The organism is Candidatus Accumulibacter phosphatis, from assembly GCF_012939955.1.
GTDB lineage: Bacteria > Pseudomonadota > Gammaproteobacteria > Burkholderiales > Rhodocyclaceae > Accumulibacter > Accumulibacter delftensis.
The window spans coordinates 1-54353 of record NZ_SPMY01000027.1; the positions used below are offsets into that span (position 1 = coordinate 1).

45 protein-coding genes and 5 pseudogenes are annotated in these 54353 nt (G+C 63.5%); 31 read left to right on the forward strand and 19 right to left on the reverse strand.

The features are described from left to right. Positions 1-420 (forward strand): transposase (locus E4Q23_RS10495; protein ID WP_211203715.1); only part of this gene is annotated, 420 nt, incomplete at its 5' end. Positions 421-693: 273 nt separating this feature from the next. Here the strand turns inward: E4Q23_RS10495 and E4Q23_RS10500 are convergent. The 7 genes and pseudogenes from E4Q23_RS10500 to E4Q23_RS10530 form a co-directional block, all read right to left on the reverse strand. Then, complete coding sequence (locus tag E4Q23_RS10500) at positions 694-2853, reverse strand: GNAT family N-acetyltransferase (RefSeq protein ID WP_169066593.1); 2160 nt, start codon at positions 2851-2853, stop codon at positions 694-696. Continuing rightward, positions 2853-3095: a hypothetical protein gene (locus E4Q23_RS10505; protein WP_169066594.1), complete on the reverse strand. Its 243-nt coding sequence runs from the start codon at positions 3093-3095 to the stop codon at positions 2853-2855. Before E4Q23_RS10505 ends, E4Q23_RS10500 begins: the two co-directional genes overlap by 1 nt. 118 nt (positions 3096-3213) lie before the next feature. Continuing rightward, the gene (locus tag E4Q23_RS10510; RefSeq protein WP_272873665.1) at positions 3214-3909 is read right to left on the reverse strand and encodes a DegT/DnrJ/EryC1/StrS family aminotransferase; all 696 of its coding nucleotides are present in this window, start codon (positions 3907-3909) and stop codon (positions 3214-3216) included. A gap of 220 nt (positions 3910-4129) precedes the next feature. Then, the gene (locus tag E4Q23_RS10515) at positions 4130-5335 is read right to left on the reverse strand and encodes a pyridoxal-dependent decarboxylase, exosortase A system-associated (RefSeq protein WP_169066596.1); all 1206 of its coding nucleotides are present in this window, start codon (positions 5333-5335) and stop codon (positions 4130-4132) included. 36 nt (positions 5336-5371) lie between these two features. After that, a pseudogene (locus E4Q23_RS10520) lies at positions 5372-7021 on the reverse strand (acyl-CoA ligase (AMP-forming), exosortase A system-associated). Positions 7022-7124: 103 nt separating this feature from the next. Then, positions 7125-8906: an asparagine synthetase B family protein gene (locus E4Q23_RS10525; protein WP_169066597.1), complete on the reverse strand. Its 1782-nt coding sequence runs from the start codon at positions 8904-8906 to the stop codon at positions 7125-7127. A 344-nt stretch (positions 8907-9250) separates the two neighbouring features. Continuing rightward, positions 9251-12577, reverse strand: a complete 3327-nt coding sequence (locus E4Q23_RS10530; protein WP_169066598.1) for a VanZ family protein — start codon at positions 12575-12577, stop codon at positions 9251-9253. Positions 12578-13082: 505 nt separating this feature from the next. Between E4Q23_RS10530 and E4Q23_RS10535 the strand changes: the two genes are divergently transcribed. The 9 genes from E4Q23_RS10535 to E4Q23_RS10575 all read left to right on the forward strand — a co-directional run bounded on the left by E4Q23_RS10535 (position 13083) and on the right by E4Q23_RS10575 (position 22039). Further along, positions 13083-14078 (forward strand): sigma 54-interacting transcriptional regulator, encoded by a 996-nt coding sequence (locus tag E4Q23_RS10535; RefSeq protein WP_169066599.1) that lies wholly within the window; start codon positions 13083-13085, stop codon positions 14076-14078. Positions 14079-14309: 231 nt separating this feature from the next. Beyond that, a complete protein-coding gene (locus E4Q23_RS10540; RefSeq protein WP_169066600.1) occupies positions 14310-14567 on the forward strand; it encodes a hypothetical protein in 258 nt (85 codons plus the stop codon). A 415-nt stretch (positions 14568-14982) separates the two neighbouring features. After that, on the forward strand, positions 14983-15570 hold the full coding sequence (locus E4Q23_RS10545; RefSeq protein WP_169066601.1) for a DUF4255 domain-containing protein: 588 nt from the start codon (positions 14983-14985) through the stop codon (positions 15568-15570). After that, on the forward strand, positions 15567-16373 hold the full coding sequence (locus E4Q23_RS10550) for a hypothetical protein (protein WP_169066602.1): 807 nt from the start codon (positions 15567-15569) through the stop codon (positions 16371-16373). The genes E4Q23_RS10545 and E4Q23_RS10550 overlap by 4 nt, the downstream gene beginning before the upstream one ends. A 181-nt stretch (positions 16374-16554) precedes the next feature. Next, positions 16555-18312 carry a phage tail sheath family protein gene (locus E4Q23_RS10555; RefSeq protein WP_169066603.1) on the forward strand — a complete coding sequence of 586 codons (1758 nt, stop codon included), beginning with the start codon at positions 16555-16557 and terminating at the stop codon, positions 18310-18312. Between the two features lie 17 nt (positions 18313-18329). Beyond that, positions 18330-18773: a phage tail protein gene (locus tag E4Q23_RS10560; protein WP_169066604.1), complete on the forward strand. Its 444-nt coding sequence runs from the start codon at positions 18330-18332 to the stop codon at positions 18771-18773. 76 nt (positions 18774-18849) lie between these two features. Beyond that, positions 18850-20424 carry a phage tail protein gene (locus E4Q23_RS10565; RefSeq protein WP_169066605.1) on the forward strand — a complete coding sequence of 525 codons (1575 nt, stop codon included), beginning with the start codon at positions 18850-18852 and terminating at the stop codon, positions 20422-20424. After that, positions 20424-20888 carry a phage tail protein gene (locus E4Q23_RS10570; protein ID WP_169066606.1) on the forward strand — a complete coding sequence of 155 codons (465 nt, stop codon included), beginning with the start codon at positions 20424-20426 and terminating at the stop codon, positions 20886-20888. Before E4Q23_RS10565 ends, E4Q23_RS10570 begins: the two co-directional genes overlap by 1 nt. 8 nt (positions 20889-20896) lie before the next feature. Next, positions 20897-22039, forward strand: coding sequence for a hypothetical protein (locus tag E4Q23_RS10575; protein WP_169066607.1), 1143 nt, complete (start codon positions 20897-20899; stop codon positions 22037-22039). Between the two features lie 161 nt (positions 22040-22200). Here E4Q23_RS10575 and E4Q23_RS10580 read toward each other — a convergent pair whose 3' ends face one another. The 9 genes and pseudogenes from E4Q23_RS10580 to E4Q23_RS10620 all read right to left on the reverse strand — a co-directional run. Beyond that, positions 22201-22890: a LutC/YkgG family protein gene (locus E4Q23_RS10580; RefSeq protein ID WP_169066608.1), complete on the reverse strand. Its 690-nt coding sequence runs from the start codon at positions 22888-22890 to the stop codon at positions 22201-22203. Then, complete coding sequence (locus tag E4Q23_RS10585; protein ID WP_169066609.1) at positions 22887-24032, reverse strand: ABC transporter ATP-binding protein; 1146 nt, start codon at positions 24030-24032, stop codon at positions 22887-22889. Before E4Q23_RS10585 ends, E4Q23_RS10580 begins: the two co-directional genes overlap by 4 nt. After that, positions 24029-24691 (reverse strand): molybdate ABC transporter permease subunit, encoded by a 663-nt coding sequence (gene modB, locus E4Q23_RS10590; protein ID WP_169066633.1) that lies wholly within the window; start codon positions 24689-24691, stop codon positions 24029-24031. Before modB ends, E4Q23_RS10585 begins: the two co-directional genes overlap by 4 nt. A gap of 35 nt (positions 24692-24726) precedes the next feature. Beyond that, entirely contained in the window at positions 24727-25503 is a 777-nt protein-coding gene (modA, locus tag E4Q23_RS10595) for a molybdate ABC transporter substrate-binding protein (RefSeq protein ID WP_169066610.1), read from the reverse strand. A gap of 205 nt (positions 25504-25708) precedes the next feature. After that, positions 25709-26665 carry a D-2-hydroxyacid dehydrogenase gene (locus E4Q23_RS10600; RefSeq protein WP_169066611.1) on the reverse strand — a complete coding sequence of 319 codons (957 nt, stop codon included), beginning with the start codon at positions 26663-26665 and terminating at the stop codon, positions 25709-25711. A gap of 8 nt (positions 26666-26673) precedes the next feature. Then, positions 26674-26988: an aldehyde dehydrogenase family protein gene (locus E4Q23_RS24565; protein ID WP_169066612.1), complete on the reverse strand. Its 315-nt coding sequence runs from the start codon at positions 26986-26988 to the stop codon at positions 26674-26676. Between the two features lie 121 nt (positions 26989-27109). Next, a pseudogene (locus E4Q23_RS25210) lies at positions 27110-27289 on the reverse strand (aldehyde dehydrogenase family protein); the annotation flags it as partial. 218 nt (positions 27290-27507) lie between these two features. Next, positions 27508-28974 carry a LutB/LldF family L-lactate oxidation iron-sulfur protein gene (locus E4Q23_RS10615; protein ID WP_169066613.1) on the reverse strand — a complete coding sequence of 489 codons (1467 nt, stop codon included), beginning with the start codon at positions 28972-28974 and terminating at the stop codon, positions 27508-27510. A gap of 77 nt (positions 28975-29051) precedes the next feature. Continuing rightward, a pseudogene (locus E4Q23_RS10620) lies at positions 29052-29768 on the reverse strand ((Fe-S)-binding protein); the annotation flags it as partial. A 139-nt stretch (positions 29769-29907) separates the two neighbouring features. Between E4Q23_RS10620 and E4Q23_RS10625 the strand changes: the two are divergent. The 17 genes and pseudogenes from E4Q23_RS10625 to queC all read left to right on the forward strand — a co-directional run bounded on the left by E4Q23_RS10625 (position 29908) and on the right by queC (position 43582). Continuing rightward, positions 29908-30690, forward strand: a complete 783-nt coding sequence (locus E4Q23_RS10625) for an IclR family transcriptional regulator (protein ID WP_169066615.1) — start codon at positions 29908-29910, stop codon at positions 30688-30690. An 89-nt stretch (positions 30691-30779) separates the two neighbouring features. Next, positions 30780-31643 carry a DMT family transporter gene (locus E4Q23_RS10630; protein ID WP_169066616.1) on the forward strand — a complete coding sequence of 288 codons (864 nt, stop codon included), beginning with the start codon at positions 30780-30782 and terminating at the stop codon, positions 31641-31643. Beyond that, a pseudogene (gene ruvC, locus E4Q23_RS10635) lies at positions 31640-32219 on the forward strand (crossover junction endodeoxyribonuclease RuvC). The gene E4Q23_RS10630 and the pseudogene ruvC overlap by 4 nt, the downstream one beginning before the upstream one ends. Beyond that, on the forward strand, positions 32216-32791 hold the full coding sequence (gene ruvA / locus E4Q23_RS10640; RefSeq protein WP_169066617.1) for a Holliday junction branch migration protein RuvA: 576 nt from the start codon (positions 32216-32218) through the stop codon (positions 32789-32791). The pseudogene ruvC and the gene ruvA overlap by 4 nt, the downstream one beginning before the upstream one ends. Positions 32792-32916: 125 nt before the next feature. After that, a complete protein-coding gene (gene ruvB, locus E4Q23_RS10645; RefSeq protein WP_169066618.1) occupies positions 32917-33981 on the forward strand; it encodes a Holliday junction branch migration DNA helicase RuvB in 1065 nt (354 codons plus the stop codon). 75 nt (positions 33982-34056) lie between these two features. Beyond that, entirely contained in the window at positions 34057-34500 is a 444-nt protein-coding gene (gene ybgC / locus E4Q23_RS10650) for a tol-pal system-associated acyl-CoA thioesterase (RefSeq protein WP_169066619.1), read from the forward strand. Beyond that, positions 34497-35174 (forward strand): protein TolQ, encoded by a 678-nt coding sequence (gene tolQ, locus E4Q23_RS10655; protein WP_169066620.1) that lies wholly within the window; start codon positions 34497-34499, stop codon positions 35172-35174. Before ybgC ends, tolQ begins: the two co-directional genes overlap by 4 nt. Before the next feature lie 4 nt (positions 35175-35178). Next, positions 35179-35583, forward strand: coding sequence for a protein TolR (gene tolR, locus E4Q23_RS10660; RefSeq protein ID WP_169066621.1), 405 nt, complete (start codon positions 35179-35181; stop codon positions 35581-35583). A 10-nt stretch (positions 35584-35593) separates the two neighbouring features. Next, positions 35594-36664 carry a cell envelope integrity protein TolA gene (tolA, locus tag E4Q23_RS10665; protein ID WP_336511665.1) on the forward strand — a complete coding sequence of 357 codons (1071 nt, stop codon included), beginning with the start codon at positions 35594-35596 and terminating at the stop codon, positions 36662-36664. Positions 36665-36842: 178 nt separating this feature from the next. Next, the gene (tolB, locus tag E4Q23_RS10670) at positions 36843-38135 is read left to right on the forward strand and encodes a Tol-Pal system beta propeller repeat protein TolB (RefSeq protein WP_169066622.1); all 1293 of its coding nucleotides are present in this window, start codon (positions 36843-36845) and stop codon (positions 38133-38135) included. A 40-nt stretch (positions 38136-38175) separates the two neighbouring features. Further along, positions 38176-38701 (forward strand): annotated as a pseudogene (pal, locus tag E4Q23_RS10675) (peptidoglycan-associated lipoprotein Pal). Between the two features lie 25 nt (positions 38702-38726). Continuing rightward, on the forward strand, positions 38727-39515 hold the full coding sequence (gene ybgF, locus E4Q23_RS10680) for a tol-pal system protein YbgF (protein ID WP_248595369.1): 789 nt from the start codon (positions 38727-38729) through the stop codon (positions 39513-39515). 4 nt (positions 39516-39519) lie between these two features. After that, a complete protein-coding gene (gene queE / locus E4Q23_RS10685; protein WP_169066624.1) occupies positions 39520-40185 on the forward strand; it encodes a 7-carboxy-7-deazaguanine synthase QueE in 666 nt (221 codons plus the stop codon). A gap of 20 nt (positions 40186-40205) precedes the next feature. Then, positions 40206-40583: a PilZ domain-containing protein gene (locus tag E4Q23_RS10690; protein ID WP_169066625.1), complete on the forward strand. Its 378-nt coding sequence runs from the start codon at positions 40206-40208 to the stop codon at positions 40581-40583. A gap of 55 nt (positions 40584-40638) precedes the next feature. Beyond that, positions 40639-42024, forward strand: coding sequence for a hypothetical protein (locus tag E4Q23_RS10695; RefSeq protein WP_211203716.1), 1386 nt, complete (start codon positions 40639-40641; stop codon positions 42022-42024). Positions 42025-42268: 244 nt separating this feature from the next. Further along, the gene (locus E4Q23_RS10700; protein ID WP_169066627.1) at positions 42269-42754 is read left to right on the forward strand and encodes a phasin family protein; all 486 of its coding nucleotides are present in this window, start codon (positions 42269-42271) and stop codon (positions 42752-42754) included. Positions 42755-42883: 129 nt separating this feature from the next. Continuing rightward, complete coding sequence (gene queC, locus E4Q23_RS10705; RefSeq protein ID WP_169066628.1) at positions 42884-43582, forward strand: 7-cyano-7-deazaguanine synthase QueC; 699 nt, start codon at positions 42884-42886, stop codon at positions 43580-43582. A 44-nt stretch (positions 43583-43626) separates the two neighbouring features. On the opposite strand, the gene E4Q23_RS10710 is transcribed toward queC, so the two are convergent. Then, on the reverse strand, positions 43627-44922 hold the full coding sequence (locus E4Q23_RS10710; RefSeq protein WP_169066629.1) for a hemolysin family protein: 1296 nt from the start codon (positions 44920-44922) through the stop codon (positions 43627-43629). A 595-nt stretch (positions 44923-45517) separates the two neighbouring features. On the opposite strand from E4Q23_RS10710, the gene E4Q23_RS10715 reads away from it, so the two are divergent. Further along, complete coding sequence (locus tag E4Q23_RS10715; protein WP_248595370.1) at positions 45518-46267, forward strand: transglycosylase SLT domain-containing protein; 750 nt, start codon at positions 45518-45520, stop codon at positions 46265-46267. Between the two features lie 23 nt (positions 46268-46290). On the opposite strand, the gene plsB is transcribed toward E4Q23_RS10715, so the two are convergent. Beyond that, positions 46291-48789 carry a glycerol-3-phosphate 1-O-acyltransferase PlsB gene (gene plsB / locus E4Q23_RS10720; protein WP_169066630.1) on the reverse strand — a complete coding sequence of 833 codons (2499 nt, stop codon included), beginning with the start codon at positions 48787-48789 and terminating at the stop codon, positions 46291-46293. A 37-nt stretch (positions 48790-48826) separates the two neighbouring features. Next, positions 48827-50875: an elongation factor G gene (gene fusA, locus E4Q23_RS10725; protein WP_169066631.1), complete on the reverse strand. Its 2049-nt coding sequence runs from the start codon at positions 50873-50875 to the stop codon at positions 48827-48829. A 325-nt stretch (positions 50876-51200) separates the two neighbouring features. On the opposite strand from fusA, the gene E4Q23_RS10730 reads away from it, so the two are divergent. The 3 genes from E4Q23_RS10730 to E4Q23_RS10740 all read left to right on the forward strand — a co-directional run. After that, entirely contained in the window at positions 51201-53489 is a 2289-nt protein-coding gene (locus E4Q23_RS10730; RefSeq protein ID WP_169066632.1) for an NADP-dependent malic enzyme, read from the forward strand. A 282-nt stretch (positions 53490-53771) separates the two neighbouring features. Then, positions 53772-53966, forward strand: a complete 195-nt coding sequence (locus tag E4Q23_RS10735; protein WP_169066592.1) for a hypothetical protein — start codon at positions 53772-53774, stop codon at positions 53964-53966. A gap of 52 nt (positions 53967-54018) precedes the next feature. Further along, on the forward strand, positions 54019-54353 hold a 335-nt coding region (locus E4Q23_RS10740), incomplete at its 3' end, for a transposase (protein WP_211203717.1).

The following is a 54353-nucleotide window of genomic DNA, read 5'->3' on the forward strand; positions in this document are numbered from 1 at the left end:
GTCAAACAAACCGAGACCATGCACTGGTTGCAGCGCTCGAACCTCAAGACCGCACGGGCCTGGCGGATCAAGCAGGCGCTGCGCTCCATCTACGCCACCGCCACGACACCTGACGAGGCCACGCCCCTGCTCAAGCGCTGGCTCAGCTGGGCCAGCCGCTGCCGACTCGAACCATTCAAGCGCCTCGGCAGGACGATCAGCAAGCATCTTCCTGGCGTACTCAACGGTTTTAACGCCGGCAAACACAACGGCCGCGTCGAAGCGATGAATCGATCGCTCCAGGAGGCGCGCGCACGGGCGCGCGGCTATCGCCGCGTCGAAAACTTCATCGCCATGGCCTACCTTATCGCTGGGAAGCTCACTCATTTGCCCGCCTCGCCCTTCGCCCCGTTCTTGCCCGTTCCACAGGAAACGACCTAAACCCGTGAGAAGTCATTCTTGCCCTTGATAGCCAGCTTAAAAACAATGCGCCTTCAGTGGAGTGGTGCTCAATAGAAAGCGTTGGCTGGAGTGTCGTCGCAGCGAGAGAATGCGCGTCACCGTAGGTAGGCTTTAGTCCAGAACTACGCTTGCCTTTGGCAGGGACTTGCATTTTGCGGGCTTGCCGCGTTGGCATTCATGCGACTGACAAGTGCACGAAGCGTGCGTGCACTTTCCTGAGGTCCATGCGTCAGGCCCTGCGCGGGGGGGCGCTCAGCGGGCGGGCGGACGGCGCTGGTCGGTTATCGAGCGTCCACCGCGCAATTTTCTGGCAAGCGACTTGGCCAGCCGTCCCAGCGCTTCCTTGATCAGCAAAGCCAATCCGACCATGGTCGCCGGGTTGTACGCCACAATTCCCCAGCGCTCCCGGCGGTCGCTCATCCAGGCGCCCTTGTAAGCGTCGTCGCCGATCAGGAAGTCGACCTCATTAACACGATCATGCTCAATGACGTGCCGCATCAGGTGTGCTGTAAGCACGGTTCCCGGCGCGTACGAGGCGGAATCCTCCCGGTATGCCACTTTGTAGATGCTGGCCTTGTGCTGATCGACGATCCAGAGTTGTGTCGCGATGGTGCGCCCATTGATCCTGGCAAAACCGAGACGGAGCATGCCCATGGATGCGAGTTGGCGGATCAGAGCGGGCATGAAGTCGCCATGAGGTTCTGGTTTCTTCCAACTTGCCGAATAGACGTCGTTGTAGTCAGCGATGCACTGTTCAGTCTCATCAAGCGTTGTTACGATTTCCAGTGTTCCCCCTTCAGCCGCAAAGCGTTTGCTTCTTCGCCTGATTGTACTGCGGTGGTTGGCGCTACGCTTATTTAGATAGTCCTCCCACGACCCGTTAACCCTGAGGTACCAGTTGCCAAAGTAGAACAGGCGAAACGGGATCCAATCATTCGCCTTTAGGGCATTGAGAAGCGCCTTGTATGCCGTTGATTCTGGATCCATGGGGGCGAAATCCATCACATGGGCGTTTGCGTGGTCGTGCACTGCCGCGGCGAGCAGTTTCTGTAGATCAAGCAGGTCGCCCTCAGGGCTCACGAGCGGGGCGTATAGCGAGCTGTAGTAGTTGCTCAGCGAGTGGATGGTCTTGACTGGCCCCTTGCTTGTCAAGCGCAGAGGCAGGATCACCTGAGGGGCCTTCTTCTCGCTCGTAAAGTAGTAACGCACTCCCGGATCGGTCGCGTACACGTGCTTTTCGAGCAGTTCGAACCAGGCAAGAGAGACTTCAAGATGATTCTCGGGCGAGAAGTCACGCAAGTCGTACTGTTCTTCCTTGAAGGCCTCGATGCTGCTGTAGCTCTTGACGCTGTCGCTCAGCGAGTCGTTGTTTTCTGCGCCATGGCGGAGGCTGCGAAGATTCTGCCGAAATGCCCTCAGGACGGAAAATGCGGTAGCGGTCAGTGGGTTTCTGAATATCTGGATGTTCTGAATAGTGCAGGCGAACGTGGCCCAATCTTTCTGATCGCTTGTCGCGTTGGTGTAGAACTCGATCGTTCGTTTGGCGGGGAGCTCGAGCTGTTGCTCGATGAGGCGATAGAGCAGTAGGCGGCCCGGGGCGAATCGCGCCAGGGATTCGTTGTAGGCCGTCTTAAGGATAATCGTCATATGTTGATTGTTAATTACAAGGCGAGACGAAGCCAGGCTATTGCCAATATGCAGCTCGAAGACTGCTGCTTGGCCCGTCGTTGCGAAGCGACGTAGGACTTGGCGATAGAAGGCGCCTTGCTCGTTGTCGTACGAAACGGCTGTCCCCGCCTTTCCCTTCCAACCATCGGTCTCCAGTGCGCCAAAGCGTTCCAAAGCGAGGTCCATATCTGCCACGTTGACAAGCTTCGAGAGTCGAGGGAGGCCAAACTCGGTTTCCGCTCGCCGCCAATAGCGGCGAATATTCTTCGCAAGATTTTTAGAGCGTCCTTCCCAGTAATTGCTGAACGCAATGCCTTGCCCAACCCCTATGGTGCGCGCGTGCGAGTAAAAAATCTGTGGCAATGCCAGCTGCGAGAAGTCTGGAGCGTAGCGCGGATCAACGGCGTGTAGTTCTATCGTCCACGCCCTCCCAGGTAGTGCGTCCAACAGCGTTTCCAGTAGGCGAGAGTCTTCTAACAAGACGATCGTTGCCTGCCTCTGGGATGGGCGAAAAGTTGACCATCGGCCAACGGCATTCGGACAAAGGAGCAGTGCTGCGGAAATGCCATCAATCGTCCGGTGAATGCATAGACGTACGCTACCGTCGCCGAAATGATCTACGAGAGGCCCTATAAAGCGGCTGTCGGCAAAGGGGTGGCCGTCGTACAGCCTCGTATTCAGTCCATCCCATTCGTCGGCAAATTGCGCGAAAGCCGTTTTGGCGACGTGAACTTCCCATCCCATCACTGAACTCCCTTGCTAGTGTGGCGCAGGGTCTTGTCGAGGGCAGTAGTCATCCAGTCCATCTGATCGTCGGTGAGCGCCTGATGGCACGGCAAATGAAGCAGGTGCAGGCGATAGTCCCGAGCGATTCCGCAACTGGAGTCGGCCATCTCGTCCCAGCGCCAGACCGGCACCCCAAGCTGCTTCAGCCAATGGAAATGGGTCGCTGGACGCTCGATGTGCAGCGGGAACATGTAGGGCACACAGTCTGCTGGCCGCACCGCGAATAGTGCATGGCAGTTTGGGAGGTTAGCTGTGCTCTGTACCCAGCGATCGTAATTCTCGCGTCGGCGCCGGATGTTTTCGTCGACAACTGAATGGTCAATGACAAAGCGCGAGCTGCGCAGGGAGCCCTTGGCGACTGAATCGTCTGAAAAAAAAGGCAGACGGAGCCGAGCGTTCGACCATTTCGTCATTGCCCGCGGCTGCGTGCTTGGCACTAATCAAGGCGAGTTGCGAGTCGATCGCCGCGCTATCGCTGGCCGAAAGTTGCTTGCATTGGCGTCTTTCGATAATACGCTTAATGCCCCGCAGCTCTTCGCTGAGGCTCGCCGAGTTGGTCGCCACCTTGTCGAGAAGCTGCGCGTCAGCAGCGTAGAGCAATCCGCCATCGGCACAAGGGAAGAACTTGTACGGACTGGATACCACGAAATGGCCATCGATGCCGCTGCCAGCCGCGCGGAAGCGCTCGGTGAACAGGACGTGCGAACAGTCTTCGATCAGGGCGATCTCGCGCTCGACGCACCACTCCCGCAAACCTGAAAAGTTCTGTGTGATGCCGAAGTAGTGGGTTGCCAAAAGCGCTTTGACGGGCTTCCGGATGCGGGTAAAAAGCCTGTCCAGGGCGACCAGGTCAGGGGAAAGGTCTGCATGGAGAGGGTACAGATGAATTTCCGCACCCAGAGCCAAGGCCGGGTCGAGCATCGTCACACAATGATAAGAGGGTGCGAGAAGGGCTCCCAGGCGATCCAGAGAGGCGAGTCTGTACGCTTCGCCAAGGGCATATCGGCCGCGCATGAAATGCCTGAAATGGTTGAGTCTCCCGGGCTCGCTCGGTACAGGGCGCCGCAACGCCAGCGATGGAAGAACGGGGTTATTGGGTAGCAGAGGTATGCGTGGCCTGGGGTAAGCACAGGGCACTGGATCAAAGTGGAAGAACTTCAAGGCTGGCCGTTCTGCAGGCAGGAGACGCAGCGAAGAACTCGTGACGCGAGCCGTTGGCTGGGCAGCACTGCGCTCATACCATCACCTCGACGCAGGCCGGATGTCCGAGAAAAGCCTGCGGGCTGGCGGTAAAGCCATACGCGCCCGATTGAAAGACGACCACCAGATCGCCTGGTTCAGCCGTGGCAAGTTCCATTCGGTCGGCCAGCAGATCGAGCGGCGTGCACAGCGGGCCGACGACCGATACCGTTTCTCGTTCGCTCGATGCCATGCGGTTGCCGATGGCGACCGGGTAATTCTTGCGGATCACCTGGCCGAAGTTACCCGAGGCGGACAGGTGGTGGTGCAGGCCACCGTCGGCGACCAGGTAGCAATGCCCGCGTGAGATCTTGCGGTCGACGATGCGGGTGACGTAGATGCCTGCTTCACCCACCAGGTAGCGGCCCAGTTCGAGCACCAGCTCGGCTTCCGGGAGCTCGTGTGACGCGCGATCGACGATGGTCGCCAGAGCGGCGCCAATCGGCGCCAGATCCAGCGGCTGCTCGCCGGGGAAATAGGGGATGCCAAAGCCGCCGCCGAGGTTAAGGAAACGGACCGGCGAGGGCGCTGCCGCCGCCAGTCGAAAGGCAAGTTCGAAACTCTTGCCCTGCGCCTCGACAATCGCCTCGGGTTTCAGGTTCTGCGATCCGGCAAACAGGTGGAAGCCCTCAAAGTTCAGTCCCGAACGGCCGATTTCGGCCAGCAGTTCGGGGACCTGCTCGGCGTCGACACCGAATTGCTTGGCGCCGCCGCCCATTTTCATTCCCGAACTCTTCAGCTCGAAATCAGGGTTCACGCGCACCGCGACGCGTGCCCGGTCGCCTGTTTGGTCGCTGATCGCGGCGAGTTCCCGCACTTCGCGAAACGATTCGATATTGATGAGGATGCCAGCGGCGACTGCCTGCTGCATCTCGGTGCGCTGTTTTCCAGGGCCTGCGAAGCTCGTTTCATGCGGATTTGCACCCGCGTCGAGGGCTACCTTGAGTTCGCCGCCCGACGCGACGTCGATGCCGTCGACCAGTCCCGCCATGTGGCAGACCAGCGCTGGCATCGGGTTGGCTTTCATCGCGTAGTGCAGTTTCAAGGCCGGCGGGAGCACGGCCCGCAGTTCGGCGACGCGCCGGGTCAGCGAGCCGCGGTCGTAGGCATAGAAAGGCGTCTGTCCGACACGGGCCGCCAGTCGAGTCAGCGGCATTCCGCCGACGACGAGTTCGCCGTCCCTGATCGGGAACTGTCGCATCGGCGCGTGGCTTGGGGGGGGGGCGCTGGAGTTGAGTCACTTGCGGCTTCCTTCGATGCAGGTGTCGAGTTTGCCGGCGTCTGCTGTCAGCGCTGCGTTCGCAAGAAACTCGCCGGCCAGCATTTTGCGGTCGATTTTTCCGTTCGGGTTGCGTGGCAGGGGTCCGGCTCGAACCGTGACGCCGGCCGGCACCATGTAGGCGGGCATCCTGCGGCGGCATTCGGTAAGCAGCGCTGCGGTATCCAGCGTGCCGCCAGTGCCAGGGGTGGCGATCACCTGAATGGCGTGCCCGAGCGTCGGGTGGTCGACACCGAAAGCGACGCATTCCCCGACCAGCCTGGTCGCGTAGAGGACTTCCTCGACTTCGGTCGGACTCACCCGGTAGCCGGATGTTTTCATCATTTCGTCGCGACGACCGATGAAGTAGAGGAATCCCTCTTCATCGCTGCGCACCGTGTCGCCGGAGAACACCGCAATCTCCGGGAGCACCAGACCCGCATCACGCCCCGGCGTGTTGGCCGGCAGCGGTTTGTAGCGTTCGGCCGTTTTTTTCGTGGTCGTTCCAGTAGCCCATGCCGACCAGTGCGCCACGATGGACAAGTTCGCCGGGTTCGTGCGCTGCACAGGCCGAGCCGTCTTCGCGCAAGACCAGAATTTCGGCGTTGGGGATGGCTTTGCCGATCGAATCGGGGCGCCGGTCAACTTCTTCCGGCGGCAAGTAGGTTGAGCGGAAGGCTTCGGTCAGGCCGTACATCAGAAAAGGCTTACTCTTCGGCAGGTGGGCGCGCAACTTGGCCAGCGTCTCGCGCGGCATGCGTCCGCCGGTATTGGCGAAGTAGCGCAGATGCTCACTTATCTCGGCTGGCCAGTCGAGTTCCGAGAGCTGGATGTAGAGCGGTGGTACCGCCGTCAGCCCGGTGACTTTTTTCGTGTGCCAGCGTCTTGAGTACGTCGCGTGGCAAAAGGTAGTTGAGCAAAAACGACGCGCGCGCCAGTGTGGAAGGCGGTCGTCAACTGGCTGAAGCCGGCATCGAAAGACAAGGGCAGGGCGGCCAACAGCGTATCGTCGGCATTGTTGTCAAGATAGCTGGCGACGCTTTTTGCGCCGGCGACCATGTTGCGGTGCGACAGGACGACGCCTTTCGGCTTGCCGGTGCTGCCCGAGGTGTAAAGGATGGCCGCCATGTCGGTGTCAATCACCCGGTGACCGCTGCGGCCGCCGGCGAGCAGCAGCTCGTCCCAGCGCAGGTAGGCCAGCGGAGCGTCCGTGGCTGGCAGGGGGCCGCTGCCGGTCACGATGACGTGCCGTAGATCGTGGCACGAAGCAACTGTTGGGGCGAGCAAGGACAGTCGTTCGCTGGAGGTGACCAGTGCCCGTACCTTGCAATCGCGCATGATGTAGGCGACCTGATCGGCCTTGAGCAGCGGATTGAGTGGCACGAAGACGCAGCCGGCGGCCGTTGCCCCGAAGCTGGCGATGACTGTCTCGAAGCGTTTTTCCAGGTAGATCGCGATGCGCTCGCCGCGCTGTAGTCCGAGACCGACGAGGCCACCGACAAGACCTTCGATAGATTCCTGCAGCACGCCGTAAGGCATTGATTGTTTGCCGTAGCTGAGTGCGATGGCTGCAGGATTGCGCGCCGCGGCGTGCTCTATCAGCTCGGCAAGCAGGTTGGCATCGGTCATGTTTTTGGGGTGGTGGTGATCATGTAGGAGGCACCGATTCTAGCGACCAGCGCCGTATCGACTGTGAAATTGTTCGCGCAGGCGTGAAAACTGGCGATCAGCGCTATTCGGTAGCTCGCCTCGTTTCCTGGCCACGCAACCACTGTTCGAGCACCATCAAGATCCATACCATCTCCCCGTAATATCCAGGGTGCTCGGAAAGATGCTCTTTGATCAGCCGCTGAACGAAGTCCGGTCGTACGATGCCGCGCGTGGCGAGACTGTGCAGCGAATCTTCGGCGAGTTTCCGCAGCGCGGGATCGCGCGTCGCCCATACGCCGAAAGGCAGTCCGAAGCCTTTCTTCGACTTGGTGATGATCTTGTCGGGCAGGTAGCCGCGTAGTGCTTCCTTGAAGAACCAGCGCAGCTTGAAGCGGCGCAGTTTCCAGTTGCTGGGCAGGGCCATCGAGAAATCGGTCAGGCGGTCCGCTAGCAAGGGGTAGCCGACGGCCAGTCCAGCCATCTCGGTTGCGCCGCGGACTTTCGGAAGATCGCTGTCGGCCAGCGTGTAGCGCCAGTCGTAGGCCAGCATGCGATTGATCAGACTCGGCGCCCGGCACTCGCTCCAGGTTGCCTGCATATGCTTCGACGGTTCGCCGAGATCGACCTGGGCGAGAAAGTCGGCAGTCAGCACCTTCGCCGGGTCGAGCTGCATGATGAGGTTGAAACTCTGCAGGCGATCGGGCATGGGTATGCGCGAATGCCGGACATAGCCGGTTGCCTGCTTGAGGCCCGGGATGCGCCGCAGCACGCTGTCGTCCGAGCAGAGCGGCTCGATGCGCTGCCGCAGGGCTTCCGGCACCGACTGGTAGAACTCGAACAGGCGCTGCGTGGCGTAGCGCGAATTGCCGCCGAAAAGCTCGTCGCCACCGTCGCCGGCAAGCATTTTGCTGCAGCCGTCTGCGGCGGCCATTTTGGCGCAGTAGTAGGCGGGCAGGGCCGAGGAGTTGCCGAACGGTTGATCGTGATGCTGGGCGACGGCCGGGATGCTGGCCAGCAGGTCGGCCGGGGTCACGTAGTACTCGTGGTGCTGGCATCCGAAATGCTTTGCCGCCAGGCGGGCATACTCCATTTCGTCATAGCCGTCGGCAGCGAAGCCGATCGAGTAGGCGGGTGCCGCCTGGCCGGTGACCTCGCAGAGCATGCCGGCGATCGTCGAGCTATCGGTGCCACCCGAGAGGAAGGCACCGACGCGTTGGTGGCCGACAATCTCGTCGCTGACGCCCTCTCGGATCAGCTTGCGGAAAGCGTCGCGCGACGCCGCGAAGGGTTGCCGGTGGTGCTCGTCGAAGCGCAGCGGCCAGTGGCGAATTTCGTGCACACCTTGGCGGTCGACGAGCAGCGCGTTAGCCGCTGGCAGCCGGCGTACGCCCTTGAAGATCGTGCGTGGTGCCGGGATCATGTGGAAGTACAGGTAGTCGAAAATCGCCTGCGGGTCGAGCTCGTCGCTACCGCCCGGGACGCAGTCGGCACGGTCGGAGAAAGCCAGCGTACGCTCATCGACGCGATAGCAGAGCGTGTGGACCGCGAAGCGGTCGACGGCCAGGAAGACGCATTCGCGTTTCGCATCGACGATGGCAAAGGCGTAGCTGCCGCCGATGCGGGCACACAATTCGCTGCCGCTTTCCTGCCAGGCTTTGAGCAGGCCGGCGGCCCGGCCGGCCTGGCGCGCGACGCTGGCGTCGTCCTCGTTCAGGAAACGCGGCGATCCGGTCATCGCACAGGTGGCAGTGGCATCACGCGCAGTCAGAGCGCCGCACAGGTCGAGAGAGGCGATCAGATCGGCCGCCGACGCCGGGTCCAGCAAGCGGGTCAGATCGATCTGGCCGGAAAGCATGTCTTTCATCGCTGATTCCGAGTTTGTGGTCTTGCCGCCATGAAGCGGGTCCGGATCTCCGCCGGCCGGAGCCAACGGAGCCAGCGGTCTTGTTGGTAGTGCTTCGCAGCCGAGAAGCGTGGCGCTCGTCGCTAGCGCATCCACCGGCGAGGGCCGTATGTTCTCATAGAGTCGGCGGTCTTGGTAAGCCCATCAAAGTGCCACCGCGCATCGCTTGTCTTGCGCAATGTGAGGGGAACCGCCTGGGCGGCCGGCCCAACGGGGCTTTTTCATACGGTGTGAGGTCAGGGCTGATCGGCCGTGGCGAGTAGTGTTACCGCGGGCAAGCACTCGAAATGACCGTTGCAGGTTCATCAGTCGCTGTCTTGGCGGTCACGGTAAGCTGCCGTGCGTGCGCCCTTGGCGATGCCGGCCAACTGCTTTAACTCGGGCACGGGCTTTAGCAGCACGCCGTTGCGGCGCGGAGACCTCTCGCCACCCCATTCCAGCCAGGTCAGCAGCAGGAAGAGCAGCAGGAAGCGTGGCGTGTCGATGACGGCGCCCAGAGTCCCGATGATAAGCACTCCCGCCAGCGCCGCCAGGGTGGCTGCGGCCAGCAGGTCTCCCCGCCAGGCGCGGCTGCCTGTCCGCTTGATCGCCAGTGCCAGCAGCACGGCGAAGGCGAGCAGGCCGAGCCAGCCCAGGTCGAACAGGATGCCCACCGGCATGCTCGCGATATCCCAGGGCCAATGCACGTCGACGGCGAAGAACCACAGATCCAGGCCCTGTTCGAAGTCGCCGTTGGCGATCAGTGATTCCCCGTCGGGCTGCAGCAGGCGAACGTTGTCGACATCGACGCGAATCCCCGCGGCGTTGTGGAGCGAGAGTTTCACCGGCGACATCGCCATCCAGGCGTTGCCGCCGACCTCGCCGCTGTTCAAGCGCAGTTCGTGCTGCTGCCAGTTTCCTCCCTGCGCGGGGGTGGTGACGCTCACACAGCGTCTCGAGGTCAGCAGCAGTTTCTCGCACAGGGAAACCGAGAGTTGACCGCCCGCCTGCGCGCTGCGCGTGTCCAGGCGCAGCAGGTACTCCTGGCCGGGCTCGATGCGGACGAACTGCTCCATGTACAGCGGCTGACCGGTGCCGAGGCGCAGGAAGCGGTTGTCGCCCTCGCTCTCCAGGCGGTAGCTGGTCGCCTTGTCCTCGCTGCTGCGCCAGTAGTGGGTTTCCGGGTAGCGGCCGATCCCTACGCCGAATAGCGCGGTCAGGAGCCCTGGGTCGCGCATGGCCAGGGCATCGGCCCAGTGAGCCTGGCGAACGGCCAGGTCGGAGCCGCTGCTCGCCAGGCGTTCCCTGGCGAAGGAGCCGCTGTAGATCGGTGCGGCGACCGCGGCAAGCACGGCGATGAGGAGCAGCGGCGCCGCCCAGCGATAGATTCTCGGGCTGCCCAGGCGCAGGTCGCTGGCGGGCTGGAGTTGCGCCGCTGGTGCCGAGGAATCGCTTGCCGCGGTGCGGGAAGTCCTTGGCCGCCGTGGCAGGAAGGCAGCCAGGCAGATGATGATCAGCGCCACCGAGAAGCCGGCATAGCCCGCGCGCGCGAAAGTCACGGCCAGCGCGTAGCCGCTCGCCAGAAGCAGCAGGCCGCCGCCTAGACGGGCGGCGAGCGCGCGCGACTGCACGGTGAGCAACACGGCGAAAGGCAGCGCCGCGGTCAGGTAGGTCTCGATGGCGGCACCACCGGTGTGCATCAGGGAAAACGGCCCGGTCACCCGGTAGTGGTCGGTGAAGTTGAAGAGCCCCGGAAAGAGCAGGCGTTCCCAGATCACCACGGCAACCGTTCCGGCAAGGCCCAGCACCATGCCGCGCGCAAAGGGCATGCGGATGTCGACGCCCCCGGCGGCAAAGCGTGGCATCAGTGCCCAGAGCAGCAGCGCCCAGAAGGCACCTTTGGCGACACGCAGTGCGTTGTAGGGGCTGTGGTAGTTGCTGAAACTGTTGGCATCGGGCAGCGTCAGAGGCAGCATGCCGCGCAGCGTGCCGATGGCGAATACGCCCGCGATCAGGCACGCCACCGCAAACCCCACCACGTCACGGTATTGGTTTCGCGGCGCTGGCGGAACGCGGGCATAGGCAACGACCAGGCTGACGATGATCAGAAAATCGAATTCGTCCAGGTAGAAACGCCCGCTCCACGGCGCCAGATCGAGCAGCGGAATGGCCGCGGGAACTGCGGCCCAGAGCAGGCGCGGGTTGCGCCAGAGCGCTGCAGCGTAGGCGAGAAGCGCCAAAGCAAGAAGCAGCGGGTGGTACGGGAAGTCGATGACGATCCAGGCCGCCAGCAGCACGGTAACGGTCAGGGCAAACCAGGCGCGTGCGGGCGGGCGGCCGTCGTTGGCTACCGTGGCAGGCGCGGTCGGCGGGGCTTCGGGCTGCGCCGTGGACGCAGAGGCCCGCGCATCGCCGGGGAAGTCGGTGGCCGCATTCCGCGTCGGAGCCGCTTGCAGGCGCCGGAGCAGCCAGCTTGCCGACCAGGTGGCGACCGCGGCGATCAGGATGTTGGTCGGGTCAGGGTGAAGGCCGGTGAGAAAAAGCTTGCTTGTTTCGATGCCGCTTGCCACCACGGCTGCGCACCAGAGAGCGGCCGCCGGCGACCAGCGGCGTAGCCAGGCGAGGACCCCGATGGGGGCGTACATCAGCGCCACCGACGCCAAGCTGAGCAGGGCAGCCTGCTCGGTAGTGTAGTAGTGGTAGTAGAAGGGCAGCCAGTGCGTCTCGGTGAGCACACTGCTGGCGCGGTCGAGGCCGTGCCATGGACGATCAAACCAACTGTTTACTGCAACCAGAGCAAGTAGATAGAGTGCAGCGAGTGGCAGCGTCAGCCGTGTTTTTGCCGCTTGGCGTTGCAGTTCGAGGCAACGCCCCTGGTCACGCCAGAGGCGCGCGCCGCCATACATCCCGACGGCACGGGTGAGTAGTGAGGCGCCCTGGCTGACGCCTGAGAAAATCAGGAATTGCGCGACTTCAATTAGGAGACCGAGGAGTGTCCCGTAGAGCAGCGCATGACGGGTCGCCGGTTGTTGCCTGGCCGCATTGAAGTTGCCCAACATTAATCCGAGGGGTATCACCGCCAGCACTTCGGCCAGCAGCTTGGCCGTGAAAATGATCGCCCCCCGGTCCATGGTTTGCTGGGAAAGAAACCAACCCCAGCTACTAGAATCGATTTTTGCGGCTAGTTCTGTCGTCGACAGCAGAAAGTCGAAGGGGAACAGACTGAACGCAAAGTAGCCGATGGCATAGAACTGCAACACTCGGGTGCTCAGTTGGCCTAGCTTCCCGGCCAGGGCGCTGAGCATGTTGAGGAACCCGGCGGACCAGTAGCACGCGGCCATGATTCCCAGCGCGCTGCCGATGCACTCCGCGATCACGTCGTTGCGTGACACCGTGCGTGCTGGAAAAAACAACTGGGTAAACTCCACAGCCAGGGCCAGTGCAGCGCAGAAAAGCGCCGCGCCGACCAGCAAGGGCAGCTGCGCCAGTCGCGTTCTGCCGCGCGGAAACAAGGCGACGGTCAAGAAACCCACCGGTATGTATAGCACCCCGTTGGACACCCAGTCGGCCCGTCCCTGCGCGCCGATTTTCAACATCGGTAGCTGCTGGAAAGCTGCCCAGGCCTGATCGAGAGGGAGCGGGTGGAAATTCATTGGTACCAAGCTGCCGTAGACGACCAGGCCGATATAGCCAAGCCAAGCGAGGACGAGGCGGCCTGAGCGGTCGTCAGGGCTGCCTGCGGGACGAGTTGGGGATGCAAGGTGCGACATGGCAAGCGTATTGTAGAACCGTAACCCGGCGATGGGATTTTTTCCGGCCTGTTGACCGCGTCCGGATAGCGTACGCTGCAGCGTCCGCGGCGCGATACTGTGGCTAGGCGAGGCCCAGCGACGGGTGTGCTGACTTTGTGACGCTGCCAGTCGGTGCCCGGGGCTGAATGCTTGAAGAGGACGAACAGCTTGTCGGCGATGACGCTGCTGCGGAAGAATGTGGTGTTGGCGGCTAACTGCCGGTGGGGCAGATGTGCCATGGCTTGCTTCCCATCCCGGCAAGCATTCACAGAGTCTATTGGACTGCAGCCGAGGTCGTTTGCTAGGTTGACACCTCGATCTTGAGCGATTCGGCGCCTACGCAGGCGCCCCGATGGGGAGACGGACGATGAGCAAGTTGCCTGAAGACCGTGGTTTCATTGGCGAATCGATAGCCTTCCGGGAGATGCTGGCGATTCTCACCAGGGTCGCAGACTACGACACCACCGTCCTGATCAGCGGCGAAACCGGCAGTGGCAAGGAAATGGCTGCGCGTGCCATTCACTATCAGGGCAGACGTCGGGACCGACCGTTCATTCCGGTCAATTGCGGCGCACTGCCCGATCACTTGGTCGAAAACGAGCTTTTCGGGCACGCCAGAGGTGCCTACACCGATGCGCGCGAGAGCCAGATCGGCCTGATTGCGCAGGCGCAGGGGGGCACCCTGTTCCTTGACGAAGTGGATGCACTGACCGCCAAGGCGCAGGTCAGCCTGTTGCGATTTCTGCAGGACGGTCAGTACCGTCGCCTGGGTGGCAGCCTGGTCGAAAACGCCGACGTGCGCGTTGTCGCGGCGTGTAACTGCGATCTCCCGCAAGCGATTGAACGGGGCGCGTTTCGTGCCGACCTCTACTACCGCCTCACGGCCATGGAGCTACATGTGCCGCCGCTGCGCGCACGCGGCCAGGACGCCCTGCTGCTGGCGCGCTACGTCATTGCCGAAGCCGCCAGTCAATACCACCTGGCGATCAAGGCACTGCACCCCGATACCGTCCAGTGGTTGCTTGCCTACACCTGGCCCGGCAACGTCCGCGAGCTGCAGAATCGTATCCAGCGCGAGTTTCTGTTGTGTGACGAGCCGGAGATCCGGATCGGTGAAACCGCGCCTGACAACGATCGCCGACAGCAAGCCGATCGTCGCCTGGCGAGTCCGACGACCCTCAATTTCAACGCTGCCAAGCAGCAGGCGCTGCAGGCTTTCGAGCGCGGCCAGCTGTTGCGCCTGATGTCGGAAAGCGCCGGCAACGTTTCCAGCGCCGCCCGTCTGGCCGGCAAAGAGCGGCGCGCGCTCGGCAAGCTGCTCAAGAAGCACGGCATCGCGCCCGATGATTTTCGGCACGCCTGAACTGTCTTTGACTTCCACGCGCAGCACGCTTGCGTCGGCTGCGCTGCGGCAGACGCCTTCCTGCGCCTGAGCCGCCAAGGCGGTTTTCGCGACGTGTGCAGGCGACGCTGATCCACTTTTATTGCCACCTTTCCACTTTCCCTTTCGCTGAGCGCCATCGCTTGCCGCGAGCGTCTTGCCCATAGCACGAACATTGCTTTCAGATGAATGTCGTCTCAGGGAAGGGAGTCCATGCGGCCGCAGCCACGCACCAGCGAAGTGGTAGACGCCATCCTGCGTTACCTGCATAGCCATCCGGATGCGGCTGACACCGTTGATGGTATCTGCGAATGGTGGCTGCCCAGGCATTGGCGGGTCGATGCTCAGTGCGTCGAAGCGGCTCTCCTGCGCATGCAAGCGCAAGGTCTCGTGCGCCGCCGCGAGAACGCCGATCACCATGTCGTCTATCTGCGCGCCAAGATGCCTTCGGTAAGCGTTAGCGGCAAATAAGTCATTGATTTTAATTAGCCGCGTGTCCACTGGCGGCGTAGTGACTCGTGGCCGGTGGGGCAAAGCTGACCCACCCGGGGCAAATTCTACCCATTGCCCTTGCAGTCATCGCTCCGGTCGCTGGCGAACGGTATTGACGGCATTGGGGCGGCGAGCCGAGTACCTGGCGGCGAGTAGGGTGTTCCCGGAACTGCTGACGCAGCGGGTCGTTTCAGACCCACTTTGCTCGCTTCGTCGCCAAGCCCTCCCAGAAACAGCTGTCGATACATGCAGTTAATTTGCCGTCTGTAACTGGCACGAGGCTTGCTTCTGAGCACTGGCAGGACGTTTGTGAAAAATTGGGCGGAGCACTGCCCGGTGTGCAGGCTGGCGGAGAGCGTAGCAAGCGAAGCAGGCAACTTCCAATGGGAGGACGATGGCCAACGTATTCGGGGTGCACTCGGTGGGGAGTTCGATTGCGACTTTCCTGCGCAATACCTATCCAGCGGAGATCGGTGGTCGTGCTTTGCCGGCCTGCGATTTCGAACTGGTGAGCGCCGGACAATTGGCCAGCGACAGCGAAGAGCGCAATCGCATCACGCTGTTTCTCTATCGCCTCGCGGTGAATGAGCACTCCCGGCAAAGCGCGCACCTGCGCGCTTCCGACAGCCGCCTCGCACCCCTCGGGCTGGATCTGCACTATCTCATGAGCAGCTGGGGCATGACGCCACAGGATGAGCAGGTAGCACTCACCTGGGCGCTGCGGCAACTGCATGAATTCCCGGTGCTCGATGCCTCGTCGCTGACTCCCGATGCCGGGTGGGCGGGCGACGAGGTGATCCAGATCGTGCCCTCGGAGTTGGCCACCGAGGACTTGATGCGCATCTGGGATGCCGTCACGCCGTCCTATCGACTGTCGGTGTCCTACGTGGCGAGACTGGTACGCATCGACCCGGACAGCGACGACGCGCAGTTCCGTCCGGTGGTTAGCGGGCGTTTTGCCTTCGGCGAGGAGGTGTCGTGAGCGTCGTTCGTCAATTTCACGAACTCGAACGCCTTGAGTGGCGGGTGCTCGGTGCGCTGCGGCCGGTCGATGGAACGACCGGTATCGCCTTGCGCGGCCGGCTCGAAGCGTCTGCCGTGGGCGCGCGCATTGCGCGCAATCGCAGCGGCCTCTACGTGATCCACGAATGGTCACGCCTGCCTACGCACGCAGCGGCCTTTGACGGGCCACCGGCCCTACCTGCGCCGGGCAGCGAGCAGTTGGCAATCACGCTACGTGATCCCGGTGGGCACTATCTGCCGCGACTGGCCAGCATCGCGCTGCCGCGCGATCCGCAGGCGGTGGGTGGCAATTCGCTTTTCGTGGCCGTGGACATCCCGCTTTACCCGAGTGCTGCGGCCGGGCTGGGCACCAACTGGACGGCCGTGCGCGCCAGCATCACGGACAACGCCGACGGCGCAGCCCTGGGCGGTGCGCTGCTGCGCGTACTGGCCGGGGCCACGGTGCTCGCGCGCGGCATGAGCGACTGGCGAGGCGAGGCGCTGGTGCCGGTGGTCGGCGTGCCGGTGACCACCTGGTCGGAGGACGAGGACGCGGTGGTGGTGACCACTATCGCGGCCACTGTTGAAGTCTATTTCGACCCGGCGCTGGGCACGCGTACGCCCATCGCCGATGTCCGTGCCGGTCGCCCGCCGACAGCGACGCCGCTGGTGGACCCGGCTGATCTCGAAAGCCGTCGCGAAGCCCTGGCGACGACGCAGCAGAACATCAGCCTCGCCGCGCGGGGCGCCCTGAATCTCAACCTGGGCCTTGATCTGCCCTAACGGTCATGACAGTGGAGACAAACCAGATCATGAGCGCCATGACCGACCCCCTCTTCCCCTGACCCTTCTCCCGCAAGGGAGAAGGGAGGTTCGTGAGTCGCGTGCGCGACTTTCACATTAAGCAGCGAGTCCGAAATCCGGGCATTCATGGCCCGGCACGCTCGATCGAAGGAGACCTGCCATGCCCGAGTACCTAGCTCCCGGCGTCTATGTCGAGGAAACCAGCTTCCGCGCCAAGTCAATCGAGGGCGTCGGCACCAGTACCACCGCGTTCGCTGGGCCTACCCGCAAAGGGCCATTCCGTGCCAGCACTGATGCCCAGGAAGTACCCGAACTGCTGACCAGCTTCGGCGACTTCGAGCGCATCTACGGAGGTATCTCGGATCTGGCGCTCACTGGCGCCTCGCCCGACACCAACTACCTCGCTCACGCCGTGCGCGCCTTCTACAACGAGGGCGGTTCGCGACTCTATGTCTCGCGCGCAGTCGGCGCCGGGGCGACGACCGCCAGCGGTCAGGTGACCCCGGATGGCAACACCGCCGACGAGGCGGTGCACTTCGTTTCGCGTTTCCCCGGCAGTCTCGGCAACGGCCAGGTGGTGGTGCGTGAGCAACGCGCGCCGGTGGCCGCGACGGCGATGAGCAACGCGCCGGCCGGCACTTTGCTGGTCACTGGTGCTGGCGGCGGCACCGCCTTCCACCTCAAGGTTGGCAACAACTGGCATCCGGCCACCGACCCCAGCGCTGCCGCTGAAGTGGCGGCCACGCTGGCAGCCGACACGCCGCGCATCGTCAGCCTGCTGGTGGTGGCCATCGACGATGACAACGAGGACCTCAGCTTCGAGGGGCTTGGCTTCGATCGCAGCCATCCGACCTGGGTCGGGCACGTGATGTCGGCCACCCCGGCACGCCGCGCCGATCATCTGCAGAACATGTTCGCGATCACCATTGGCGCCAACGTCAGCGCGCTGGAGTTGCGCAACGCCCTGTTTACAGGTGCCGTCACCAATGCCGCCGGCGAACTCGAGCGGGTGATTGCGCTGATCGGCGGGGGCGACGGCGCTGCGCCGGTCGCTGCCAACTACGCACTCGCCCTGGGTGAGTTGTCCGGCCTCGAAGACATCTCGATTGTCGCTGCGCCCGGTTCCTCGGCCTACGCCGAGGCACAGGCGATCAATAACCTGTTGATCTCGCACGCCGAATCGCGCCGCGCCTACCGCATCGCAGTGCTCGACCTGCCGCGCGACCAGACACCCGGCCAGGCCCGTAGCCTGCGTGGCCTCATCGATTCGCGCTACGCGGCGGTGTATTACCCCTGGGTCGTGGTGCCCAATCCGCTGGCCCGGCCAGGCCGCGAGGACATCCCGCGCGAACTGGCGCTGCCGCCTTCGGGCTTCGTCAGCGGCATCTACGCGCGCAACGATGTCGAGCGCGGGGTCTGGAAAGCGCCGGCCAACGAAGTGGTACGCGGCGCGCTGCGCTTCGAACTGGACATCAACTTTGCCCAGCAGGAAATGCTCAATCCGATCGGCGTGAATTGCCTGCGCTATCTCTCGGGTCGCGGCTTCCGCGTCTGGGGCGCGCGCCTGGCTTCGTCCGATCCCGAGTGGAAGTACGTGAATGTGCGGCGCTACTTCAACTACCTCGAGTCGTCGATCGACCGCGGTAGCCAGTGGGCGGTATTCGAGCCCAACGGCGAGCGGCTGTGGGCCAACATTCGACAGACGATTTCCGACTTTCTCTACAACGAGTGGCGCAATGGTGCGCTGCTTGGCAGCAAGACCGAGGAAGCCTATTTCGTGCGCTGCGACCGCAGCACCATGACCCAGAACGACCTCGACAACGGTCGCCTGGTTTGCCTGATCGGCGTGGCGGTGATCAAGCCGGCCGAATTCGTGATCTTCCGCATCGGCCAGAAAACCGCCGATGCCCGTGCCTGAGCGAGGGGGACTAAACCATGGCTGAGCGAATCACACCCTATGGCGCTTTCAATTTCGTCGTCAATTTTGACGGCAGCGACGACTTTGGCGGTTTTTCCGACGTTTCCGGCATTGGTACCGAGGTCACCGTCGCTGAATATCGCGCCGGCAGCGACAAGGAAAACCATGTGCGCAAGGTGGCTGGCGTGCACAAGGTCAGTGACGTCACTTTCAAGCGTGGCATCGTCAATTTCGACAGCCTGTGGGCGTGGATCGAGGAAACGCGTACCGCCGGCCCGGCGGCGCAGCGGACGGTCGCCGTAACGCTGCTCGACGAAGCCCACAACCCGGTGCGTACCTGGCTGCTGCGCGGCTGCATCCCGATGAAGTACACCGGCCCGACGCTGGCTGGCAAGGGCGGTGGCGACGTGGCGATGGAAGAGATCGTCCTCGCCGCTGAAGGCTTCGAGATCCAGGCCTAGGCGAGACTGCGGCGATGAAGCGCACACGCCTCCTGGCGGTATCGCATGAACCCGGCTTCTTCGCGGCGGAGCGGGCATGAACGGTCTGTCCTTCGAACTGGCGCCGCCGGCCGTCGCGCCGGACCCGAACCGGGTCGATGTCGCCTGTTTCGTGGGCTACGTCGGACGACGGGCGACCGCCCTGCCAGCCAGCGTGCATGCGGCACTTGTCGAGGCGCGCTGGATCGACGGGCCTTGGGCGCGCCCGGCGGTGGAGGTCGAGGCCCTGCTGCAGCTGCCGGTGGTGGTCGAAAGCTGGAACGCCTTCGACGCCTTGTTTGCCTGGGATAGGCGGCCTGTCATGCAGCCGGTCGGCAGCGAGCAGCGGCTCTGCGCCAGCTATCTTGGCGCCGCGGTGCGCAGCTTCTTTGCCAATGGCGGGCGACGCGCCCTGATCGTGCGCTGCGGCGATCCCTGGCCCTACCTCGAGGCCGCCGGAAATCGCGCGGCGCAGCGGTCGACGCGGTTGGCGGCGCTTCTGGCCAATGCTTCGGATCCGATGGACCCGGCCAGCTGGATCGGCATTGGTCATCTCTCCGGCCTGCCCGAGGTGACGCTGCTGTGCCTGCCGGATTTGGCCGATATCTGCGCGACCGAACCGGCGATGGTCGACGTGGCGGTCGAGCCGCCCAACTCGCCCGAGGTCTTCGTCGAGTGTTCGAGCAACACCGTAGCAGCGGTTGAGCAGGAAGTCGGACTGCGCGACCTGGCGCCGCCGCGCGCCAATGACGAAGGCTTCCTTGCCTGGCGCAATGCCCTTGGCACTGCCCGTGAGCGCCTTGCCCGGCTGCACCGCGAGATGCTTCTCGTCGCCGCGCTGCCGCTGCCGATGCAGAACGCGCGCAATGCCGAGGCCTGGGCGCAGGCCGATTTCCACGCCTACCTGGAAAACGCCGGCGTGCTCGTGGAACCCGACAGCAGCAATGGCGGCCGTGCCGCGGCCAGCGCTTTCGTACAACTGGCCTGGCCGTGGCTCAGAACCAGCCACAGCGCCGACCTGCCAGGCGCGCTCGAGGCACCCGAGGGGCTGCTCGCCGGCCTGCTGGCGATCAACGCGCTGGCGCGCGGCACGTTTCGTTCGGTCGCTGGCACGCCGCTGGCTGCGGTTTCCGGCAGCGAACCGGTTCTCGCATGGAGCGGCATCGCCGCGACGCCGTCCGACCGCCTTGCGCGCCGCGTGTGCGTGATTGCTCCGTCGCCCGTGGGCTGGGTGCTGCACTCGGACGTTACTGCCAGCGCTGACGAAGCCTGGCGGGCCGGTGGTGTCAGCCGGCTAATGGGCGCGTTGTTGCGAGCTGTCCGGCGCACCGGCGAAGCGGCACTTTTCGAGGCCAGCGGAGCGGCTCTCTGGCAGCGCATCGAGCGCACACTCGGGCACTTGCTGACCGCCTTCTGGCGAGAGGGCGCGCTCGGTGGCGCTTCGCCGGAGGAGGCCTTCAGCGTGCGTTGCGATCGCAGCACGATGAGCCAGAACGATCTCGACAATGGCCGCCTGCGCGCCGAAGTCAGCATCCTGCCGGTGGCGGCGGTCGAGCGCATCAGCGTGGTACTCGACCTCACCGGTGGCGGCGCCGCACCAGCGCTGGCAGAAGCGCTGCGCGAGGTGGCCTGATGAATGACATCCCCTTGCACGTCTTTCGCTTCCACGTCAACTTCAGCCAGCAATCGCTGGCCAATCCGAGTGGCGACGACTTGGCCCTGTGCCAGGGCGCTTTCTCCGAGTGCACCGGGCTCGAAGCGACCATGGAACCCAAGGTGATCAAGGTCGGCGGCAGCAACTACGGCGCGGTGCAACGTGCCGGCCAGGTGAGCTTCGCCACGGTGGTGCTCAAGCGCGGCATGACCGACACCCGCGACCTGTGGAACTGGTTCGCCAGAGTGGGTGCCGGCGCCTATGCCTACCGCCTGCAGGTCGAGATCGAGATGCGCAACAGCGCCGATCAGCCGGTGGTGCGCTGGGCGCTGCGCCGGGCGCTGCCGGTCAAGTTCAAGGCAGCCGACCTCAACGCCAAGGGCAGCGAGATCGGCATCGAGGAACTGCATCTGGCCCACGAGGGCCTGGTGCTCGTCAGCTGAGGCCGGCCATGCCCGAATTTCCCGACGACCTGGTCGATACCCCCGCCACCTTCGAGACCATGACTGGTCCCAAAGTGACTGTGCCGGTGCATTTCAATCCGGCCAGCCTGCAGCACACGGTCTCCAACACCCTCAAGGAAGAGGGCCAGGGCGCCAAGAAGAAGCAGTACGTCAGTCAGACGACGGCCAAGCTGACCATGGACGTGGTTTTCGACAGCACCGACACCGGCGAGGACGTGCGCATCACCACCAACAAGATGGCGCAGCTCCTGCAGCCCGTACCCGAGGGCCAGAGCAAGAAAGTGCCGCCGGTGGTGAAGTTCAGCTGGGGCGCCTATGCCTTCACCGGCATGGTCGAGCAGTACAAGGAGACGATCGATTTCTTCGCCGCTGGCGGCCTGCCGCTGCGCTCGTCGATCAACCTCACGCTGTCGAGTCAGGACGTCACGTTCGAGGGCGGCACCAGCAGCGACCGTGCTTCGGTTGATGGCGAGCTGAGTCCCGAACCGGTGGTCGTTCCTGACGACGAGGGACCGCTCGGTGGTGCCCAGGGCGCGGCCAACAAGGCCGGCGACCCGCGTGCCGCGCGCGGCATTGCAGCGGCCAACGGCGCGGCGAGCCTGCGCTTTGGCGCCGGCGGCGGACTCGCGGTAGGGGCTTCGGCAAGTGTCGGTTTCTCGGCGGGTGCCTCGGTCGGCGCCGGCTTCTCGGCTGGCGTCGGAGCGTCGGCGGGTGGTGGTTTTTCAGCGTCTGCGTCGGCGGCGGGCTCGGCCGGGGGCAGCGCGAACCTGCTGCCCGCGGCAGCCTTCGCCGCGGGCGGCGGCGCCGGGCTGAGCGTCGGTGGTGGCGCGGGTTTGGGTGTCAGCGCCGGTGGAGGAGTCGGTGCAGGAGCCGGTTTGAGCCTTGGTGGCGGCGCATCGGCGTCCCTGTCGCTTGGCGCCGGAGCTTCGGCCAGTGCCGGTTTCTCGGGGCTGCGGGTAGAGAGCAAGCTGAGTTCACGGCCGCTCTCTACGGGCAATCTGCTACAGAGTTCGGCGAGCATTTCCAGCACCGGCAAGGTGGCCGTCGGCGGGCGCCTGATTGACGGCGGCGGCAGCGGTTTGAAGGCCGATGTCAGCGGTGACGCCGAGTTCGTCATCGGCTCACGCTAACGGTCATGACACGTGGAGACACCCCAAATCATGAAAGTCATGACCGTTTCCCTCTTCCCCCTGCCCCTTCTCCCGCAAGGGAGAAGGGAGTTTCGTGAGTCGCTGGCGCGACTTTCACATTAACAGGGAATAGTCAGCTCTCCGCTCTCGAGCTTGAGCAGTCAAGCTTTCACACCCGCACCCACAATCACCAGATGCACCCGATACGGACCATGCGCGCCGAGGACGATGGTCTGCTCGATGTCGCCGGTTCGCGAAGGGCCGGAAACGAAGTTCACGGCGCGCGGCAGTTCACCGCACTCACCACGTTCACCACTCTCGTGGCGGAGCAGCGCGAAGCCTTCCTCCATGCCGGCGACGATACGTGCCGCGTCCACGATGGCGATGTGCGTTTCGGGCAGCAGGCTGGTCGTCGCAGCAGTGCGTGACCCGGAGAGCAGCATCAACGTGCCGGTCTCGGCGAGGGCGCAGAAGGTGCCGGTGATGCCGACCAGATCGTCGTCGCGCGCGGCGCGGGCTTCGACACTAAGGCCGGCGCCGGCCCAGTCGAGGTCGGCGTACTCCTGCCAACAGACGGCAGCGGTCGGCAAGCCGCCGGCCGCCAGGTAGCGGGCGATCGCTGCCGGCGCTGCAGCTAGGCTGGCGACCTGCTCGATGCTTGACGACATCGCCAGCGAGCGCTTGCAGAAGCGGTCGACCAGGTCACCCGTCAGCTGCGGACGAGGGCCTGCGGGCGGCGCGGCGATCTCCGCGATGACGCTCGCCCGGCGTTCCTCGGCGGACGCCGGATGGTGCTGTAGCGCGGCGCGAACGCGCGCCAGGATGTCGGCTCGCGATGAGTGCTGGTTCATTTGCGGAGCTCTCCGGTGGGGTCGGCATTGATACCGCCGTGGGTGCCGATCGCCGCATCGGCGGGAGTCAGACAGATGGCGGCCTTCTGCAACTGCAGCGCGATACGAGCGCCGGGAACGATACCGCGCCGCTGTGCGACCGCGGAGCCAATGGCGAAGGACAGCGCCGCGTCGCGGCGGTCGGCGATGTGCGCGGTCACCGTCGCATGTCCGCGCCAGGCGAGTCGCTCGCTGACGGTCGCGGCGAAGGTGTTCTCGCGACCGGCCTGGTGGTCGCGTACGAGAATCACACCGGCTTCGGGAAGCACCCAGCAGACGCGGTCGCCGACGGCGAAGCCGGCGTGATGGCTGGCTTGCAGCGGTTGCCCCAGCCAGTCGATCTGCGTCGTATCGGTGGCCGCCGACTGCGCGCTCACCGTAGCGCCGAAGAGGTTCGGCTGATCGGTCAGGCGCGCGACCAACGCACTCCCTGGTCGTGCCAGCAGTTCGTCTGGGGCGGCGGTCTGCAGCGTGTGGCCGTGATGCAGGACGGTCATGCTGTCGGCGAGCAGTGCTGCTTCCTCGAGATCGTGAGTAACCAGAATGATCGGGATGGCCAGCGAGCGCCGCAATTCGATCAGCTGCCGCAGCAGTTTGCGGCGCGTCACTTGATCAAGGGCCGAGAAGGGTTCGTCGAGCAGCAGCACCTGCGGTTCGCGCGCCAGCGCGCGGGCGATCGCCACGCGTTGTTGCTGACCGCCGGAGAGCTCGGCGGGGCGGCGCGCTTCCAGCCCTTCGAGCTTGCTGCGCGCCAGCCAGTGGCGCGCTTGCGCGGCGCGCTCGCGCGTCGGCAGGTGCTGCAGTGCGACCATCACGTTGGCCAGCGCGCTGAGGTGCGGAAACAGCGCGTAATGCTGGAAAACGAAGCCGACACGCCGCTGCTGCGGCGAGACATCGACGCCGCGGCTGGCGTCGAACCAGGTTTCGTCGCCGCAGCGCACGCTGCCGCCTGACGGCCGGTGCAGGCCGGCGAGGCAGCGCAGAATGGTCGATTTGCCGCTGCCCGAAGGGCCAACCAGCGCCAGCAACTCGCCACTGTCGCAGGCGATGTCGGCGGCCAGCGGTATCGGCGCACTCTGTTCGAGGCGCGCGACGAGCTTCACCGGCGCAGCACCGAACGACCGAGGCGACTGACCAGCAGCACGGCAACGAAGGACAAGGCCAACAACAGCGCCGACATGCCGGCCGCCGCCGAATCGTTGAACGCCTGCGCCTGATCGTAGATGGCGATGGCGATGGTCTTGGTCTCGCCAGGCAGGCTGCCGCCGACCATCAGCACGACGCCGAACTCACCGAGTGTGTGCGCGAAAGTCAGCGCCAGCGCGGCGGCGATTCCCGGCCAGGCCAACGGCACTTCGATGCGCAGAAAGGTCTGCCAGCGCGACAGCCCGGAGACCCACGCGGCTTCGCGCACTTCGCGCGGGATGGCGGCGAAGGAACGCTGCATCGGCTGTACGGCAAAGGGCAGGTTGAAGATCAGCGAAGCGGCAAGCAGTCCGTCGAAACTGAACACCAGCGCCCGCCCGGTGAGCGCGTGGTAGGCCTGGCCAAGAGGCGAAGCGCCGCCGAAACCGAGCAGCAGGTAGTAGCCGAGCACCGTCGGTGGCAACACCAGCGGCAACAGGATCGCCGCTTCGAGCGCCGCCTGGTGGCGAAACTGCGACCAGGCCAGCAGGCGCGCCAGCCAGATCGCCAAGGGCAGCAGCAAGATTGCCGTAGCAGTCGCCAGTTGCAGGGACAGCGAGAGCGCTTGCCAATCAATCACGGCGAACGCCGCGGTCACGGTGCTCACCGCGCTCACCGCTCCCTGCTTGCCGGCAGCGAAAATCCGTTGCGTTCGAAGATGGCGCGCGCCGTCGGTTTTTGCAGATAGTCGTAGAAACGGCTGGCGTCTTCGCCGGCGTGACGGGTCAGCGCCATACGCTGACGCAAGGGCGGGTGCCAGTTCTCGGGAATCAGCGCCGCGACGCCGTGCCGGGCGAGCTCGGGCGCCTTGACCAGCGACCAGGCAACGATGCCGCCCTGCGCCGAACCGCTGAGTGCAAACTGCGCCGCCTGCGCGACGTTCTCGCCGAGCACCAGCTTCCCTTGCAGCACTGCCCAGAGGCCGGCGCGTTCGAGGACGGCACGCGCGGCACGCCCGTACGGCGCGTGCTGCGGGTTGGCGATCGCCAGATGCTGTAGGCGACCATCGCTGATCGCCGCCGCCAGATCGCGCAATTCGCTGTCGACCTTCAGCGACGAGCCATGCGGCGCCAGCAGTGCGAGACGGCCAATTGCGTAGAGCTGGCCCTGGTCGCGCAACAGACCCTGCTCGGCGAGGCGGATGATGTACTCCTCGTCAGCCGAGAGGAAGAGTTCGAAAGGTGCTCCCTGCGGGATTTGGCGGGCGAAGTTACCCGAGGAACCAAAGGAGAGGGCCACCTTGTTGCCCGTTTCTTGCTCGTAACGGGCCGCGATCTGGCCGAGCGCGAACTGCAGATCGGAGGCGGCAGCGACTTTGGTCGGCTGGGCGTTGGCAACATGGGCAACGCTGGCGACGAGGCTCAGCAGGAGGAAAAGCAGGAAGCGCATGTTGTTGTGATTGGTGGGGGAAGGCGTGCCTGCCGCTGACGAACGTGGCAAATAGCAGCGACTGCGCACGCGTATGACGGTCGTCGAACAGCGAGGGTCGCGAGCCGCAGCCCGCGGCTCCCCTCTCCCCAAGCCCTCCCCCACGAGGGGGGAGGGGCGAGGGGTGGCGCTGGCAATGGAAGCGCCGGCAGTTGTGTGGCGCTGTTCATGTCAACACGTGTTGTGGCTCGCCGCGAGCGAAGGCTTCGAGGTTGCTGATCAACTGCTCGGCGAGGGCCTGCATCGCTGGCTGGCTGGCCCAGGCGATGTGCGGGGTGAGCATGAAGTTGGGCAGCGCCAGCAGCTCGGGAGCGAGCAGGGGGTTGCCGTTGCGCGGTGGCTCGACGCTGAGGACGTCGAAACCGGCGCCGGCGATCCAGCCTTCCTGCAGCGCCCGGGCCAGGGCGCTTTCGTCGACCAGGCCACCGCGCGCGGTATTGATCAGCAGGGCGGAAGGCTTCATCGAACGTAGTTCGCTTTCGCCGATCAGCTTGCTCGTTTCGGCGCTCAGCGGGCAGTGCAGTGAAACCGCATCGGCTTGGCGCAGCGCTTCGGCGAACAAGGTATAGCCCGGACGAACGCTGAGCGCATCCTTGCGTTCGCTGCGCAGCACGCGCATGCCGAAGGCGGCGGCCAGGCGGGCGACGCCGCTGCCGAGGTTGCCGCTGCCGATCAGCGCCAGCGTCGCGCCATGCAGATCGCGGATCGGGTAATCGAAAAAGCAGAACTGCTCGGCACGCTGCCAGCTTCCGTCGGCAACCGCCTGCCGATAGGCGAAGATGTTGCGCGACAGCGCCAGCAGCATCGCCAGCACGTGCTCGGGAACGGTATGCGCAGCGTAGCCACGGATGTTCGAGACGACGATGCCGCGCACGCGGCAGGCCTCGAGGTCGATGTTGTTGGCGCCGGTCGCGGCGACCGCGACCATCTGCAAGGCGGGCAGCGCGGCGATCAGTTCGGCGTCGATCCGCAGTTTGTTGACGATGGCTATCGTCGCTCCGGCGAGCCGCTCCTTGACCTCGCCCTGCAGGGTTTTCGCATGTTCGGCCCAATGGTGCGGAAAATCCGGCCGGCGGACTTCGGCGATGATCGAGTCGCGCTCGAGATAGACGATTCGGTGCATGGCTCCGCTCAATCCACGCAAGGCTTGTCGTAGCGGAAGGCAATTTCGGCAACCTTGGCGCCCAGCGCCGGATCGCCGGCAAAGCACAGCCGGCTGACCTCGCTGAGCCCACAAAGCCCTTCGATAGCCGCCAGGTCGCCGTGCAGAACGTTGAAAACACCGCCAGGGAAAGCGCTGCGAGCGCTCAGTTCGGCCAGTGCGAAAGCGGCTGATGGCGCTTTCGGGCTCGGCTTGACGACGACCGTCGCACCGGCCAGCAGTGCCGGAACGGCATGCCGCAACGGGCCGAGGAGTGGCGCACTGTCGTCGCTGACGATGGCCACGACAGCATTGGCCGCCGTGCCGGTGCTTCCTGTGTCGCTTGCGGCGGCGGGGGCGACGGCCGCGCAGCAGGCTCAGCGCGTCGCCGACTTCGGCTGCCGCGAGCGCAGCGTCCTTGCCGCTTTCCTCGCTGATCAGCGCCGCAAAATGCTCGCCGTACCCAGCCAGTGCATCGGCCAGCGCCAGCAGCAGCGCGGCACGCTCGGCGACGCTTCGGGCGGCCCAATCAGGCAGCGCCGCCTGCGCCGACGTGGCGGCAGCAAGCGCTTCGGACGCGCCACACAGGGGTGTGCGCCGCTTGATCTCGCCGCTGGCCGCGTCGCGGACATCGAAAAAAAGCCGGCGCCATGGTCAGATAGGCGCGCCCATTGATCCACAGCGGTATGGCCAGGACCTGATCGATTTCGGACATCATTCGGAAATTTTGCTCCTTGCTTGCTTAATGTAAGAGTCGCGCAAGCGACTCACGAATTGAGGAAATGCTCGCCAGCGGACCAAAGAGGACAAAGCGCCGGCATGCTTCACTTGCCGCGCCGCTGCTGGCGATACAAGTCGTGAAACGTCCTGCCCTGCGGTGCCGGCAGGTCGCGAGCAGCGCTCCAGCTCGGCGCGATAGGCAGCACTTCGATGTGCTCGCGGCCAGCGGCGAGCCAGTTCAGATAGCGGACGGCGATGCGGGCGCTCAGCGCATAAAGCGCCGGGCGCGCCGCCAGCCAGGCCCAAAGTCGCAGGCCGAGGCGTTCGCTGCGCGGGCGCAGGCCGGCGCGCGTCTGCCGCTGGCGCAGCTGGCGCAACAGTCCCGGCAGAGGAATCCGGACAGGGCAGACGACGCTGCACTGCTGGCAAAGTGTCGAGGCCTGCGGCAGGTCGAGCGCTTTGTCAATGCCGCCGAAAAGCGGCGTCAGGACCGAACCCATCGGCCCCGGGTAGACCCAGCCGTAGGCGTGCCCGCCAACCGTCTGATAGACCGGGCAATGATTCAGGCAGGCGCCGCAACGAATGCAACTCAGCATCGACTGGAACTCGGTGCCGAGCAGGCCGACGCGACCGTTGTCGACCAGGATGAAGACCATCGTCTCGGGACCATCGCCATCATTGGCATCCTCACCGGCAGGACTGCTGCGCTTGTTACCGGTGAGCAGCGAGACGTAGTTGGAGATCACCTGGCCGGTGGCCGAGCGCGGCAAGAGGCGCATCAGGGTCGCGAAATCGTCCAGTGTCGGGACGATTTTTTCGATACCGGTGATCACCACATGCACTTTTGGCAGCGTCGTCACCATCCGCCCGTTGCCTTCGTTGGTCACCAGCGCGGCACTGCCGGTCTCGGCGATCAGGAAGTTGGCGCCGGAAATGCCCATCTCGGCGCTGACGAAATGCTCACGCAGCACTTCGCGCGCTTCCCGGGTCAGTGCCGGAATGTCGGTCTTGCGCGGCGTGCCGTGCGTCCTGGCAAAGAGGTCGGCGACTTGGTCCACGTTCTTGTGCATCACCGGCGCGATGATGTGCGACGGCGGTTCGTTGCCGGCAATCTGCAGGATGTATTCGCCGAGGTCGGTTTCGACCGGCTGGATACCGGCAGCTTCGAGTGCCTGGTTGAGGTCAGCCTCTTCGGAAAGCATCGACTTCGACTTGATCACCTTGCGCACGCCGTGCTGCCGCGCGATGTCGAGCACCAAATCACAGATTTCCTTGCCGTCGCGCGCCCAGAGAACGGTCGCGCCGCGTGCCGTGGCCTTCTCTTCAAAGACTTCGAGCCAGGCGTCAAGCTTGCCGACGACGCGTTGGCGGATCGCTTCGCCAGCGTCGCGCAAGGCTTCGAAAGCCGCGTCGCCCTGACCTTCGCTGGCCCGCTCCTGGTCATAATCGCGCACCGCTAGCGCACGCGTGTCGACGAATTTGCCTTTGGCCTTGCGCAGATTGGCCTGCAGGCGAACGTCGGCGAGCATCGTGCCGACGCGCGCCTTGAAGAACATTGACTGTTGCCGCATCAGCCAGGGTCTCTGTCGGCGTTGTCGGCGCTGTCGGCGCTATTTGCGACAGGGCCGGCGACGGCGGACTCGTAGACTCCGGCGAGCACCTCGGCGATGTGCAGCACGCGCGTGCGCCGGTCACCCATGCGCCGCAGCTTGCCTTCTATATTGAGCAGGCAGCCGAGGTCGCCGCCAACAACGGCGTCGGCGTCCGCCAGGCGCAGGTTCACGCACTTCTTCTCGGCGATGGCCGCCGAAATATCGCCAAACTTGAGCGAGAAAGCACCGCCAAAGCCACAACACTCCTCGGCAGCCGGCATTTCCTTGAGCGTCAGGCCGGGCACGCGCGCCAGCAGCGCGCGTGCTTGCGCGCGGATGCCGAGGCCACGCAGAGCGCTGCATGAATCATGGTAAGTGACGCTGCCGGCAAACTCGCCGGGCACGGCATCGACGTTCAGGACGCTGACCAGAAAATCGCTGAGTTCGTAGCAGCGTCCGGCCAGGCGTTCGGCGCGGCTGCGCCAGGGCGGGTCGTCGGCAAACAGCATCGGGTAAGCATTCCGGATCTGGTCGGCACAAGAACCGCTGGGAACGACCAGGTAGGCAAAGGCTTCGAACTCGGCAATCGTCTTCCTGGCCAGCGCGACCGCCGCCAGCTGGTCGCCGCTGCTGTACGCGGGCTGGCCGCAGCAGGTCTGGCTGGCCGGAACTTCGACCTCACAGCCGGCGGCCTCGAGCAGCCGGATGGTCGCGAAGCCGACGCTCGGGCGCATCAGATCGACCAAACAGCTTACGAACAGGGCAACGCGCATGATGGTAAGATATTGCGCCGCACAAGGTAGGGTGGGCGAGTGGCAGAACGAGCAATAGTAGTCTCCCGCAGGCGAAAACAAAAGCTTGCAGAAACTTGCGACGCTTGCGGACGCTGCCGAAAGGATCGACAGGAAGGAAATGGCGGAACAGCAGGCAGAAAAGACTTCGATTCAGGTCATCGAGCGCATGATGTCGCTGCTCGATGTGCTGGCCGATCTCCCCGACCCGGTGAGTCTCAAGGTGCTGGCGAAGAACAGCGGCCTGCACCCGTCAACGACGCACCGGATTCTGGCGGCGATGACCAGCGCCGCGGTCGTCGAGCGCCACGAAAACGGCAGCTACACGCTCGGCATCCGGCTGCTCGAACTCGGCAACCTGGTCAAGTCGCGGATCAACATCCGCCAGGTCGCCCTGCCATACATGCAGCAACTGCATGAGAGCATTGGCGAAGCCGTCAATCTCGGCATTCGCCACGACGACGAGATCATCTACGTCGAACGGACTTCGAGCGGCCGCTCGCTGGTGCGTGTCGTCTATCTGGTGGGTGGTCGGGCACCCTTGCACCTGACTTCGGTGGGCAAGCTGTTTCTCGCTGCCGACAGCACCGCGGCTGTGCGCGCCTATGCCCGTCGTACCGGTCTGCCGGGCAAGACGCCACATTCGCTGACGCGCCTCGACGCGCTCGAAAAAGAACTCGACAAAATTCGCCGCCATGAAGTGGCTTTTGACAATGAAGAGGCGGAGATCGGCCTGCGCTGTATCGCCGCACCGATCCGCGACGACGAAGATCAGCTGGTCGCCGGCCTTTCCGTTTCGGCGCCCAGCGATCGGCACAACCCCGACTGGGCGAAGCCGATCAAGGCCATCGCCGAGGACATCGCGCGCGCCCTGGGCCATCAACAAACAGTGCGGCGCAGCTAAGACGCGCGCTGGCGATGATTGCGCCGCGTGCCGCCGCCGCTCAGACGCGACGCTTGCTAGACTCTTGCCCCTGTCACGGAGCCCATTGAATGTCCCTTCCGCCGTCGCTGCTGCCTTTTCTTTTCGTATTTCTGTGGAGCACAGGCTTCATTGGCGCCAAGTTCGGCCTGCCCTACGCCGAGCCCTTGACCTTCCTGCTCACTCGTTACCTGCTGGTGCTGACGCTGATGCTTCCCTTTGTGCTGCTGACGCGCGCGCCGTGGCCCGCCAATCCGCGTCAGTTTTTCCATATCGCCGTTTCCGGCGTGCTGGTGCACTGCGTCTATCTGGGCGGCGTGTTCATGGCCATCAAGCACGGTTTGCCGGCGGGGGTAACTGCACTGGTGGTCGGCATGCAGCCGCTGCTGACCGCCTGCGGAGCCGGCTTCCTGCTCGGCGAACGCGTCTCGCCGCGGCAATGGCTGGGCCTGGCACTGGGCTTCGCCGGGGTGAGCCTGGTCGTCGCCAACAAGCTTGGCGACGTAGCGTTGGCAGCAATGCTCGTTCCGGCCATTGCCGCGCTGCTCGGCATTACTCTCGGCACCCTGTATCAGAAGCGCTTCTGCCCGAGATTTGATCTGCGTACCGGATCGGTGATCCAGTTCCTGCCGACGGCGATCATCACCGCGCTGGTCGCCTCGGCGACCGAGAGCATGGCCATCGAGTGGACGCCGCAGTTTGTCTTCGCCCTCCTGTGGCTGGTTCTGGTGCTCTCGGTCGGGGCGATCAGCCTGCTCAATGTGCTGATCCGCAGCGGCAGCGCGGTCAATGTCGCCACTCTGTTCTACCTGACGCCGCCAAGCACGGCGCTCATCGCCTGGCTGCTCTTCGACGAAACGCTGAGCGGCCTGGCGGTCGCCGGCATGGTGCTGGCGGTCAGCGGCGTTTATCTGGCCCGCGCCACACCGCGATGAGGGACTGCGCTCAGGATGGCAGAGCACGCCCATTGCGCATTCTCGGAATCGACCCGGGCTTGCGCATCACCGGTTTCGGGCTGATCGAAAAAAAACGGCAACCGGCTGGCCTATCTGGCCAGCGGCTGCATCAAGACCGATGCCAGCACCCCTCTGCCCAGCCGCCTGGGGACGATACACGCCGAACTGCTGACGCTGGTCGCCCGCCACCAACCCGACCAGGCAGCCGTCGAAATTGTCTTCGTCAATATCAATCCACAATCGACGCTGCGCCTCGGCCAGGCGCGTGGCGCGGCGATCACCGCGCTGGTCGTCAGTGGCCTCGAAGTCGCCGAGTACACCGCCCTGCAGGTTAAACAGGCAGTGGTCGGCAACGGTCACGCCGACAAGGTGCAGGTGCAACACATGGTGCAGCGCCTGTTGTCCCTGTCGGCCGAACCGAGCCCGGATGCCGCCGATGCCCTGGCCTGCGCGATTGCGCATGCGCACGGTGGCCAGGGCATCGGGCAATTAGGCAGCCGCGGCCTGCACGTTCGCAATGGCCGCTGGCTGGTCGCCAAGGAGAGCAAACGATGATCAGCCGTATTAGTGGCATCCTGCTGGAAAAAAATCCGCCGCAGGTGGTGGTCGATGTGCATGGCGTCGGCTATGAACTCGATGTCCCGATGAGCACTTTCTACAACCTGCCCGACAACGGCGAGAAGCTCAGCCTGCTGACCCATTTCGTGGTCCGCGAGGATGGGCATTTTCTCTACGGCTTCGCCAGCGAAGGCGAGCGCTTCGCATTTCGTCAGCTGCTCAAGATCACCGGCGTCGGCGCACGCATGGCGCTGTCGGTGCTGTCAGGCCTGTCGGTCGGCGACCTGGCGCAGGTCGTTGCCCGTCAGGAAGTCGGCAGACTGACCAAGGTGCCGGGAATCGGCACCAAGACTGCCGAACGCCTGTTGCTCGAACTCAAGGGCAAGCTCGCCGAGGCGCTACCGACAAGCACCGTGGCCGTCGCCGACAGCCGCAGTGACATTCTCAATGCGCTGTTGGCGCTGGGTTACAATGAGCGCGAAGGAGGCGCCGCAATGAGGCAGTTGCCAGCCGAAATCACGACTTCCGACGGCATTCGGCAGGCGCTCAAGTTGCTGTCAAAAGTCTGAACCGCGCGTGAATCCATGAACCCTGGCCACCAGCAACTGATCCAGATCGCCGCTGTTGCGCTGCTGCTGATGCACGCTGGTCCTCGGTCGACTGCCGAGCTGGCGGTCGAAGCCGGGAAGCAGCCATGATCGAAAGCGACGATATCGGCACCGTGCCGATCGAACGGCTGATTTCGGGCGAGTCGAAATCGACGCAGGAAGAAGCCATTGAGCGCGCGCTGCGGCCGCGACGGCTGGCCGATTACGTCGGTCAGGCAAAGATTCGCGAGCAACTGGCAATCTTCATCGAGGCCGCCAAACGACGCCGCGACACGCTCGACCATGTTCTCCTCTTCGGCCCGCCGGGGCTGGGGAAAACGACACTGGCGCACATCATCGCGGCCGAGATGGGCGTCAACCTGCGCTCGACTTCGGGACCGGTACTCGAAAGGGCCGGCGATCTGGCGGCGATCCTGACCAATCTCGATGCCCACGACGTGCTGTTTATCGATGAGATCCATCGCCTGTCACCGGTCGTCGAAGAGATCCTCTATCCGGCACTGGAAGACTTCCAGATCGACATCATGATCGGCGAGGGTCCGGCAGCGCGCTCGGTCAAACTTGATCTGCCGCCGTTCACGCTGGTTGGCGCGACCACCCGCGCCGGTATGCTCACCAACCCGCTGCGCGACCGCTTCGGTATCGTCTCCAGGCTCGAGTTCTACACCCCCGAGGAGCTGACACAGATCGTCACCCGCTCGTCGCAGTTGCTCAAGGTGCCAACCGATGGCGGCGGCGCGCTGGAGATCGCACGCCGTTCGCGTGGCACGCCGCGGGTTGCCAACCGGCTGCTGCGACGGGTGCGCGACTTCGCCGAAGTCAAGGCCTCCGGCCGGATCACCAGCGAGGTCGCCGACGCGGCGCTGCTGATGCTCGACGTCGACCACGGCGGCCTCGACGTCATGGACCGCAAGCTTTTGTCAGCGATAATCGACAAGTTCGGCGGCGGCCCGGTCGGTGTCGACAACCTCGCTGCGGCCATTGGCGAGGCACGCGACACCATCGAGGATGTCCTCGAACCCTACCTGATTCAACAAGGCTTCCTGCAGCGCACGCCGCGCGGTCGCGTGGCGACGGCGGCCGTTTACCGGCACCTGGGCCTGGAAAACCTGCTCGGCGAGGCGCAGGTCGAGCTCTGGCGAAACACCTGAACGGCGAGCGCACAGGCGCGGTCACAAAAGCTTACTTTCTACACGAAGAAAGCTGCATTAGAATCTGATCCTACGATGAAATCTCCACTCAAGCTCAGCACTTTTTCGATTCCCGTTCGGATCTATTACGAAGACACCGACGCTGGCGGGGTCGTCTATTACGCCAACTATCTCAAGTTCCTCGAACGCTGCCGTAGCGAATGGCTGCGCGCAATCGGCCATCAGCAGGCCGAGCTGCTGCATGACCCGGGAATTGCCTTCGTCGTACGCAGTGTCCAGGTCGACTTTCTGAAGCCGGCACGCCTGGACGATCAGCTGCGGGTCGATCTCGAAGTCGAGAAAATCAGCCGCGCGCAGATCTTCTTTCGCCAGACCATCCGGCGCGCCGACGAGAGCCTGGCAGGCGGCTCGGGTGAACTGCTCAGCGCGACCGTGCACCTCGTTTGTGTAACCGCGGCACAGATGAAGCCAACTTCGATTCCCGCATTTCTGCGGTCCCAACTGGAAGCACTGCAATGAACGTCTCGCAAGACCTCTCGATCCTGCACTTGATCCTCAACGCCAGCGCCGTCGTGCAGGCGGTCATGCTGTTGCTGGCCGGTGTTTCGTTCATGTCCTGGTACTACATTTTCCGCAAGTGGTTCACGGTTAGAGCGGCACGATCGCAAAGCGAGCAGTTCGAGCGCGACTTCTGGAGCGGCGGCGATCTCAACAGCCTTTACCAGAGCGCCATCAACGACCGCCACAGCACCGGCAGCATGGAACGTATCTTCGAAGCCGGATTTCGCGAGTTCACCAAACTGCGCAGCCAGAAACACCTCGACGCCAAGGATGTCATCGACGGCTCGCGCCGTGCCATGCGCGCCACCTATCAGCGCGAGATGGACAGCATCGACTCGCATCTTGCCTTTCTCGCTTCGGTCGGCTCGGTGAGTCCCTACGTCGGCCTGTTCGGAACCGTCTGGGGAATCATGCATTCCTTCCGCGGCCTCGCCAACGTCGGCCAGGCGACGCTCTCGGCGGTTGCCCCGGGGATTGCCGAAGCGCTGGTGGCAACGGCCATCGGCCTCTTCGCGGCGATTCCGGCAGTGGTCGCCTACAACCGCTTCGCGCACGAGATCGACCGCCTGTCGTCGCGCTTCGAGTCGTTCATGGAGGAGTTCTCGAACATTCTGCAGCGGCAAGTGAGGTAAAACCATGCGTCCGCGCCGCCTGAAAAACGAGATCAACGTCGTCCCCTATATCGACGTCATGCTGGTGCTGCTGGTGATCTTCATGGTCACCGCACCGATGATGACCACCGCCAGCATCGACGTACCGTCGGTCGCCAAAGCGGCACAGCCCCCAGCCGACGCGCTGCAAGTGAATGTCCGCGCCGACGGGTCCCTGACCCTGTTGGCGCCGGGGGGCAGCGAAACTCCCGTGAAAAGCAGCCAACTGCCCGCGGAGATTCGCGCCGCACAGGCTAGCAACCCGGAACTGGCGGTGGTCATCGTTGGCGACCGCAGTGTCAAGTATGAAGCAGTGCTCAAGGTAATGGACGAGTTGCAGCGCAACGAGGTCAAACGCATCGGCCTGCTCGTCCAACTGTCCGGCAAGTGAGTTCGGGCCAGTGAACTCTGTCGACCTGCAAACGCCCCCGCTCGCCGCCGAACCGGCCAAATGGCCCTCGCTGGCGCTGGCTGCGCTCGTCCATTTGCTGCTCATCGGCGCCTTGTTCTTCGGCGTGCAATGGAAGAGCAAAGCCCCGAAGTCGGTCGAAGTCGAGGTCTGGCGCAGCGCGCCAGCGCCAGCTCAGCCGATCAAGGCCGCAGCAGCACCTGAAGCCAAAGCGGAGCCAAAGCCCGAGGTAAAGCCGACACCACTACCGCCTGCAAAGCCGAAACCGGCGCCGGAACCGAAGCCCGAGCCCAAGCCTGAACCGAAGCCCGAGCCCAAGCCGGCACCGAAGCCGGCACCGAAGCCAGAACCGAAGCCAGAGCCGAAGCCAGAGCCGAAGCCAGAGCCGAAGCCAGAGCCCAAGCTCAAGCCGGACATTGCGCTGAAAGACGAGAAGAAACCCAAGGAAGCGCCCAGAAAGGAAGAAGTCAAGGAGCCGCCGAAGAAAGAAGTGCCGAAGCCAAAGGAAGCGCCGAAGAAGGAAGAGCCGAAAGCGAAAGAAACAGCGAAGAAGGAAGAACCCAGGCCCAAGGAAACGCCCAAGAAGGAAGAGCCCAAGCCACAAGCGGAGCGCCGCCCAAGTTTTGAAGACGAGCTGGCACGCGAGAAAGTGCAGATAGAAAAGCAGAAAGCAGCGCAGGAAGCGAAGCAGAAGGCGGCCGAGAAAGCCGCTCAGGACCAGCGCGCCCGCGCCGACGCCCTGGATCGTCAGCGCAAGCAGTTACAAGCCGAGGAGGCAGCACGCGGCTTGGCCGAGTACATGGACAAGGTACGTGGCAAGATTCGCGGCAACATCGCACTACCGCCAGGCATCCAGGGAAATCCCGAAGCGGTGTTCGAGGTCACCCAACTGCCAAGCGGCGACATTCTCGACGTCAAGATCCGCCGCTCTAGCGGCAATGCGGCCCTCGACGCCGCCGTCGAGCGCGCGATCCGTAGATCGTCACCCTTGCCAAAGCCACCTAACCCGGAGCTTTTCGATCGCGAAATAAAGATCCCCTATCGTCCACGCGACGACAGCTAGCGACCGCCATCGGTCTCGCCGCAAAGGTCTCCGGGTGGTCGCTCAATGGCGCTGCCGAAACCGATAGCTGGCGGCTGTTCCCGCCACCTGGCAAGCGACACTCGACGCCATAATTTTTTGTTACAAATACCAGGAATGCAAAGGCGATATAATCGCGCATTCTGTATTGGATCATGCCATGTCAAGAATACTCTGCCAACTCCGTCGTATCGGCCTGCTTGCCATCTGTGCGCTTGCTCTGCTGCAGGCTTCGGCACATGCCCAATTGACCATCGAGATTACTGGCGCTGGCGCCAACCGCATTCCCGTGGCCATCGCGGAATTTGGCGGTGATCCGGCCGCTTCCCGGATTCTGACTTCGGTCATCCGTGGCGACCTGGAACGTAGCGGCCTGTTCAAGATGATCGACACCAGCGGCGAGGCTATCACGGAGACCACCCCGCCAAATTTCGCGGACTGGAAAAGTCGGGGTGCCGACGCGCTCGCCGCCGGCAGCATCGGCTTGAGTCCTGATGGGCGCCAGGAAGCACGCTTCCGGCTTTACGACGTCAGCCGGGAGACAGTCCTCGGCGGATCTGCTTTCGTGACCTCAAAAGCGATGCTGCGCGCTGCCGGACACCGCATCGCAGACGTGATCTACGAAAAGCTGACCGGCGAACCGGGCGTTTTCTCGACGCGAATTGCCTATGTGGTCCGGGTCAATGCCACGCGCTACGAGTTGCACATTGCCGACGCTGACGGACAAAACTCGCAAGTGGCGCTGATCTCGAAAGAACCGATTATTTCGCCCTCCTGGTCGCCGGATGGCGACCGCCTGGCTTACGTCTCCTTCGAAAACAAGAAACCGGTGGTGTATGCTCACTCGCTGGCTTCCGGCAAGCGCGTCGTGGTGGCCAATTTCAAGGGCTCGAACTCGGCGCCGGCATGGTCGCCAGACGGCCGCCGTGTAGCCGTGGTGCTCAGCAAGGAAGGTGGTTCGCAGATCTTTCTCGTCAATGCCGACGGCACCGGTGCACAACGCCTGACGAGTAGCAGCGCAATCAATACCGAACCCTACTTTTCCCCGGATGGACAATTCGTCTATTTCACCTCCGACCGTGGCGGCAGCCCTCAGATCTACCGGGTCGGGATCGGCGGTGGCGACGTGGAGAGGGTAAGCTTCGAAGGTAGTTACAATGTCAGCCCTCGCCTTTCGCCAGATGGCAAGTCGATGGCCTTCATCAGCCGGCGTGATGGAGGCTTTCGTTTGAGCGTGATGGACCTGGCAAGCAGGCAGGTGCAGGTTCTGACCGACTCATACAAAGATGAATCACCGACTTTTGCGCCGAACGGCCGGATGATTCTGATTGCCACCGAGTCTGGTGGTCGTGGAGTGCTGTCTGCAGTATCTACCGATGGCCGCATCAAACAGCGTCTCTCCATTTCGGCGGGCGATGTTCGTGAGCCGGCCTGGGGTCCATTCAACAAGTAATTTGCCGCTTTAATTGCCATTTTGTGCAGGAGATAGATTCATGAAACAACTCGTCATCCCGGCTGCTATAGCGCTTCTGCTGGCGGCCTGCAGCTCGACACCCGACGCCGACAAAGCCGGCGGCGGTGCGCCAGTTGAGTCGCGCGGACCGGGAGTGGCCACCGTCACCACAGGCGGTGTCGACAGCCAGCGCTTGCCCCCCCGAGCTCACCGACCCAAACAATATTCTTTCCAAGCGCAGCGTCTATTTCGATTACGACAACTTCGAAGTGAAAGCTGAATACCGGGATCTGGTCGCTTCGCACGCCAAGTTCCTCACCCAGAACCGGCAGTTCAGGATGCTCATCCAGGGCAACACCGACCAGCGCGGCAGCCGCGAATACAACCTGGCGCTCGGTCAGAAGCGCGCTGACGCGGTGAAGAGAATGCTGGCCTTGCTCGGCGCTCAGGAAGAGCAGCTCGAGGCGGTTAGCCTGGGCGAGGAGAAGCCAAAAAATGAAGGCCAGAACGATGCCGCTTGGGCGCAGAACCGCCGTGCCGACATGCTCTATAACGGTGAGTTCTAGGATGCCGGGACCCTGCAGCGGTCGCTTGCCGACCAGAACACGCGTCATTTCGATCGCCCTGTTGCTCGCCGCCCTCGGCGCGCAACAGGCGCACGCCGGTCTCTTTGACGACGATGAGGCGAGGCGCCAGGTCAGCGATCTGCAGCTCAAGTCGAACGAGCGCCTGGACACGGTTGCCAAAGGTCAAATGGAGCTGGCCAATCAAATTCAGGAGCTGCGCGACGAAAACGCCCGCCTGCGCGGCCAGGTCGAGACGCTCAACTACGAGCTCGATGCGGCCACGAAGCGGCAAAAAGACTTCTACATCGACCTCGACACTCGCCTGCGCAAACTCGAGACACCTTCGGCGTCAGCAGCGTCGGCGACTGCGGCCGGCGCGACCGTCAAACCGGCAGACGACAGCAATCCGGCAAGCGAAGCTCCTCGGAAATCCGCCAGCGACCCGGCCACCGAAACGCGCGAGTACGAGGCAGCGCTGAATCTGTTTCGCGCGAACAAGCTCAAAGAGGCGGCGGCGGCCTTCGAAACGTTCGCCAGGACGCATCCGGACAGCACGCTGACCCCGAACGCTTACTACTGGCTCGGCAACGCCCATTACGCCATGCGTGATTGCCGTCGGGCGCTCGAAGCACAGCGCCTCGTCGGCAGCAAATGGCCGGCGCACGCCAAGGCCCCCGATGCACTGCTCAACGTCGCCACCTGCCAGCAGGAGCTCGGCGACAGCAAGAGTGCCAAGAATACCCTGGACGCGCTGCTGGCCAAGTATCCGGACAGCTCGGCGGCGAAAGCCGCCAGGCAACGCCTGAAAAAATAGGCGCTTGGCCGCCACGCGCAAAGTGCTGACGCTCAAGATCAGCGAGATTTTCCTGTCCCTGCAGGGTGAAAGTTCGCGGGTTGGCTTGCCGACGGTCTTTGTCCGCCTGACCGGCTGCCCCCTGCGTTGTGTGTGGTGCGACACGGCCTACGCCTTTGCCGGCGGTCAGACGATGTCGCTGCCCGAGATTCTCGCCGCAGTCACCGTCGTCGCTCGCGACGTCGGCCGGGTCTGCGTGACCGGCGGCGAACCGCTCGCCCAGCCGGCTTGCTTGCCACTGCTCAGCGCTCTCTGTGACGCCGGCCACGCCGTTTCTCTGGAAACCTCGGGCGCCCTCGATATTGGCCAGGTCGACGCGCGCGTGGCACGCGTCGTCGACATCAAAGCCCCCGGCTCCGGCGAGAGCGATCGGAATCGTTGGCAGAACCTGGCCCTGCTGACCGCCAACGACGAGCTCAAATTCGTCCTCAAAGACCGCTCCGACTACGAATGGGCACGTCAAATGATCGAGGAACGGCAGCTTGCAGCCCTCTGTCCGCTGCTTTTTTCACCGGTGGACAACGAGTTGCCAGCGGCAACGCTGGCCGACTGGTTGGTCGCCGACCGCCTGCCAGTGCGCTTCCAGTTGCAGCTGCACAAGATTCTTTGGGGTAAGCTGCGAGGCAAGTAAACCCTTGCGAAAGAGCAGCCATGACCGAGCAACGGCGTCACTATGCGCGCATTGCCTTCGCTTCACCGGCCCAGTTACTGCTTCCTGAGCAGCGCTCCGAAGTCTTACTCTTGGTCCTCGACCTTTCCCTGCGCGGTGCACTGGTCCAACTGCCACAGCTGCCCGCGCACGCCGAGCTTGGGCCCGGAGTAGCCGCCGAACTCCGCATCACCCTCGACGACGGCGGCACGCAAATTTGCATGCAGACCACCGTCGTGCACCGCAAAGGCCACCGGATAGGGCTCGCCTGCCAGGGCATCGATGTCGATAGCGTCACCCACCTGCGGCGTCTGGTCGAACTGAACGCCGGCGACCCCAAGCTACTGGAGCGCGAGCTTTCGGCACTTCTCGCCACGTAGTCGGCACCACCAGACGAGCGCTTGAGCGACCATTCAAAAACAGGGAGAAGAAACCATGTCGGAGAAAAAGGTGAACACACACAGTTGGCGCGGCTTCCCGGCCACTGCCGGGCTGTGCGCTTGGGCGTTTTCCCTTTCACTAAGCGCAGCACCGGCGCTGGAAGAAGTGGCTGCCGGCGTCAAGCTCGATCCGGCGCAGATTTCCGTGTCCGGGATTTCCTCGGGCGGCTACATGGCGCACCAGTTCCACCTGGCGCACTCGCAGCACATCATGGGTGCCGGCATCGTCGCTGGCGGACCCTACTACTGCGCTCGTGGCAACATTGTCGACGCGCTCACGCGTTGCAGTCGGTTCGCGACGCTCGAATGCCTGGCCTCCAAACTGGACCCCAAACTGTGCGGCCAGACCGACCTGGCGCCAAAAAACAGAAGTGAGATCGAACGCGCGGCAGCTGCGTCTTTCGCCGAGGCGCGCAAGCAGGAGAACGCCGGCAAGATCAGTGCGCTCGCCAACCTGCGCGACGACAAGATCTATCTGTTCAGCGGCAGCTACGACGAGATCGTCCCGAACGAGGTGATGGCCACTGTTTTCCGCTTCTATGCCGATCCCGACAAGGGCGGCGTGCGGCAAGGCAACATCGACTTCAGCAGCACTTTCCCGGCTCGCCACACGATGGTCCGCGACAGCTTTGGCAAGCCCGCCGGCAGCGTAGTTGGCGACTGTGCCCTGCCGCCGGCGCCACCTCCTGCGGCGGAGCGCAACGCCTACATCGACGACTGCCAGGCGGTGGCCAAGCAGCACCTGGAAAAAAACCACTGCACTTGTCCGGACGCCCCCGCGGCCGGCGAGGAAGCCACTGCAGCGTGTCCGCCGCCCGACAAACTTGCGGTCTGCAAGGATCTGCAAGACGTCGATCTCGCCGGTGCCATTCTCGAACGCATCTACGGCGCGCAGGCGCTGAGCAAGGGACGTATGCAGGTGCAGGAGAGCGAGCTGCGCGCCTTCGACCAACGCAAGGTTTTCGGCAAGTTTTCGAACATTCCGTATACCGCGCTGCAGAATGCCTCGATGGCCAGAGAAGGCTATGTATTCATTCCCGAGGCCTGCAAAGATGGTCGCCAGTGCAAGCTGCACATTGCCTTCCACGGCTGCAAGCAAGGGGGTACAAGCGACTATCGGCCTGGCCATACGGGCAACCTGTTCGCCAAGTACGCCGGCTACAACGAATGGGCCAAAGCCAACGACATGCTTGTTCTCTATCCGCAGATTCAGGCGCGCAGCCTGGGCCCGGTCAATCCGCGCGGCTGCTGGGACTGGTGGGGGCAGAATTACACTCACGCCGGCTACCACACCCGGGATGGCAAACAGATCAAGGCCGTCGCGCAGATGATCAACAGTCTTGTCGGTGGGCAGCCCTTACTGGAAGTGCCGCCGGAGTGAAACGATGCGCTGCAGCGGGCGCCGCCAGAAAACAAAAGCCGTGCGGCTAGGCGCAGAATGAATCACGGCTACTCACAGGTAGAGGTAGTGGCTAACGATCATGTCAGTCGAGATACCCCGAATGATGAAAGTCATGCCCGTGCCCCCTCTTCCCCCGGCCCTTCTCCCGCAGGTGGAGAAGGGAGGTTCGTGAGTCGCATTCGCGACTTTCACATTAATCGCAGATCGAGCGGAGGACAGAAACATGGCAGACCTTTCTCAACAACTCAGCGACTGGAGCAAGGCAGTCGCCAGCATGGACGTGACCAAGAGCAGCGAACAATTGCTCAATATCATGGCCGGCCTGAAAGTGCCCGGCGTCAACATGGACGCCCTGGTAGCCAGCCAGCGCGACAACCTGGAAGCGCTCAACGCCGCCAATCAAGTCGCGCTGGAAGGCATGAAAGCGGTCGGCGCGTGGCAGGCAAAGCTGCTGCAGGAGACGATGCTCGAGTTGAGCGACGCGATCGGCAAACTCTCGCGGTCCGGCTCGCCGCAACAGCTGGTCGCCACCGAGAGCGAACTGGCGAATAAGGCATTCGCGACCGCAGTCAGGCAAATGCAGGAGCTCACACAAATCGTTGTTCAGGCCAATCAGCAGGCGAGTGCTGCGATTGCCAAACGCATTCCGGAAAGCCTCGGTGAAATCAAGGATGTGTTTAAACTGCCCGAAGGGCCAGCGAAATTGTGATCGTGAGCAGCACCGCGAGCCCTTCGCCAAGCAAAGCGATGCATTGCGAACTTCACCCTCCCCATGTTTCGCGCTGCCACGCGCGAAAGACACACCATCCACGCCGGAAAGCGGTATATTTTCGCCCCCATGCATACGCCACCTGACTCAAACGGCCAGCGTGCCGTCGTTCTTCTCTCCGGCGGGCTCGATTCGGCAACGACCTTGGCCATCGCCCGGGCTGCCGGTTTCGAATGCCACTGCCTGTCGGTCGACTACGGCCAGCGTCATCGTGCCGAACTGCACGCGGCGGCAGCAGTTGCGGCGGCACTCGGGGCCGCCGAACACCGCGTCGTCAGCCTGTCTCTGGATATCTTCGGCGGCTCGGCGCTGACCGACATGGCGATCGACATCCCGGTCGACGGCGTTCAGCCGGGGATACCGGTGACCTACGTCCCGGCGCGCAACACCATCATGCTCTCGCTGGCGCTGGCCTGGGCCGAGGTGCTCGAGAGCTCCGACATTTTCGTCGGCGTCAATGCCGTCGATTACTCGGGCTATCCTGATTGCCGCCCGGAATACATCGCAGCTTTCGAGAGCATGGCCCGGCTGGCAACCAAGGCTGCCGTCGAAGGCACTGGGCTGCACCTGCACGCGCCGCTGATCAACCTCGGCAAGGCGCAGATCATCCAGCTCGGCGCCGAACTCGGCGTCGACTACGCGCTCACCGTTTCCTGCTACCAGGCGGATTCGGCAGGTCGCGCCTGCGCGATCTGCGATTCGTGTCGGCTGCGGCAAGCCGGTTTTGCCGCCGCCGCGGTGCCTGATCCGACGCGCTACGCCGCCTGATCGCTGCCCACCAGGGAAGCCGGACAGGCTCCGGCCAACAACCCTTATTCGACGGGAATCGTGCGTGCAATCAACACCTTGTCGACTCGATTGTGATCCATGTCGACGACCTCGAAGCGCAGCTCGGCGAACTCGAAATGCTCGGCGGCCTCGGGAATGTGACCGAGGACGTACATGATGAAACCGCCGAGCGTGTGGAAGGCGTTCTCTTCCTCCCCCGGCAGTTCGCTGGCGATGTCGAGCACGCCGCGCAGTCGCTCGAGGGTGACAAGCCCGTCGACCAGCCACGAGCCGTCTTCGCGCACGACGATATCCTGCTCCTCGGGAGAGTCCAGGGCCGGCAGGTCGCCGACAATGGATGTCAGCACGTCGGTAAGAGTCACCAGACCCTGCAGTTCGCCGTATTCGTCGACCATCAGCGCGCACTGCTGCCGTGCCCGACGGAAGGTTTCCAGCAACTGCGTCGTGTTCACGCTCGCCGGCACGTACAGTGGCGGCCGAATGATGTCCTCGATGGCCAGTGGCGCACCGGAGAGCGCGCCTTTCAGCAAATCGCTGGTGCGCAGGACGCCGACGAGGTTATCGAGGCCGTCGCGACAGACAAGCACGCGTTTGAAGGGGCTGGCGGCGAGGCGGTCGCGGATTTCCACTTCGCCATCGTTCAGATCAATCAGATAGAGATCTTTGCGGTGGGTCATGATCTCGCCGACGCGCTGCTGGTCGAGGCGCAGGACATTGGCAACAATCTCCTGTTCGCTGGCGTGGAAGACGCCCGCCCGGGCACCCTGACCCATCAGGATCTTGATTTCATCGTCGCTGACCGAAGAGTCCAGCGACTGGCGCGCACCGAGCAGGCGCAAGAGCAGACTGGACGACGACGAAAGCAGCCACACCAGCGGGCGAGCCAACAGCGAAAGCAGATTCATCGGCGGCGCGATCAGTGACGCGATGCGCTCCGGCGCGAGCAGACCAAGACGCTTGGGGACCAGTTCGCCGACGACGACCGCAAAGTAGGTTACGCCGCAGACGACCAGCGTCAGCGAGATGGGCCGGGCGTAAGGCGCCAGCGACGGGATCGTCGTCAGCCAGTCGCCGAGCGGCGCCGCCAGGGTCGCATCGCCGATAGCGCCGCTGAGGATGCCGACCGTGGTAATGCCGACCTGAACGGTCGACAGAAAGATCGACGGCTCATGATTCAGCGCCAGTGCCGAGCGAGCGCCAGGCTGGCCGTCATCGGCGAGCTTTTGCAAGCGTGACTGACGTGAAGACACGACGGCAATTTCCGACATCGCCAGAATACCGTTGAGCAGAATCAGAAAGAAGAGTAGTGCGATATCCATTGATGTAGGCAGTAGAGCTTGGCAGTCGCTCTGGTTAACGGGAGTTGTCGGCATTATATCGACCCTCGAGCTTGTTGAACGCTGCTGAGGAGCGCCTGCAGCACCGCGGCGCCTCATGCTGCACCGCCGCAAAATCCGCACCCCGTTGTTTTTTTGCAACACTTTCGCACAGGGCCAGACGGCCAGAATCAATACCGCAATCGTCGCCCAGAGACAGCGGCGAATCGCCCTAGGTGCAAGGCTTTCGGGATAGCAGAGTTGGTCTTTCCGGGTGGCCGGCCCACTGCCTGTTGGCTGGCGGCCGGCGGCACTTGCCGCAGAGGCTCGGGCGCGGCGGCTTGACCACAGCCCCGAAACTCAATAGAGTCCGCCTCGAGTTGATTCGAAGCAGGCAAGTTACAGCCCACGGCTGTGACGTCACAGGGCACTTTCAGCGGCCCAGCCTGCTTTCCGCCCCTTTGCTGCAGCGCACCACCCTGCAGCGAGACCCGGCCTCAGGGTACCTGTTTCCCCCAAGTTCGAGGCTTTGCACCCATCTTTAGTTGTCACCGTCGGGTAGTAGTACTGGCGCGACGACTACAGTGAAGGAGAGAGCATGTCCGCCACTATTTCGCTCAAGAGCAAAAGGCCGCGTCGTAGCGACGCCACCTTGAGTTTCATTCAACACGGCCTGATCATCGTTGGTCTGATGCTGGCCCTGGGTAGCTTCAAAGCAGCTTTCGGCAGCAGCACCGGCAGCGATAATTTTCCTGCAGCGGTCCTTGAACCATCCTTGATGGCCCAGGAAGAGGCATCGCTTGTCGCCGCAGCAGAGGCATCAGCCGTCGTTGCAGCCGCTCCACCGCCAGAGTTGCAGGCGACAGCCGTCGAACCCGCTCCCGAAGAGCTGCGGCCGTCGCTGAAGCACGCCCTCGACTATGTTTCGCGCCGCTACCGTGTGGCCCCCGAGGCGCTGGTGCCGATCTTCGAGACCGCGCAAAGTATCGGCCGCGAGGTCCGCCTCGATCCGCTGCTTATCATCGCCATTATCGGTATCGAATCGCGCTTCAACCCCTTCGCCGAAAGCGCGGTTGGTGCCCAGGGCCTGATGCAGGTAATGCCTCAATTCCACAAGGACAAGCTGCCGGACGACGCGGGCGAGGAACCCTTCCTGGACCCGGTCACCAACATCCAGGTCGGCGTCCATGTCCTGGACGAGGCGATCCGCTGGCGTGGCAGCCTGACTGGCGGCCTGCAGCACTATGGTGGCGCACCGACGGACCCGGCAACCGGCTACGCAAAGAAAGTCTTTGCCGAAAAGAAGCGTCTCGAAAAAGCCGTGCGCACGGGCAGCTCGCAGGCCTGAGTCGGTTCTTGGCGAGGCCTCGCTCACGAGGCCACTGAGAGAGACTCGGCACCAGCTTCGGTAACGCCGGCGCCCGCCATGCGCCGGATCGTCTGGCTGGCCTCGGCCGAGAGCAGCAACTCGGCATCGGCCAGCGGCGTCATCAGACGGTGGTCAAAGTGCATGAAGCCACCCTCGTCCTCGCAGAGGAACTCGGCTTCGATCAACGCGGCGATGAATGCCGAGAAGCTGACCTTTTCCGCGAACTCTGGCGAATTGACCACGTAAAGCAGCGTTAGCCGCTGCCCCAGGCGATGGCAGCTCTCCTCCAGCGCCTGGCGCGTCAGCCGACCACTGCCCTGCTGCTCGAGCAAGGCCAGCGTCAGGAAATGCCGTTCCAGCATCGGCCGGATGCTTTCGCCGAGCAGGTGCAGTTCGGCAAATTCCTGACTGATGGGCTCCGGCGCCGCCAGGCTGCCCGATACTTCGCTGCGCAGCAGAAGACCGCGACCAATCAACACCCGTATCACGGCCTCGCTGGCCGCCGGCAATTCGGCGGGCGACCAGCGCAGGAAAAGCTCAGCGCGAAGCAGGGCGTAAATGCCACTCACCGCCTGTGCCACGCGCGCACCGTCGAGACGGCGGTTGTGGCTCAGCAGGCAGGCGATCACCGCCGGCAGAGCGAACAGATGCAGGACGTTGTTACGAAAGTAGGCAAGCAATGGCGCCTGCTTGTCAGACACCCGAATCAGATCTCCGAGGGGATCGGCAAAACGTTCGACGACCGCCAGTCGCTCGGCGTAGGCCACCACCTCGTTGGCGTCGAGCTTGCAGGCGATGCTGGTCGGGGCATAGCTGGCTTCGCTGAACAAAGCCTGGTAATGCGCGATCATCCGCTGCAGGGCCAGTTCATCGGCGCTGCGCCTGGGCGTCGCCAAGAGCGTCAGGGCGATCAAATTCACTGGATTGAGCACTGCCGCCGCGTTGATGCGCCTGGCAAGTTCGGCGGCCGCGTGGCGGCTGGCCGCGCGCGACCATGGCGAAGGGCAGTCGCCAGCCTGGTCGCGCCAGCCGGCGTGCTGCGCGTCGAGAAAGTTGGCCAGGGCCAGCGGTTCGCCCAGGCTGACATGGACCTTGCCAAATTCCCGCTTGATGGTGCGCATGCTTTTCAGAAGGCCCCATAGCGATTCACGCTGCTTGGCTTTGCCAGCCAGTTCACGAACATAGCTGTGCCCTTCGAGCAGTTTTTCGTAGCCGACATACACCGGCACGAAGAGCAGCGGCCGGCTGTGCTCACGAATGAAACTATGCACGCTCATGCCGAGAATGCCTGCCTTGGGCATCAACATCCGTCCACTCCGACTCCGCCCACCCTCGATGAAGTATTCCAGCGGGAAGCCACGGGCAAGCATCAGGTGCAGGTACTCATCGAACACAGCCGCATACAGTGGCTCACCCTTGAAACTACGGCGCAGGAAGAAGGCACCGCAGCGGCGCAGCAGGGAACCGACGATCGGCAGATTGAGGTTGGCACCAGCAGCGATATGCGGCGGCGTCAGGCCGTTGCGGCGGATCAGGTAGGACAGCAGCAGGTAGTCGATATGGCTGCGGTGACAGGGAACGTAGATGATTTCCTGCCCTGGTGCGATGCGCGTCAGGGCAGCGAAATTATGCGTCTCGATGCCGTCGTAGAGCCGCTTCCACAACCAGCTCAGAAACAGCTCGAGGGCCCGAATAGCGCCGTGCGAGTAGTCGGAGGCAATCTCGCGAGCGAAGCTGGCGGCACGCGCTCTCGCTTCCTCCGGCGAGAGCGCGTGCGTTGCGGCTTCGCGGGTGATCGCCGCACGCACGCGCTCGCCAGCGAGCACGGCATCCACCTGCGTGTTGCGATGCGACAGATCGGGTCCGATGGCCATCTCGCGCTGACGACGAAAATGGACACGCAAGACCCGTGACAGCTTGCGTCGCGCCTGCTCCTCATCGAGCCCGCCTTGCACCAGATCGCGCAGCGAGATCGGCGGGTTGTAGCGCACCAGAACCTGGCGACCGTGCAGCACGATTGCCAGCAGCTGTCGCCACGCGCCTGGCGGGCGCCAGGTCTCGGAGAAAAGAGCCTTGATGATCGAGTCCTGCTTGCCGGGAGAGCGCCCCCAGAGGATGACCACCGGCAGTAACTGCACGTCGAACTGCGGGTCGGCGATTGTCGTGCCTATCAAATTGGCGAGGAGCGCCGAGTGCCGGGGCGCGTCGCGCTCGCTGACGGCAAGACGGCGGTCACGATTGAGGAAAAAGAATGAGCGCGGCTGCCGCTGTCCGCCGCTGTCGAGCGACGCCTCGGCGCGTGGCAAGCCAGCGCGCCGAGACTCTTCGAAGAGCACCAGCAGGTTCGAAAAGTGGCGGTCCTGCAGGACGTAGCAGACCGGCTTCATCGGATCGAGCGGCAATTCCTGCATCTTCGCCGGGAAAACCGAGGTTCGTACCCAGAGATACAGCAGCCGGCGTGCCAGGCGGAGAAACCAGTCGGCGAGCTTGACCGCCTTCATCACGACGGCCTGGCTCCTCCTCGCTCGTCGCCGACCACTACTCCTCGTCGTCCACCTTGTGCTGCGCGACGAGTTCCTGCTGCGTGGCCGGCGGCACCTGCGCGTAATGCGAGAAGCTGATGCTGTACGAGCCTTGCCCGGCAGTCAGCGATTTCAGGCGCGACTGGTAAGCGTCCAGTTCGGCCAGCGGCACCTGCCCGGTGATGGCCATCACTCCCGGCCCACGCGGCTGCGTGCCGGTGAGGTGGCCGCGCTTGCTGGAAAGGTCGCCGGTGAGATCGCCGGTCATCGCCTCAGGTGCGAGAATTTCAATCTCGACCACCGGCTCGAGAACGATCGGCTTGGCGGCGCGAATCGCTTCGATCGTTGCTTTGCGACCGGCGGTCTGGAATGCGATGTCCTTGCCGTCGACCGGGTGCGACTTGCCGTCATGGACGGTGACCCGCAGGTCCTGCACCTCGAAACCGGCGACGACGCCGTCGGCCAGTGCCTGGCGGACGCCTTTCTCGACCGAAGCCATGAAGACACCCGGAATGACACCCCCCTTGACGACATCGACAAACTCGAAACCTGCGCCGCGCTCGAGGGGTTCGACGCGCAGCGCCACTTCGCCAAACTGACCGGCACCGCCACTCTGCTTCTTGTGCCGGCAGTGCCCTTCGGCGGCAGCGGTAATCGCTTCACGATAGGCGATCCGCGGCGGTGCGGTGTCGAGGTCCAGTTTGTACTGCTGCGCCAGCCGCGTCAGCTTGGCGCGCAAGTGCATTTCGCCGATGCCGCGAATCACCGTTTCGTTGGTCGTCGCCTGGCGTTCGATCTTGAAGCAGGGGTCTTCGATCTCGAGCTTGCGCAGGATCTCGAACAGGCGCTGCTCGTCGGCCTTGCGTACGGCGGTCACCGCCAGGCCCTGCATCGGCTGCGGGAACTCGAGCGGTTTGAGGTGGATATGGTCTTCGTCATGCGAATCATGCAGTACGCAGTCGAACTCGATTTCATCGACCTTGGCCACTACGCCGAGATCGCCAGGCAGCAGTGATTCGGCTTCGAGGTACTCCTTGCCCTGCAGGCGATAGATGTGTCCGACCTTGAACGGACGCTTGCCATCGCCGACAAAGAGCTGCGAATCCTTGCGAATGGTGCCCTGATGAACACGGAAAACGCCGACTTTGCCAATGAAAGGGTCGCTGACGATCTTGAAGACATGCGCCAGAACGTGCTTTTCCGGGTCCGGTTCGGCCTGGAAAGCTTCCGTCGGCCCGCCCAGCTCGCCGCGATAGAACGGTGGCGGATTGCCCTCGGCCGGACTGGGTGCCAGTTGCGCCAGAGCGTCGAGCAGCTGCGGGATGCCGGCGCCAGTTTTAGCCGAAACAAAGAGAATCGGAACCAGGTGGCCCGAACGCAGCGCTTTCTCGAAAGGCAGGTGCAATTCGTCGGGGCTCGGATCGATGCCTTCGTCCAGATAGCGGGCGAGCAGGTCCTCGTCTTCCTCAACGATTTGATCGATCAAGGCGCGATGCGCTGCAGCCACCGATTCGAAATCGCTCTCGCCGCTATCGTGGCCGAGCAATTCGACGACTTCTGCGCCCTGTTTGACCGGAAGGTCGAGCAACATGCACTCACGCCCGAAGCGCTCGCGAATCTCGCCAAGCAGCGCCGGCAGGTCGACATTGTCGGCGTCGATCTTGTTGATGACGATCATCCGGCAGACGCCACGAGCGGCTGCCAACTGCATCATCTTTTCAGTCGATAGCTCGATACCGTTTTGCGCATTGATCACCACCAACGCCGTGTCGACGGCGGCCAGGGCGCTGATCGCCTGCCCGGCAAAGTCCGGGAAGCCTGGCGTATCGATCAGATGCACATACACGTCCCGCCACGAAAAACCCGCCAGCGCCGCATTCAGCGAGTGGCCGAATTCCTTTTCCTGGGGGTCAAAATCACAAACGGTGTTGCCTTTCTCGACGCTGCCGCGGCTGCTGATCGCGCCAGCGGCAGCGAGCAGGCTTTCGGCTAACGTCGTCTTGCCGGCAGCGCCGTGGCCGACAAGAGCGACAGCACGCAGCATACTGGTGGTGGTTTGGCCCATTGATCATCTCCCATTCAAGTCGAACGCACGCCGCAGCTCCCCATCTAGCCACATGGCATGTCAGGCCGCACGTGCTGATATCATTTTACCCCCGCTGCGAGCCTAACGCGTGCTGCTTGCGGCCAGCTTCGGGAATGCCGTCGACAAATTGCCGTGCGCGCTCCCGCCGTCGCCAACTCGTCCTCTGCCCGGCGATCAGCTGCTGGCAGGCGGCGGCCCGAACAACTCGAACATAAGCGGAGGCAAAGCGTCCTTTTTGTGTAAACCGCGTCAGTCGGCTAAAGTGACGCGCTTCGTTTTTATGAACACCGCGTCAGGAGAAAAAATGGAAAATGATCTGCGCCAGGCCGACCTTCGCGAGGCCGCTCTCGAATATCACCGCGAGCCGACACCGGGAAAGATAGCTGTTCAGCCGACCAAAGGACTTAACAACCAGCTCGACCTGGCACTCGCCTATTCTCCTGGCGTCGCCTTCGCCTGCCAGGCCATCGTCGATGAACCCGGCTCGGCCAGCCTGTACACCTCGCGCGCCAACCTCGTCGGAGTGATCACCAACGGTACGGCCGTGCTTGGCCTGGGCAATATCGGCCCGCTGGCGGCGAAGCCGGTGATGGAAGGCAAGGGCTGCCTGTTCAAGAAATTCGCCGGCATCGATGTCTTCGACATCGAATTGGCGGAAAGAGATCCCGACAAGCTGATCGACATGATCGCCGCGATGGAGCCAACCCTGGGCGGCATCAACCTGGAGGATATCAAAGCCCCGGAGTGCTTCTATATCGAGGCCAAGCTCAAGGAGCGCATGTCGATCCCGGTCTTTCACGACGACCAGCATGGCACGGCGATCATTTCGTCGGCCGCGATCCTCAACGCGCTCAAGGTGACCGGCAAGAAAATCGCCGAAGTGACGGTCGTTTGCTCCGGAGCAGGGGCGGCGGCAATTTCCTGCCTCAACCTGTGGTGCGATCTTGGCGTGCGTCGCGAGAACATTCTCGTCTGTGATTCGAAAGGCGTGATCTACGCCGGCCGCGACGCCAACATGGAGCCCACCAAGGCGCGTTATGCGCGTGACACCAACTGCCGCACTCTCGGCGAAGCGCTTGCCGGGGCCGACGTTTTCCTCGGACTCTCGGCAGCGGGCATTCTCGAAGCCGAGATGCTCACCAACATGGCCAAGGATCCGATTGTCTTCGCGCTCGCCAATCCGACCCCGGAAATCATGCCCGAACTGGCGCGGAAAGTGCGCCCGGACGTGCTCATCGCCACCGGCCGCTCGGACTATGCGAACCAGGTCAACAACGTCCTCTGTTTTCCCTTCATTTTCCGTGGTGCGCTCGACGTCGGCGCAACGGGTATCAACGAGCAGATGAAGATGGCCTGCGTCAAAGCCCTGGCAGCGATGGCGCAGGAAGAGGTGAGCGACGAAGTGGCCATGGCCTACCCTGGCCAGGAGTTGGCTTTTGGCCGCGACTATCTGATCCCCAAGCCGTTCGATCCGCGTTTGATTACCATCATCGCCCCGGCGGTTGCCCAGGCGGCGATGAATTCGGGAGTGGCCACCCGACCGATCGCCGACATGGAGGCTTACCGCGAGAAGCTGCGTGAGTTCGTCTATCAAAGTGGTGTCGGCATGCGCGCGGTGTTCTCGGCCGCCAAGCGCAGCAGCGAAACGCGCATCGTCTATTGCGATGGCGAAGACGAACGCATGCTGCGCGCGGCCCAGACGATCATCAATGAAGGGCTGACGCGCCCGATCCTGATTGGTCGCCCGGAAGTCATCGCGGCGCGCTTGAAGCGGCTCTCCTCGAAGTTGCGCCCGGGCACCGATTTCGACGTCGTCGACCCGGCCAGCGACGAGCGCTACAAGGAGTGCTGGACCGCCTACCATCAGTTGCGCAAGCGTTACGGGGTGACCATCGATATCGCCAAGACGCGCTTGCGTACCAACAACACCATCATCGGCGCCATGCTGGTCAGCCTCGGCTATGCCGACGGCCTGATCTGCGGTCTCTCCGGCCGCTTCGCACACCACCTGCGGCAGATCGACGAGATCATCGGCAAGGAGCCCGGGTGCAACACCATGGCGGCAATGACCCATGTCCTGCTGCCTGGCCGCGCGCTCTTCCTCTGCGATACGCACGTCAACGAGGATCCCGACGCCGAGCAACTGGCCGAGATCACTTTGCTGGCGGCCGAAGCGGTTCGTCGCTTCGCGATCCGGCCGAAGGTGGCCATGCTCTCGCACTCGAACTTCGGCTCGTCACCCACCGCGGGTGCCCGCAAAGTCGCCAGGGCGGTGGAAATCGTCCGCGCCAAGGCGCCGGATCTGGAGATTGACGGCGAGATGCACGGCGAAAGCGCCCTCTCACAGAGCATCCGCGAACGCTCGGACCCGCAGTCGCCACTGAGCGGCGAGGCGAATCTGCTGGTGATGCCCAACCTCGATGCGGCCAACATTTCCTACAACCTGCTCAAGATGACGGGTGGCGACGGAATGTCGGTCGGCCCGATCCTGCTCGGCGCGGCGCGCCCGGTGCATGTACTGGCAGCGACGTCGACGGTTCGTCGAGTGGTGGACATGAGCGCCCTGATCGTCGTCGAGGCAGCAAGCGAGTAAGCGTCGCAGTTCATCCGGCGACGGCAATTGCCAACCGTCGCCCATTGAACGCTTGAATAGATGATTGATTGAATCATTGAATGCGCCGAATGGGCGCGCTCCAGCGCGTTCCGCGCAGTCGCTGCAGCGACACGCTCCGCGAGCGGCCCTGGGGCCGGAATGCTCGCCGAAAAGGAGCTCCTTTACAAACACGCCGAGTCAATGCATGATCGGGAAGGCTAATAACTCGGCATAGCCGGGACCTGATGGTTCAAAACGCATTACAAGGTCCTATCGCGAACAATGGCAGCCAATCCGCAAAACTCCCCGCTCAGCGGCCTCGCCCGGGCGCTGGTACAAGCTGGTCGGCTCACGGAAGCCGAGGCCGAGTCCTTGCTCGCACATTCGGCTGCCAGCCGCACCTCGCTGATCGAACAGATAGTCAACGCCAACAAGGCGACCTTCCTAGCCTGGATGTTGCATAAAGAGGGCGAGTAAGCACGTAAACATTTGATACAATTGGAGTTCTATAGAAACCAGTTCGTAAAAAATGCCTACCACTACTCGCCCAGCCTTGGATTTTACCCCGGAACAACTCCACCTCCCGCCCGCTGCGGGCTTCACGGTTCGCGCCGATTTCAGCGCCGGTGAGGTGTCCTCGGACCTGGGCGCCTTGGTGCTGAGCGCCGTCGATCGTCGCATCGGCCTGATCGATCGCCTGACCGGGGCGATTGCCGATTCCCGCGATCCTCGTTACATCACCCACCCGCTGCGCGATTTGCTGACGCAGCGCGTCTTTCAGATTGCCTGCGGCTATGAGGACGGCAACGACGCCAACGCCCTGCGTCATGACCCGCTGTTCAAGCTGGCAGCCGGGCGGGCAGC

Coding starts and splice junctions, on each gene's coding strand:
- E4Q23_RS10500 (WP_169066593.1), bottom strand. CDS start 2,853: ATGGGATGGGAAGTTCACGTCGCCAAAACGGCTTTCGCGCAATTTGCC.
- E4Q23_RS10510 (WP_272873665.1), bottom strand. CDS start 3,909: ATGCGCGGCCGATATGCCCTTGGCGAAGCGTACAGACTCGCCTCTCTG.
- E4Q23_RS10515 (WP_169066596.1), bottom strand. CDS start 5,335: ATGCGACAGTTCCCGATCAGGGACGGCGAACTCGTCGTCGGCGGAATG.
- E4Q23_RS10525 (WP_169066597.1), bottom strand. CDS start 8,906: ATGAAAGACATGCTTTCCGGCCAGATCGATCTGACCCGCTTGCTGGAC.
- E4Q23_RS10530 (WP_169066598.1), bottom strand. CDS start 12,577: ATGAATTTCCACCCGCTCCCTCTCGATCAGGCCTGGGCAGCTTTCCAG.
- E4Q23_RS10535 (WP_169066599.1), top strand. CDS start 13,083: ATGAGCAAGTTGCCTGAAGACCGTGGTTTCATTGGCGAATCGATAGCC.
- E4Q23_RS10540 (WP_169066600.1), top strand. CDS start 14,310: ATGCGGCCGCAGCCACGCACCAGCGAAGTGGTAGACGCCATCCTGCGT.
- E4Q23_RS10545 (WP_169066601.1), top strand. CDS start 14,983: ATGGCCAACGTATTCGGGGTGCACTCGGTGGGGAGTTCGATTGCGACT.
- E4Q23_RS10555 (WP_169066603.1), top strand. CDS start 16,555: ATGCCCGAGTACCTAGCTCCCGGCGTCTATGTCGAGGAAACCAGCTTC.
- E4Q23_RS10560 (WP_169066604.1), top strand. CDS start 18,330: ATGGCTGAGCGAATCACACCCTATGGCGCTTTCAATTTCGTCGTCAAT.
- E4Q23_RS10565 (WP_169066605.1), top strand. CDS start 18,850: ATGAACGGTCTGTCCTTCGAACTGGCGCCGCCGGCCGTCGCGCCGGAC.
- E4Q23_RS10570 (WP_169066606.1), top strand. CDS start 20,424: ATGAATGACATCCCCTTGCACGTCTTTCGCTTCCACGTCAACTTCAGC.
- E4Q23_RS10575 (WP_169066607.1), top strand. CDS start 20,897: ATGCCCGAATTTCCCGACGACCTGGTCGATACCCCCGCCACCTTCGAG.
- E4Q23_RS10580 (WP_169066608.1), bottom strand. CDS start 22,890: ATGAACCAGCACTCATCGCGAGCCGACATCCTGGCGCGCGTTCGCGCC.
- modA (WP_169066610.1), bottom strand. CDS start 25,503: ATGCGCTTCCTGCTTTTCCTCCTGCTGAGCCTCGTCGCCAGCGTTGCC.
- E4Q23_RS10600 (WP_169066611.1), bottom strand. CDS start 26,665: ATGCACCGAATCGTCTATCTCGAGCGCGACTCGATCATCGCCGAAGTC.
- E4Q23_RS10615 (WP_169066613.1), bottom strand. CDS start 28,974: ATGCGGCAACAGTCAATGTTCTTCAAGGCGCGCGTCGGCACGATGCTC.
- E4Q23_RS10625 (WP_169066615.1), top strand. CDS start 29,908: ATGGCGGAACAGCAGGCAGAAAAGACTTCGATTCAGGTCATCGAGCGC.
- E4Q23_RS10630 (WP_169066616.1), top strand. CDS start 30,780: ATGTCCCTTCCGCCGTCGCTGCTGCCTTTTCTTTTCGTATTTCTGTGG.
- ruvA (WP_169066617.1), top strand. CDS start 32,216: ATGATCAGCCGTATTAGTGGCATCCTGCTGGAAAAAAATCCGCCGCAG.
- ruvB (WP_169066618.1), top strand. CDS start 32,917: ATGATCGAAAGCGACGATATCGGCACCGTGCCGATCGAACGGCTGATT.
- ybgC (WP_169066619.1), top strand. CDS start 34,057: ATGAAATCTCCACTCAAGCTCAGCACTTTTTCGATTCCCGTTCGGATC.
- tolQ (WP_169066620.1), top strand. CDS start 34,497: ATGAACGTCTCGCAAGACCTCTCGATCCTGCACTTGATCCTCAACGCC.
- tolR (WP_169066621.1), top strand. CDS start 35,179: ATGCGTCCGCGCCGCCTGAAAAACGAGATCAACGTCGTCCCCTATATC.
- tolB (WP_169066622.1), top strand. CDS start 36,843: ATGTCAAGAATACTCTGCCAACTCCGTCGTATCGGCCTGCTTGCCATC.
- E4Q23_RS10690 (WP_169066625.1), top strand. CDS start 40,206: ATGACCGAGCAACGGCGTCACTATGCGCGCATTGCCTTCGCTTCACCG.
- E4Q23_RS10695 (WP_211203716.1), top strand. CDS start 40,639: ATGTCGGAGAAAAAGGTGAACACACACAGTTGGCGCGGCTTCCCGGCC.
- E4Q23_RS10700 (WP_169066627.1), top strand. CDS start 42,269: ATGGCAGACCTTTCTCAACAACTCAGCGACTGGAGCAAGGCAGTCGCC.
- queC (WP_169066628.1), top strand. CDS start 42,884: ATGCATACGCCACCTGACTCAAACGGCCAGCGTGCCGTCGTTCTTCTC.
- E4Q23_RS10710 (WP_169066629.1), bottom strand. CDS start 44,922: ATGGATATCGCACTACTCTTCTTTCTGATTCTGCTCAACGGTATTCTG.
- E4Q23_RS10715 (WP_248595370.1), top strand. CDS start 45,518: ATGTCCGCCACTATTTCGCTCAAGAGCAAAAGGCCGCGTCGTAGCGAC.
- plsB (WP_169066630.1), bottom strand. CDS start 48,789: ATGAAGGCGGTCAAGCTCGCCGACTGGTTTCTCCGCCTGGCACGCCGG.
- fusA (WP_169066631.1), bottom strand. CDS start 50,875: ATGGGCCAAACCACCACCAGTATGCTGCGTGCTGTCGCTCTTGTCGGC.
- E4Q23_RS10730 (WP_169066632.1), top strand. CDS start 51,201: ATGGAAAATGATCTGCGCCAGGCCGACCTTCGCGAGGCCGCTCTCGAA.
- E4Q23_RS10735 (WP_169066592.1), top strand. CDS start 53,772: ATGGCAGCCAATCCGCAAAACTCCCCGCTCAGCGGCCTCGCCCGGGCG.